At 36.0% G+C, this 57,671-nt stretch carries 45 protein-coding genes (1 of these 45 running past the window's edge); 25 read left to right on the top strand and 20 right to left on the bottom strand.

The genetic code is table 11. From position 1 onward, the window contains the following. The 3 genes from ACYIAM_RS01385 to ACYIAM_RS01375 form a co-directional block, all read left to right on the top strand. Window positions 1-1,216, top strand: partial view of a VWA domain-containing protein gene (locus tag ACYIAM_RS01385; protein ID WP_483746989.1) — the 3' portion only. It extends 167 nt beyond the left edge of the window; the window shows 1,216 of its 1,383 coding nt (coding positions 168-1,383); its start codon lies beyond the left edge, outside the window; the stop codon is at window positions 1,214-1,216. Between the two features lie 126 nt (window positions 1,217-1,342). Next, the gene (locus ACYIAM_RS01380) at window positions 1,343-2,797 is read left to right on the top strand and encodes a VWA domain-containing protein (RefSeq protein WP_483746988.1); all 1,455 of its coding nucleotides are present in this window, start codon (window positions 1,343-1,345) and stop codon (window positions 2,795-2,797) included. Between the two features lie 1,255 nt (window positions 2,798-4,052). Beyond that, window positions 4,053-5,534, top strand: a complete 1,482-nt coding sequence (locus ACYIAM_RS01375; RefSeq protein WP_483746987.1) for a hypothetical protein — start codon at window positions 4,053-4,055, stop codon at window positions 5,532-5,534. A gap of 359 nt (window positions 5,535-5,893) precedes the next feature. On the opposite strand, the gene gyrB is transcribed toward ACYIAM_RS01375, so the two are convergent. The 7 genes from gyrB to ACYIAM_RS01340 all read right to left on the bottom strand — a co-directional run bounded on the left by gyrB (window position 5,894) and on the right by ACYIAM_RS01340 (window position 15,179). After that, window positions 5,894-8,305: a DNA topoisomerase (ATP-hydrolyzing) subunit B gene (gyrB, locus tag ACYIAM_RS01370; RefSeq protein WP_483746986.1), complete on the bottom strand. Its 2,412-nt coding sequence runs from the start codon at window positions 8,303-8,305 to the stop codon at window positions 5,894-5,896. A 42-nt stretch (window positions 8,306-8,347) separates the two neighbouring features. Further along, window positions 8,348-9,421 (bottom strand): DNA replication/repair protein RecF, encoded by a 1,074-nt coding sequence (gene recF, locus ACYIAM_RS01365; RefSeq protein ID WP_483746985.1) that lies wholly within the window; start codon window positions 9,419-9,421, stop codon window positions 8,348-8,350. A gap of 48 nt (window positions 9,422-9,469) precedes the next feature. Beyond that, window positions 9,470-10,573 carry a DNA polymerase III subunit beta gene (dnaN, locus tag ACYIAM_RS01360; RefSeq protein WP_174797668.1) on the bottom strand — a complete coding sequence of 368 codons (1,104 nt, stop codon included), beginning with the start codon at window positions 10,571-10,573 and terminating at the stop codon, window positions 9,470-9,472. 15 nt (window positions 10,574-10,588) lie between these two features. Beyond that, a complete protein-coding gene (gene dnaA / locus ACYIAM_RS01355) occupies window positions 10,589-11,947 on the bottom strand; it encodes a chromosomal replication initiator protein DnaA (protein ID WP_483746984.1) in 1,359 nt (452 codons plus the stop codon). Window positions 11,948-12,114: 167 nt separating this feature from the next. Next, window positions 12,115-13,215 (bottom strand): porin OmpA, encoded by a 1,101-nt coding sequence (ompA, locus tag ACYIAM_RS01350; RefSeq protein WP_483746983.1) that lies wholly within the window; start codon window positions 13,213-13,215, stop codon window positions 12,115-12,117. A 195-nt stretch (window positions 13,216-13,410) separates the two neighbouring features. After that, entirely contained in the window at window positions 13,411-14,319 is a 909-nt protein-coding gene (locus tag ACYIAM_RS01345; protein WP_174797665.1) for a recombination-associated protein RdgC, read from the bottom strand. Between the two features lie 110 nt (window positions 14,320-14,429). After that, window positions 14,430-15,179 (bottom strand): MipA/OmpV family protein, encoded by a 750-nt coding sequence (locus ACYIAM_RS01340; protein ID WP_483746982.1) that lies wholly within the window; start codon window positions 15,177-15,179, stop codon window positions 14,430-14,432. Window positions 15,180-15,362: 183 nt separating this feature from the next. Here ACYIAM_RS01340 and ACYIAM_RS01335 point away from each other — a divergent pair, with 183 nt between their 5' ends. From ACYIAM_RS01335 to ACYIAM_RS01325, 3 genes are all read left to right on the top strand, one after another. Further along, on the top strand, window positions 15,363-16,772 hold the full coding sequence (locus ACYIAM_RS01335) for an aspartate aminotransferase family protein (protein WP_141669987.1): 1,410 nt from the start codon (window positions 15,363-15,365) through the stop codon (window positions 16,770-16,772). A gap of 74 nt (window positions 16,773-16,846) precedes the next feature. After that, window positions 16,847-17,896, top strand: a complete 1,050-nt coding sequence (locus tag ACYIAM_RS01330; RefSeq protein ID WP_483746981.1) for a GNAT family N-acetyltransferase — start codon at window positions 16,847-16,849, stop codon at window positions 17,894-17,896. Then, window positions 17,893-18,765 (top strand): arginase family protein, encoded by an 873-nt coding sequence (locus ACYIAM_RS01325; protein ID WP_483746980.1) that lies wholly within the window; start codon window positions 17,893-17,895, stop codon window positions 18,763-18,765. Before ACYIAM_RS01330 ends, ACYIAM_RS01325 begins: the two co-directional genes overlap by 4 nt. Window positions 18,766-18,842: 77 nt before the next feature. On the opposite strand, the gene ACYIAM_RS01320 is transcribed toward ACYIAM_RS01325, so the two are convergent. From ACYIAM_RS01320 to ACYIAM_RS01305, 4 genes are read right to left on the bottom strand one after another with little or no spacing between them, the layout of a single operon-like run. Continuing rightward, window positions 18,843-19,244 carry a DMT family transporter gene (locus ACYIAM_RS01320; protein ID WP_483746979.1) on the bottom strand — a complete coding sequence of 134 codons (402 nt, stop codon included), beginning with the start codon at window positions 19,242-19,244 and terminating at the stop codon, window positions 18,843-18,845. A gap of 1 nt (window position 19,245) precedes the next feature. After that, entirely contained in the window at window positions 19,246-19,602 is a 357-nt protein-coding gene (locus ACYIAM_RS01315) for an EamA family transporter (protein ID WP_174797660.1), read from the bottom strand. Further along, complete coding sequence (locus tag ACYIAM_RS01310) at window positions 19,602-20,435, bottom strand: alpha/beta hydrolase (RefSeq protein ID WP_065586621.1); 834 nt, start codon at window positions 20,433-20,435, stop codon at window positions 19,602-19,604. The genes ACYIAM_RS01315 and ACYIAM_RS01310 overlap by 1 nt, the downstream gene beginning before the upstream one ends. Before the next feature lie 9 nt (window positions 20,436-20,444). Next, on the bottom strand, window positions 20,445-21,176 hold the full coding sequence (locus ACYIAM_RS01305) for an MtnX-like HAD-IB family phosphatase (RefSeq protein WP_483746978.1): 732 nt from the start codon (window positions 21,174-21,176) through the stop codon (window positions 20,445-20,447). Window positions 21,177-21,336: 160 nt separating this feature from the next. Between ACYIAM_RS01305 and ACYIAM_RS01300 the strand changes: the two genes are divergently transcribed. From ACYIAM_RS01300 to glnS, 3 genes are all read left to right on the top strand, one after another. Continuing rightward, entirely contained in the window at window positions 21,337-22,065 is a 729-nt protein-coding gene (locus ACYIAM_RS01300; RefSeq protein ID WP_483746977.1) for a winged helix-turn-helix domain-containing protein, read from the top strand. After that, the gene (locus ACYIAM_RS01295) at window positions 22,062-23,405 is read left to right on the top strand and encodes an ATP-binding protein (RefSeq protein ID WP_174797656.1); all 1,344 of its coding nucleotides are present in this window, start codon (window positions 22,062-22,064) and stop codon (window positions 23,403-23,405) included. The genes ACYIAM_RS01300 and ACYIAM_RS01295 overlap by 4 nt, the downstream gene beginning before the upstream one ends. Before the next feature lie 270 nt (window positions 23,406-23,675). Next, window positions 23,676-25,352 (top strand): glutamine--tRNA ligase, encoded by a 1,677-nt coding sequence (glnS, locus tag ACYIAM_RS01290; protein ID WP_483746976.1) that lies wholly within the window; start codon window positions 23,676-23,678, stop codon window positions 25,350-25,352. Window positions 25,353-25,439: 87 nt separating this feature from the next. On the opposite strand, the gene ACYIAM_RS01285 is transcribed toward glnS, so the two are convergent. Continuing rightward, window positions 25,440-25,958, bottom strand: a complete 519-nt coding sequence (locus ACYIAM_RS01285; protein ID WP_483746975.1) for an endonuclease V — start codon at window positions 25,956-25,958, stop codon at window positions 25,440-25,442. A 734-nt stretch (window positions 25,959-26,692) separates the two neighbouring features. Here ACYIAM_RS01285 and ACYIAM_RS01280 point away from each other — a divergent pair. Together ACYIAM_RS01280 and purL are read left to right on the top strand one after the other, a co-directional pair. Next, the gene (locus ACYIAM_RS01280; RefSeq protein WP_483746974.1) at window positions 26,693-28,180 is read left to right on the top strand and encodes a hypothetical protein; all 1,488 of its coding nucleotides are present in this window, start codon (window positions 26,693-26,695) and stop codon (window positions 28,178-28,180) included. A 490-nt stretch (window positions 28,181-28,670) separates the two neighbouring features. Next, complete coding sequence (gene purL, locus ACYIAM_RS01275) at window positions 28,671-32,573, top strand: phosphoribosylformylglycinamidine synthase (RefSeq protein ID WP_483746973.1); 3,903 nt, start codon at window positions 28,671-28,673, stop codon at window positions 32,571-32,573. A gap of 242 nt (window positions 32,574-32,815) precedes the next feature. Here the strand turns inward: purL and ACYIAM_RS01270 are convergent, their stop codons facing one another. Next, window positions 32,816-33,901, bottom strand: coding sequence for a 3-deoxy-7-phosphoheptulonate synthase (locus ACYIAM_RS01270; protein ID WP_483746972.1), 1,086 nt, complete (start codon window positions 33,899-33,901; stop codon window positions 32,816-32,818). A gap of 1,277 nt (window positions 33,902-35,178) precedes the next feature. Next, window positions 35,179-36,258 carry a 3-dehydroquinate synthase gene (gene aroB / locus ACYIAM_RS01265; RefSeq protein WP_483746971.1) on the bottom strand — a complete coding sequence of 360 codons (1,080 nt, stop codon included), beginning with the start codon at window positions 36,256-36,258 and terminating at the stop codon, window positions 35,179-35,181. 87 nt (window positions 36,259-36,345) lie between these two features. Between aroB and ACYIAM_RS01260 the strand changes: the two genes are divergently transcribed. After that, window positions 36,346-37,983 carry an NAD+ synthase gene (locus ACYIAM_RS01260; RefSeq protein ID WP_483746970.1) on the top strand — a complete coding sequence of 546 codons (1,638 nt, stop codon included), beginning with the start codon at window positions 36,346-36,348 and terminating at the stop codon, window positions 37,981-37,983. Between the two features lie 23 nt (window positions 37,984-38,006). Next, complete coding sequence (gene glnB / locus ACYIAM_RS01255) at window positions 38,007-38,345, top strand: nitrogen regulatory protein P-II (RefSeq protein WP_065638414.1); 339 nt, start codon at window positions 38,007-38,009, stop codon at window positions 38,343-38,345. A 6-nt stretch (window positions 38,346-38,351) separates the two neighbouring features. On the opposite strand, the gene ACYIAM_RS01250 is transcribed toward glnB, so the two are convergent. Next, window positions 38,352-38,978, bottom strand: a complete 627-nt coding sequence (locus ACYIAM_RS01250) for a hypothetical protein (protein WP_483746969.1) — start codon at window positions 38,976-38,978, stop codon at window positions 38,352-38,354. Window positions 38,979-39,308: 330 nt separating this feature from the next. Between ACYIAM_RS01250 and ACYIAM_RS01245 the strand changes: the two genes are divergently transcribed. Then, window positions 39,309-39,935 carry a TfoX/Sxy family protein gene (locus ACYIAM_RS01245; RefSeq protein WP_174797958.1) on the top strand — a complete coding sequence of 209 codons (627 nt, stop codon included), beginning with the start codon at window positions 39,309-39,311 and terminating at the stop codon, window positions 39,933-39,935. Window positions 39,936-40,066: 131 nt separating this feature from the next. Here ACYIAM_RS01245 and rhlB read toward each other — a convergent pair whose 3' ends face one another. Continuing rightward, entirely contained in the window at window positions 40,067-41,296 is a 1,230-nt protein-coding gene (rhlB, locus tag ACYIAM_RS01240) for an ATP-dependent RNA helicase RhlB (protein ID WP_483746968.1), read from the bottom strand. A 151-nt stretch (window positions 41,297-41,447) separates the two neighbouring features. Between rhlB and trxA the strand changes: the two genes are divergently transcribed. From trxA to nrdG, 5 genes are all read left to right on the top strand, one after another. Beyond that, the gene (trxA, locus tag ACYIAM_RS01235) at window positions 41,448-41,774 is read left to right on the top strand and encodes a thioredoxin TrxA (protein WP_483746967.1); all 327 of its coding nucleotides are present in this window, start codon (window positions 41,448-41,450) and stop codon (window positions 41,772-41,774) included. A 360-nt stretch (window positions 41,775-42,134) separates the two neighbouring features. Continuing rightward, window positions 42,135-43,397 (top strand): transcription termination factor Rho, encoded by a 1,263-nt coding sequence (gene rho, locus ACYIAM_RS01230; RefSeq protein ID WP_034910472.1) that lies wholly within the window; start codon window positions 42,135-42,137, stop codon window positions 43,395-43,397. Between the two features lie 174 nt (window positions 43,398-43,571). Continuing rightward, on the top strand, window positions 43,572-44,987 hold the full coding sequence (gndA, locus tag ACYIAM_RS01225; RefSeq protein WP_483746966.1) for an NADP-dependent phosphogluconate dehydrogenase: 1,416 nt from the start codon (window positions 43,572-43,574) through the stop codon (window positions 44,985-44,987). A gap of 349 nt (window positions 44,988-45,336) precedes the next feature. Then, window positions 45,337-47,472: an anaerobic ribonucleoside-triphosphate reductase gene (gene nrdD, locus ACYIAM_RS01220; protein WP_483746965.1), complete on the top strand. Its 2,136-nt coding sequence runs from the start codon at window positions 45,337-45,339 to the stop codon at window positions 47,470-47,472. Between the two features lie 17 nt (window positions 47,473-47,489). Beyond that, the gene (gene nrdG / locus ACYIAM_RS01215; RefSeq protein ID WP_483746964.1) at window positions 47,490-47,954 is read left to right on the top strand and encodes an anaerobic ribonucleoside-triphosphate reductase-activating protein; all 465 of its coding nucleotides are present in this window, start codon (window positions 47,490-47,492) and stop codon (window positions 47,952-47,954) included. A gap of 9 nt (window positions 47,955-47,963) precedes the next feature. Here the strand turns inward: nrdG and can are convergent, their stop codons facing one another. The 4 genes from can to ACYIAM_RS01195 all read right to left on the bottom strand — a co-directional run bounded on the left by can (window position 47,964) and on the right by ACYIAM_RS01195 (window position 51,189). Then, the gene (gene can, locus ACYIAM_RS01210; protein ID WP_065638422.1) at window positions 47,964-48,626 is read right to left on the bottom strand and encodes a carbonate dehydratase; all 663 of its coding nucleotides are present in this window, start codon (window positions 48,624-48,626) and stop codon (window positions 47,964-47,966) included. 62 nt (window positions 48,627-48,688) lie between these two features. Further along, window positions 48,689-49,750 (bottom strand): FAD-binding protein, encoded by a 1,062-nt coding sequence (locus ACYIAM_RS01205; RefSeq protein WP_483746963.1) that lies wholly within the window; start codon window positions 49,748-49,750, stop codon window positions 48,689-48,691. 180 nt (window positions 49,751-49,930) lie between these two features. After that, on the bottom strand, window positions 49,931-50,974 hold the full coding sequence (locus tag ACYIAM_RS01200; protein WP_483746962.1) for a CobW family GTP-binding protein: 1,044 nt from the start codon (window positions 50,972-50,974) through the stop codon (window positions 49,931-49,933). A 17-nt stretch (window positions 50,975-50,991) separates the two neighbouring features. Beyond that, window positions 50,992-51,189 (bottom strand): YbdD/YjiX family protein, encoded by a 198-nt coding sequence (locus ACYIAM_RS01195; RefSeq protein ID WP_174797950.1) that lies wholly within the window; start codon window positions 51,187-51,189, stop codon window positions 50,992-50,994. 313 nt (window positions 51,190-51,502) lie between these two features. Between ACYIAM_RS01195 and murA the strand changes: the two genes are divergently transcribed. The 6 genes from murA (at window position 51,503) to ACYIAM_RS01165 (ending at window position 57,043) form a co-directional block, all read left to right on the top strand. Further along, window positions 51,503-52,756, top strand: coding sequence for a UDP-N-acetylglucosamine 1-carboxyvinyltransferase (gene murA, locus ACYIAM_RS01190; protein ID WP_174797949.1), 1,254 nt, complete (start codon window positions 51,503-51,505; stop codon window positions 52,754-52,756). A gap of 54 nt (window positions 52,757-52,810) precedes the next feature. Beyond that, window positions 52,811-53,386, top strand: a complete 576-nt coding sequence (locus ACYIAM_RS01185; protein WP_483746961.1) for a DJ-1 family glyoxalase III — start codon at window positions 52,811-52,813, stop codon at window positions 53,384-53,386. Window positions 53,387-53,397: 11 nt separating this feature from the next. After that, window positions 53,398-54,294, top strand: coding sequence for a cation diffusion facilitator family transporter (locus ACYIAM_RS01180; RefSeq protein ID WP_483746960.1), 897 nt, complete (start codon window positions 53,398-53,400; stop codon window positions 54,292-54,294). Window positions 54,295-54,387: 93 nt separating this feature from the next. Then, on the top strand, window positions 54,388-55,350 hold the full coding sequence (pfkA, locus tag ACYIAM_RS01175; protein WP_174797946.1) for a 6-phosphofructokinase: 963 nt from the start codon (window positions 54,388-54,390) through the stop codon (window positions 55,348-55,350). Window positions 55,351-55,574: 224 nt separating this feature from the next. Next, window positions 55,575-55,826 (top strand): GNAT family N-acetyltransferase, encoded by a 252-nt coding sequence (locus ACYIAM_RS01170; RefSeq protein WP_174797945.1) that lies wholly within the window; start codon window positions 55,575-55,577, stop codon window positions 55,824-55,826. A gap of 146 nt (window positions 55,827-55,972) precedes the next feature. Next, the gene (locus ACYIAM_RS01165) at window positions 55,973-57,043 is read left to right on the top strand and encodes an acyltransferase family protein (protein WP_483746959.1); all 1,071 of its coding nucleotides are present in this window, start codon (window positions 55,973-55,975) and stop codon (window positions 57,041-57,043) included. The last annotated feature ends 628 nt before the right edge of the window (window positions 57,044-57,671 follow it).

Here is a 57,671-nt window from a genome sequence, read left to right as displayed (position 1 = left end):
GTACACCTCTTTAGAAGGTCAGCCTATCTTATTGAATGAAATTAGTGATCAATCACATAAAGCTAAGATAGAAAACACGTTACAAAATCGTATTAACGATATCGAAGCTGTGGTTAAGTTAATGTCATTAACGGCTGAGCAGCAGGCATTTATTTCATCATGGTTACCTAGAATTAAAAGTTTAGGTAATCATATTTATGTGATTAATGATGAACCAGTTATTGTTAATACTTTTGAAGATCCTATTCTACCGGCACCTGCCCCAGTTATTCCGCCAAAATCATTTTGGCGTTGGTGGCATTTTTTACTTTTAGCCTTATTACTCCTTGGTTTACTCGGCATTCTTTGGTATTTCTTTTGCCCATATGCAAAAGAAAAGACTGCGATTGCTGAGGTTGAGCCCGCCATTACTCAGCCTGTTGAAGAAAAGAAACCAGATCCAGTTGTTGAGCCTCCTAAAGAGGAACAATCCGTTGTAAAATCGGAGCCTGAAGCGATACCAGAGCCAGCACCTAAAAATTGTGTTACTCGTGAAGAGATTGCCAATAATACTGACAAGCCTAAAATGGTTATGATATTTGACAATTCAGCCTCGATGACATTGACTTTGATGGAATCTCAAGCGTCCATTAATCAATACTTGCGTGCTGATTGGTATTCAATGACCGAACAAGAAGCTGATGAATACGAAAAACGCATGACACGTTTACCTAATCGTTTATCAAGTAGTAAAAAGGTTGCATTGACGACTATTGATAAAATACAACCTGATGTTAATATTGCGTTAGTCACCCTTTCTGCTTGCCCTGCTGCACAAACTACCTCGTTTTATCATTATGAAAATAGAGGTAAGTTAAAAACTAAAATTAGTCGGTTAAATCCATTAGAAAATAACAGTGCAACGCCTTTATACAGTGGTATAAAACAAGCTAGTAAAATGCTTGATGGCGTAAACCATGATGATTACATCTTAGTGATTAGTGATGGTGAAGATAATTGTACCAAAGCGAATATTTGTGCTTTAGCCAGCAAAATCGCCACTGAGCAACCTCGACTCAAAATCAATATTGTCGATATTGCTGGACAACATAAAATTGACTGTGTAGCGGATAAAACTGGGGGTAAAGTTTATATCGCTCAAAGCCCAACACAGATAATTGAACAAATGAATAATGCCGTTTCGAATATGAATATTAGTAAACCGATATGCGAATAATTATTTTTAAATAATACTAGATAGTCGAATATCTCGTTTTTGGCATATCTATGGTTAAGTAATGTTTCAAGTTTATTGCAATTTTAGTATAAGAATAATGGTCAACTGTAAGGAATTAAATCAATAATGCAACGAATAACACGGATAGCCTTTGATTATAATAACCCAGAGAAGATTTCTCTATTAGAACAATATCATTCTTTACTAGTATTATTAAAATCACATTTAACCGATCGCACTTTTTCGATTTTAGCATCACCAAAGCTAATTGATAACAATCAATATCTAGGCTGGTATACTAGTCTTGAAGGACAACCGCTTTCACTTGATAGTATTGCCCACAAATCCCATAAAAATAAGATAACCAAAACGTTACAAACACGTATTAATGATATTGAAAATGCTATTAAACTAATGCCATTAAGTGATGAAGAGCGAAGTTTAGTTTCAGCATGGCTTCCAAGAATTAAAAGTTTAGGCAATCAAATTTATGTGATTAATGATGAACCGGTTATTGTCAATACCTTTGAAGAACCGGTTTTACCTGCAGCAGCCCCTGTTATTCCACCAAAGCCATTTTGGCGTTGGTGGCATTTTTTAATCTTAGCCTTATTACTTGTTGGTTTACTTGGTATTCTGTGGTATTTATTTTGCCCATTTGGTAAACAAAAAACAGTTGTCCCCGATCCTATGGCTATCATTGCACCGGCTGTTATAGTGAAGAAACCTGAACCCAAACCGACACCTGAGCCTGTTACTGAACCAAAAGATCCCGTGCCAGAAGAACCTACGCCAATTGCAACATCTGAGCCTAAACCAGAACCGGTACCTGAGTCACCGCTAGCGCCAAAGGTAAAAAATCCACCTAACTGTATCACCAAAGAAGAGATGAATAAAGATCCTAACCCATCTAAAATGGCAATAGTGTTTGATAATTCATTATCGATGACAGTAACATTAAATGAATCGCCATCAGCGGTTGAGCAATACTTTCAATATTTGACGTATGGTTATGGTCGTAATATGTCAGAGCAAGAAAGAATCAAATACGAAAAGCGTATGACTCGCTTACCAACTCGTTTATCAAGTAGTAAGAGTGTGGCTACTTCAAGCATTGATAAGATACAACCAAACATAGGTATTTCACTGGTAACGCTGACGAATTGCCCAGCAGCGAATGTATCGCCATTTTATAATTACTCTAATAGGGCATCACTAAAGCATAAAATTAAACAATTAACACCCACCGCAGCAGGCGGGGGCGGAACGCCTTTATATAATGGTCTAGAAAAAGCCAGTAAAATGCTAGATGGGGTAAAACGTGACGACTATATTCTGATTATTAGTGATGGCGAAGATAATTGTACAAAAAGGAATATTTGTACGTTAGCTAACTATATAGCTGCACAAAAACCACGATTAAAAATTAATATTGTTGATATCGCTGGCGAACACAAAATAGACTGTATCGCCAATGCAACGGGCGGAAAAGTATACATTGCGCAAAACCCTAAAGATATGATTAAACAAATGAATAAAGCGGTTTCAAGTTTGAAAATTAACAGGCCTGTGTGTCAATAAATAACATTCTAGTCAACGTCCGATTTGGCGAATTTTATGCGAAACAAAATAAAGCCTAGCCAAAAAAGGATGTTTGGCATGGTTATATTTTGTCAGGAACGAATCATGTGAGTGCGTTAAAACCGAGTGTTGGCGGACAAAATTTCTGGAAAAATTTGAACATCTGAGCAAAGCAAAGATGGCATCGAAGAGGCGAGTATCAATATGATACGAGTAAATATAAGTAGGCTACATTCTGTAGCTAAGCATGTGATTGTTAAGGGGAATTTGCTAATTCTCATAGTTTGGACATTGTTACTGTTGCTATTTATTCAACCAAAAGGTTAAAATTTCCGAAACCCAATTAGCTCAAACTATAGTTAAAAACCACTTCCTCTAAAGCATCAAAAAACATTCAGTGAGATCATTTATTTAATTTTTTTATTTTGTCGTTTTTAATAAAATTAAAATATTTCAATATGTTAATTATTTTCAAAAAACTTAATCGAAGTCACATTTAAATAATTATTACCAAAATCCACGAAAAAAGGAGTCAAGCGTTTTTAAAACGGTTATACTTTCATCGATTTTAAAAATCAGCAGATTTAACAAACAAATATAGATAAAATAAAACAAAATTTTAGTTTACTGTAGTAACCTATATCTTAAATTTATCCAATAACCCTATTGGACGAGTTTTTATACGAACCTCGTTTATATCTTCGAAATTATCTCGAAAAGTCTCTCTGGCGTTGGGATTGTTATTATTGTTGTATTTATGGCGTTTATAGGCATTACCCGCTAACAATAAGTAGGTGGGTTATAATACTGCCACCGTCAAAATGGGCTGTTATCAAATTCGTAAAGCTGATTCTGCAATTTGATGAGGGAAGTAATAATTGATATGACAATCCTGGCTATGCAGGTTCTGATAACATATGGAACCTAGGGGATTCCTATTTCAATCAACCTACCCTAAACTTTTTGACATTACTTATTAATCTTTCAATAAAAGGGTGGTTAAATTTTTTTAAATCGTTATACTTTTTATATTAAAAGATTAATTTAGCTTAATTTATTAGCTAATAATTATGAAAAATCAAATAAAAACAAAACAATTGATATACAGGATGTTATGCAGTATAACTATAGCCAACAGATCTGGCAGCATTATGTTTTAAGCATTTCTAAATACCACTTGAGTCAAACATTAAGCTTCGGGATCATTTTTATCCTAAACTTATTTAATACACACACACAAGATTGCCCCCCATTCTTGCTAATTAGTTTTCGTAAACAGCTAAGTGTTAGTCTGAAGCAGCAATTACAATTAGCGGAGTTATCACAGCCACGTTTATCGTGTATATCTGGTTTAACTTTATGGTTATTTAAAATCCCTTTTACATTAGTGCCATTGTTGCTGTTACCGTGTGCAGCAAATGCAGAAATGTTATCAGCCAGTACTTCACATGTCATTGAAGGCTCCGTTCCCTATTTTACATTTGATGGGGGGATAACCAAAGCTACTCAGACCGATGGTTTGTTAAGTATCAAGTTATCGGATGCTACAATAATCTCGCCTATGAGCAATACCTCTTCATTATCAAACCCAATAGTGTTACCTAATGCTAGCGATACGTTTGCTAATGTTGTCATGTTTTTACCAACAACAAGGAACTCAATAAGTTTAAACACATTGGTTAGAGCTCCGTATAACTATTGGGGTGATGGTGATGGTGATGGGCAGGGAAGAAGAGGTATAACGGCAACAGGCCGGTTAAGAGTTCGGATCTATGATAAAAATAATCGAACAGTTCGTCGTGTTGATACTTTAGATATTTGCAATGCACCTTATAAAATGGAATTAAGTAATACCAATGGCAGTTTAAAGACGCAGTATGGTGTGCCAAATCAAGCTATTTTTGGTGTGAGTGCTGTAACTTACTACTTCACCCCAGAATCGTCTGCTAAAGTTTGCTATGCCAAGCCAGAATTGCAAGAAAGTATAGGTCGATACGCCGGTCCTACTGAAATGTGGGATACAAGGAAAGGGTTTATTCCCCAATCAACCTCGCCATCATCATACAATAGTAACTTTCCTACTACCGGTGCAAATGGTTTATATTTTGATTTAGACATAGGGGGAAGAGGGGCTCTCACTTGGCCATCGATTACTCATGGCGGTATCACTGTCACCATGACTCCCAATGCGAATGGGACAACTGTGCGCGTTACTTTAACGGGACCTGCGTCAACCAAAGATGAACAGAATGCTGATTTGCCTGGGCCGCTTCAGGCCGGAATACCAAACTTACCGCAAACATTCGAGCTAAAGGGATACGATAGTAGTGGTAAAGAAGCGGTAAAATATGGATTTGAATTGCAGAAGTGGTTTGTTAACCGTGGAGTTAAAACAGCAGAAGCCGCCAACCAAGAAGCTTGGTGTTCAAGCATAGGCTATCGGATTATACAAGTCAAAGACGTCACCAATGCAAGCTGTGATGGTAGCAGTAGTTGTCAAAATGCAGTTGGTGCCACACCTTCATCAAGGGGGAATAATTACCATCGCCGAATTGGTGGTGGTTTGTTTAGTGAGTGGGCTCGCCTAGCTAATTATAGTGGTTCAGGCTTTAGTAATCTTAGCTATTGGACAAGTGATGTGATAGGGGATCGTCTATTTCATGTATACTCGTACAATGGACGGGTTTACCGTGCTGACCCTATCGGTAACTATTACGGGGTGTGCGTTTATCCTTAGTTTTTAGTTCTGAGCTGTTAATTCTTGTACGAATTAACAGCCAATTAAGTTAAAAAAACAAAGAAATCTGTTTTGATTTAAGTGGCTTGCCAACAAAGTTGGCAAGCCATGTGTTTTTGTATCTAAACAGCAGAAGCGCTTGTCTAATATAAAAAATATCCAATCAAAGAGAACCTAGAAATCCATTTTTATACTAAAACACATAGTTACCTGAAACTTTTTGACAAGAATTTTAATTTTTTCAGCAAAAGCCTAATTTAGGTTATAGTTACATTTTTTTAGAGTTAGTTATACCTTTATTCAATAAAAAAACCAGACATACGTCTGGTTTTTCTGTTTGTTTTTTATAGCAGTAATATTTAGAAATCTAAATTAGCTGCTTTAAGGGCATTTTCTTCAATGAATAATCGTCGAGGTTCAACTTCATCGCCCATAAGGGTTGTAAACAATTGATCTGCTTCAATGGCATCTTTGATGGTGACTTGTAACATACGGCGACTGGTTGGATCCATGGTTGTTTCCCATAATTGTTCTGGGTTCATTTCGCCAAGACCTTTATAACGCTGAATAGTTAGGCCGCGACGTGATTCTTTAATTAACCAATCAACTGCTTCTTCAAAAGAATTAACCAGTTGTTTACGTTCACCACGTTGAATAAAGGCACCATCTTCTAGTAAATCTTTTAATTGTGCACCAAGGTGGCAGATATTACGGTATTCATTGCTATGGATAAAGACCTGATCTAATGGATAATTTGTATCAACGCCATGGGTTCTTATTTTTATAATTGGCACATACAGTTGTGCTTTTTCATTATATTCAGCTGAATAAAGATAGCTGCTGCCATGTTGCTCTTTATTCGATAGTTTTTCAACAATGGTTTTTGCCCAATTTTCAGCCTGCTGTTGATTTTGCAAAATACTTTCGTTTAATACATCATGATAAACCAATTCAGAAAGTAGCGCTTTAGGGTAACGACGCTCCATTTTGGTAATCAGTTTTTCGACTTTTTGATATTCGGCAATTAGTTTTTCTAACGCTTCGCCTGCAAGTGCGGGTGCATGGTCATTGACATGTAATGAGGCATCTTCAAGGGCTAAAGCAATTTGAAACTGGGTCATTGCTTCATCATCTTTGATGTATTGTTCTTGCTTGCCTTTTTTGACTTTATATAAAGGCGGCTGTGCAATATACACATAGCCACGCTCTATGATTTCTGGCATTTGGCGATAAAAGAACGTTAGTAATAGAGTACGTATATGTGAACCATCGACATCGGCATCGGTCATGATAATAATACTATGGTAACGCATTTTATCTGGATTATATTCATCACGGCCAATACCACAACCTAACGCAGTAATTAACGTTCCCACTTCTTGCGATGAAAGCATTTTATCAAAACGGGCTTTTTCGACGTTTAATATCTTACCTTTTAGCGGTAAAATTGCTTGATTTTTACGGTTGCGTCCTTGTTTGGCCGAGCCCCCCGCAGAGTCCCCTTCCACTAAGTAGAGTTCAGATAGCGCTGGGTCTTTTTCTTGGCAATCGGCAAGTTTACCCGGTAATCCACCTAAGTCTAAAGCGCCTTTACGGCGTGTCATTTCTCGCGCTTTGCGAGCTGCTTCTCGTGCTCTTGCTGCGTCAATGATTTTTCCGACGACGATCTTGGCATCACTTGGGTTTTCAAGAAGATATTCTGCTAATTTTTCACCCATGACGGATTCAACCGCCGATTTAACTTCTGATGACACTAATTTGTCTTTGGTTTGTGATGAGAATTTAGGATCAGGGACTTTAACTGATACAACCGCGATGAGACCTTCACGCGCATCATCACCAGTGGCACTAATTTTCGCTTTTTTGCTGTAACCTTCAGCTTCCATATAATTGTTTAATGTGCGCGTCATTGCACCACGGAAACCGGCTAAGTGTGTACCGCCGTCTCGTTGGGGGATGTTGTTAGTAAAACAATAGATATTTTCTTGGTAGCCATCGTTCCACTGCAGTGCCACTTCGACGCCAATATCGTCTTTTTCTGTGCTGAAATAAAATATTTTAGGATGAATAGGATTTTTATTTTTATTTAAATATTCAACAAAAGCTTGGATACCGCCTTCGTAATGATAATGTTCGCTTTTGCCAGTGCGTTCATCAAGTAATCTGATAGATACGCCGGAGTTTAAGAAAGACAATTCACGTAGTCGTTTGGCTAAGATTTCATAAACAAACTCAATATTGGTAAAAGTTTCAGGACTTGGCCAGAAGCGAACATAGGTACCTGATTCAGTAGTTTCGTCAATCACTTTGAGTGGTGCTTGTGGTACACCTAAATGATAAATTTGTTGGTGAATTTTACCATCACGATAAATCACTAATTCTAGTTTATCCGATAACGCATTTACCACTGAAACACCAACACCGTGTAAGCCACCGGATACTTTATAGGAATTGTCATCAAATTTACCACCTGCATGTAGTACGGTCATAATAACTTCAGCCGCTGAGATACCTTCTTCCTCATGAATGCCAGTTGGAATACCGCGACCATCGTCACGGACAGAAACAGAATTATCGGGGTGAATCGTCACTTCGATATGGTGACAATAACCTGCTAATGCTTCATCAATGGCATTATCGACTACTTCAAAAACCATATGGTGAAGTCCTGTTCCATCATCAGTATCACCAATATACATACCTGGACGTTTACGGACAGCATCAAGCCCTTTGAGTACTTTAATGCTAGAAGAATCATAAGAATTAGACATGGATTTCTCGACTTATTTGATTGTTTATATCATTCTATAAATTTACGAAATTATACCAGATTTTATGTGAAAAATCTTATCATTTTCATCGATCATATGGGTAATTTGCGCTTGGTTAACTGCGGTAATAAATACTTGTGAATTAGCTAATTTTAAACGTTTGGCTAACAGTTCTCGTTTATTGTTATCGAGTTCAGAGGCAAAATCATCAATCAAGTAAACACAAGCTTGGGTACTTTGCTTTGAGTAATATTCACCTTGAGATAGGCGTAAAGCACACATTAACAGCTTTAATTGACCACGTGATAACAAATCTTCAACTGGAATATTGTCGACACGTAATCGAATATCCGCTTTATGAGGTCCGACTGATGTGTAATTAAGGAGTTTGTCTCGCTCATATTGTTTGTATAATATTTCAGCATAGCCAGTGCTATGTTCCCAACCTTGATAATATTGGCAATTAAGCTGATACTCAGGTAAAAAGTCATGGCAAGTTTTTATAATTTCAGGGAAAATCTGTTGCGAATAATCCGCTCTAATGTGGCTAATTTTTTCAGCAATGGGGGCGAGTTCTTTATCCCAAGGTAATAATTGATTATAACTGTGGGATTGCTTTAATAATGCATTGCGCTGTTTAAATAAGCGTTTTAGATTATTCCATAAATGAACAAATTCTGGATAATGATGGAAGCAGCCCCAATCAATAAAGGCACGACGATATTTGGGACCACCACTCAATAAATCAAACCCTTCAGGTGTAATTAACTGTATAGGTAATAATTTGGCTAAATCGGCGAGTCGAAAACCTTCGTCCCCGTCGATTTTGATTTTATTTTCACTATTCCGTGACTTTGCAAGACCAATGGAATGGACTTGTTGATGGATATTTTTTATTTCACTAAATAATACAAGCTCTGGTTGTTCATGCTGAATAATTCGATTTGATTGAGTATGTCTAAAAGCGCGACCATGGCCAAGCATATAAATAGCTTCAAGTAAGCTCGTTTTTCCACTGCCATTATCACCAACAATGAAGTTGAAATGTGGCGATAAAGACAGTTGCGCATGATCAATATTACGGAAATGATGAATGTTGATTTTTGAAAGAGTCATATGCCTTGAATGATGCCGGCCGAAGCCGGACAATTAAATGAGATTTGATTATAAGCGCATTGGCATAACAACATAAGTAGCGGTCTGATTGTTGATATCTTCTATTTGTACACTTGATGTTGCATCAGTTAAGAGCAGTTGTACGCTATCACATTTCAATGTATTTAATATATCAAGTAAATAGGTTACATTGAAGCCGATCTCAAGCTCTGCTGATTGATATTTTACGTCAATAACTTCTTCTGCTTCTTCCTGTTCTGGGTTATTTGCGGTGATTTTTATCTGATTGTTATGGACATAAAGTCGAATACCACGGAATTTTTCGTTGGATAAGATCGCAACACGTGATAGGGCGTTTCTGAGTTCTTCGCAAGATACTTCAAGTGGTTTATCGGGGTTGCGTGGTAATACGCGTTTGTAGTCAGGGAACCTTCCATCAATGAGTTTTGATGTGAAGGTGAAATCACCAAGATTAACACGTAAATTATTATTACCAATTTGCATATTGATTAATTCGTCGTTATCACTAACCAGTTTAGCAAGCTCAAGTACCCCTTTTCTTGGTAAAATGACCGAACAAGAAGTTTTAGTATCTTGCTCAATAGGTTGTGCACATAAGGCTAATCGATGCCCATCTGTTGCAACTGATTTTAATAAACCATCTTCAATTTCAAATAACATGCCATTTAAGTAATATCTTACATCTTGGTTAGCCATTGAAAATTGCACTGCATCAATAAGGCGTTTAATGGTTTTTTGTGGAATGGAAAGATCAACATCGCTTTGCCAATTTTCTAAATTAGGAAAATCGCTAGCGGGCAGTGTGGATAAAGAAAATTTACTACGACCTGATTGAATCATCAATCGGTTATCATCAACGCTTATCGAAATTTGGGCATTATTAGGTAGGTTTCGACAGATATCGAGAAATTTTCTTGCGGGCACCGTTGTTGCACCTGGTTCGCTTGGTTCAACTAATGGTAAATGCGATATCATTTCTATTTCAAGATCAGTTCCCGTCATCGATAGTGTGTTATCGCTCACCTGTAATAGTAAATTACCCAAAATAGGTAGTGTAGGGCGACTACTCAATGGCGCACTGACAAGTTGCAATGGTTTAATCAGTTTTTCACGATCTATAATAAATTTCATAGTATTGATTCTTTTTTAAGTTGATAAAGTTCGAATTAAATTGGAGTAATCTTCTTTAATATTATTACTTTCTTCTTTTAATTCTGCAATCTTTCTACATGCATGTAATACTGTTGTGTGATCTCTTCCACCAAAGCCATCACCAATTTCAGGAAGGCTTTTGTTAGTGAGTTCTTTGGCAAGTGCCATTGCCATTTGTCGTGGTCTTGCAACAGAACGAGAGCGACGTTTAGAAAGTAAATCTGATACTTTAATTTTATAATATTCGGCAACCGTTTTTTGAATGTTTTCAATGGTAACCAGTTTTTCTTGTAAAGCCAGTAAATCTTTTAAGGCATCTTTAACAAAATCAATGGTAATGGCTTTGCCAGTAAAATTAGCATTAGCAATGACTCGATTAAGTGCCCCCTCTAACTCACGAACATTGGAACGTAATCGTTTAGCAATAAAAAAAGCAACTTCTTCAGGTAACTTGATATGATTTTCTTCGGCTTTTTTCATTAAAATTGCAACCCGCGTTTCCAGTTCGGGTGGCTCAATTGCAATAGTTAATCCCCAACCAAAACGCGATTTTAAGCGATCTTCAACGCCATTTATTTCTTTAGGATAGCGATCCGAGGTTAAAATAATTTGTTGATTGCCCTCTAATAATGAATTGAAAGTATGAAAAAATTCTTCTTGCGATCGCTCTTTATTTGCAAAAAATTGAATATCATCAATAAGCAAGGCATCAACTGAACGATAGTAATTCTTAAACTCTTCGATAGCATTATTTTGTAGCGCTTTTACCATATCTTGCACAAAGCGTTCTGAATGCATGTAGACAACTTTGGCATTGGCTTTTTCTGCCATTATTTGATTGCCAACCGCATGTAATAAATGGGTTTTACCTAAACCGGTAGAACCATATAAAAATAATGGGTTATAAGCTTTTCCTGGGTTTTCAGCTACTTGTTTTGCCGCAGCAACCGCAAGTTGGTTGGATTTACCTTCAACAAAGCTATTAAAAGTGTGTTTATGATTAATACCTGAATGGTAGACATGATTGCTATTTGTTTCTTTTGTTGTTTTCCATGCAGGTACTACTTCGGTTTTGCGTTGACTACTTTGCAATTTTTTATCGGTAGATACCGTTGAACCAACTTCAAGAAATAATTTTAAAGAATCATCATTAAAAAGTTGGTTTAATAATTGGGATATAGTCGTTAAATATTTATTTCTTACCCAATCTAGAACAAATCTATTCGGTGCATAAATATAGAGTTTATTATCGACCATTTCCGCTTGCAACGGACGAATCCATAAATTGAATTCCGTTGTTGGGATTTCTTCTTGTAATTGAGAAAGGCAATCTTGCCAAATAGCGGTAGGCACGGCAACTCCTTCAACTTTGCTTACTAACAATACTATGCAGTATTATAATCCCTTTTGTGGATAATTTGTAGAGCTAAGGTGATATATAATTCAGTTGTTAACAAATAAAGAGATGTAAAAAACCCGGCTTTTAACCGGGTTTTAATGAACAACTTAGAAAACAAAAATTAATTTGTTAAATCAGTTACTTGAACTTCTTGAACGTTACGTGCTTTAACTTCAATTTCAACACGACGATCTGGTGCTAAACATGCTTTTAAGCTAGCGCCACGAAGTGCATTACATTTAGTACCAGTAACTGGTTGAGATTTACCCATACCACGTGCACTGATTAGGTCAGCTGGAACACCTTTAGATACTAGATATCTCATGACTGAGTTAGCACGTTGTTCTGATAGTTTTTGGTTATAACTAACTGAACCGATACGGTCAGTATGACCAATTACTACAACTGCGCTTTCAGTTGGTTTGATTTTAACTAGGTTTGTAAGCAAGTTGTCTAATGCTTGACGACCTTCAGCTTTTAAGTCAGCTTTTGCATAAGCAAATAGTACATCTTCATTTAATACATAACGGTTTTCTTGCGTTTTTAACTCAACTGGTGCTGGAACAGCTGGGGCACCTAAACGGTAAGTAATACCTAAACTTACAGTTCCTGCATCAGGAGATGCATCAGTTTTAGTATGAATGTGATTAACATATTGGTATTCTAAACGAGTAGAAAAGTCTTCGGCGAAACGATAGTCAAGACCTAATGCATAAACAGGAGATAGCTTAGTTTTTGTGCCACCGCGACCGTATTCTTCTTTGATATCTCCACTATTTTTCCACTTAGCAATAGTCATCATTCCACCAGCACGACCATAGATATCTAAATCGTCAGAGATGAATGATAATGGATAGCTTAATTTACCAGTTAATGAAACACCTTGTGCAGAGATCTTGCTATTGCCCGCTTTAGTTTTATCATCAGTCCAAGTTCTTTTATATTTAGCTGAACCTAACCAATCATAACCTAATTCAAAGGCTAAATAAGGGTTTGCTTGGAATCCAAGGAAAGCACCACCAGCAATATTGCTACGATTTGAAGTTTTAATACCAACTTCGTCTTTATCAAAGCCACGAACCTTATTTGCATCTAGTTTATAAAGTTCTGACCAACCTAATTTAGCACCTGTATAAATAGTGTTGTCTTCGTATGCTGCGTTAGCGGAAGTAGCTGTTAAACTTGCAACTGCAATTGCTAGAGCTAGAGTAGTTTTTTTCATTTTATTGCCTCAACTTATATGTTGTTATAGACGATGTTTAGTTTCTTTATTGTTTAAAATTTACTTCAAATAAAAAGAACTATGACTTATTTTTATATAATTATGTTACCCATAATCTGGTGCCTAGTATAGCATAGATAATAGGCAAATCTATAATTATTGCTATCGCAATAAAAAAATATTTAAATAATTTTATCAGATGATTTTGTTAATTGTTATGTAAAAGTCATGAATAGTATTAGCTAATGAATTAGCCATAATAAAGAAGTCAGCTTCTAGTCTTTGATCTAATTCATCTGAGCCGATATCTTCATTTTCGTCTAAAATAACCGAATCAAATTTAATTCGTTTAAATGTTAAGTCATTATTGACGATAAAGCTGACTCCCCTTTCATCAATAATTTTAATTTTAGTGATCCATTTTCCTGAATCAAAATGGACACGCATTTCATCGCCGGTGATTTCTTGATTTTTACAACTGATAATCCCATTACCCTCAAGCGGATCTTTAAGTTCGGCTTGGTCACCCAATAAAAATGGTGGGAATGTCAAGTTTTCTTTAGCCCATGTGGTCATGACCTGCTCAAGTGGTTTATCAATTGATAAAGGTGTTAAGGCAAGTGAACCAAGCTCTTTACGTAAAATAGCTAAGATATCTTCTGCTTGTTTAAAGCTACTACAGTCAACAATAATACGTTTATTTTGTGTATCGATCCATAACCAATAGTAATTATATTTACTAAATGCTCTTGGCATTAGATCAATCATGACTTCGTCTTTTAAGGTGGCTTTTTCGTTTTTGGTCAGTTTTCTACTTAAAGCTTGTTCTTGCTTATCGATTTTCTCTAATAACGCTTGTTTAATTACGGGAGCGGGTAATATTTTTGTTTCTTTTTTGATGCGTAATAATAAATGCCCTTGCATATCAATAATAAAAGCACTGTCATTATTATCATGATAAGGCGACACCCAACCCATTTTGGTGGTATCTAAATTACCACAGGGAGTAAAAGGATGAGATTTTAGTGCTTTTTCAATTGCATCTTTATTAAGTAATGTATCATTATTAAGTTGATAAATGATGGCATTTTTAAACCAAAGCATACTTTTCTATTTCCTGAATTTTTGTGATAAAGATTTTATTTTGTTTAAACAAGTCACCACTTATAGTGGATGAGTCGTGATATTTATTATTGAATATCAACGTATATTCATTAAAAGTTATAAGATACCCCCATATAAATCGAAGTTACAGTGCTATTGCTAACCATTGGGCTATCGGCCGCATCACCGGTTAATTTATCGATATGAACACCACCAAAAGTCGCCATGTTTTCGGTTAATGAATATTGTGCAGCTATTTCAGCATAAGGCGTCAATGAGTTATCTGCATTAAAGTATGGTAATCCTGAACGGGCGGATTCTTTATGAGAAACACCATAATAATAATCATTATGTTTGCTGTTGGACCAATTTATACCAATGGTAGGCGCAACAATTAAATTGCCTTGCATATAAGGAACGGTATAATCTGCATTGACTAAAATACTATTACTTTTATTTAGTACATCCGCCCCGACGCTACTAGAAAAACTTCCCCAATTGGTATCAATGGAATATTCGATTTCTGCAAGTAGTGTTGAATGGCGACTATTAAGTTGCCTTAATTGGCGATTATCTGAATCATGTGGTTTAAATTCATTAGATAAATAACGAGCGCCAATGGAGATGCTTTGATTATCTTCATTATACGCATAAACACCAGCCGATAAGTCATCAATAAAAAATAAGCCATTATCATAATCAATATGACCGATAGGGTAATAATTAGCGCTATAACTTTTATAAGGTGAATTTGCCCAACCAATACCAGCACCGATGGAAATGGGATTAGCTAACGCATTTTTGGCGGCGCCTAAAACGATGATTGACAAAATAGAAAGTGCACAAGCTGTTTTTTTCATTTTTTATACCCATATATAAAAAGTGATCTCCTGTCGCTAGTAACACAAACTTTAATATCGTTTATTTTGCTGTTTCGCTTATCGTCACACAATCTATACATTAATTGTACATTGTAACAAACCAATTTCTTGAATAATAATGCCACATTTTATCGTGTTTGAATATGGATTAGTGAGATAATTATGAGTAAACCAACTTTAGAAATGATTAACAGTCGTCCTGATGATGCGACATTGTTAGCGGATGAAGCTAAATATTGTTCTTTTGGCGATACCGTGCATTATGTTGAACCACCAAAAATCTTTGATGGTTGTGAAGGTAGTTACATGTATGACAAAGAAGGTAAAGCTTTTCTTGACTTACAAATGTGGTATTCTGCGTGTAACTTTGGTTATGCTAATGAACGTTTAAATAATGTGCTTAAAAAGCAAATTGATACTTTACCACAGTGTGCTAGCCAATATTTGCATCCAACTAAAATTGAATTAGCCAAAACCATTGCCCAAGGCATGGAAAAACGTTTTGGTTATGAAGGACGAGTACATTTCAATGTGGGTGGTTCACAATGTATTGAAGACTCTTTAAAATTGGTTCGTAATGCATCTGGCGGTAAATCGTTAATGTTTGCTTTCCAAGGTGGATACCATGGCCGTACTTTAGGGGCTTCATCCATTACATCAAGTTATCGTTATCGTCGTCGCTATGGTCATTTTGGTGATCGTGCTATGTTTGTTCCATTCCCATACCCTTTCCGTCGTCCAAAAGGAATGACAGCAGAAGAATATGGTGAACATTTGGTGGCTGAATTTGCGCGTTTATTTGAAACCGAATACCACGGTGTTTGGGATCCAAAAGTTGGACAAGCGGAATATGCAGCGTTTTATGCCGAACCTTTACAAGCAACAGGTGGTTATATTGTTCCTCCTCGTAATTACTTTAAAGGTCTTAAAAAAGTATTAGATCAGTATGGTATTTTATTAGTCGTTGATGAAATCCAAATGGGCTTTTACCGTACCGGTAAACTTTGGTCAATTGAACACTTTGATGTCAAACCTGATGTTGTGGTTTTTGCTAAAGCATTAACTAATGGTCTTAATCCGCTAGGTGGTTTATGGGCACGTGAAGAATTAATTAATCCACAAGTATTCCCAGTGGGTTCAACTCACTCAACTTTTGCCTCAAATCCACTTGGTACAGCAGTTGGTCTTGAAGTATTAAAAATGACTTCTGAAACCGATTACGAAAAAATGGTCATGGAGAGCGGTGCTTACTTCCTCGAAGGTTTAAAAACACTTGAGAAGAAACACAAAGAGATCGGCGAAGTTGATGGTTTAGGTTTAGCGCTGCGTGCTGAAATCTGTACTGAAGATGGCTTTACAGCCAATAAAGCACTTGTTGACAAAATGGTTGATATTGGTATGTCCGGTGATCTTGATTGGAAAGGTACCAAAATGGGCTTAGTGCTGGATATTGGTGGTTACTATAAAAACGTGATTACCTTTGCGCCATCGTTACACATCTCTCGTCAAGAAATTGATCAGGGTATTGAACTGTTGGATCAATTAATTACCCGAGCTAAAAAAGAGCTTTAATTATTTTATTTTCATTTTCCCGTCAATGTCTATTGGCGGGACCGCGAGTTACAGCCAATCTTATATTTAACGTTATGAAATATATCAATCAGTTAGAACCCAATGAATTAATAGACAATTTTCTAGCTCATCCTCCACAAGAATTTTCCGCATGGCTGAGTGAAGATGGTGTGCCTGTTTTTTCTGCCAAGTTTGATCTTCTTACTACTGCAGATGATGATTTCAGACATAAAATTCAAAAACTGCCTTTTTACCATAAATGGCAGCGCTATTTACAACCCAATACTTGTTTTGTTGGCGCAACTGTTTCGGAATATGCGTTACTAAATGATAAAGTGGATGCTAATCAATTAGCACAACATCTTAAAATGGCTTATGCTAAGCAATATCCTTTTTTGATTGTTAAAGATATACCTGTCGCATCGCCTTTACTGAGTGAAAAAGAAAATGATTATTCAATGCATCTTATTTCGTCATTAAAAAAACAAGGTTTTATTGAAGTTGAAGGGCAAGCATTAGCTTGGCTACCGATTGATTTTGCCAATATGGATGAAATTTTTTCACGATTTTCTTATAGTCGACGTAAAAATTTTAGGCGAAAACTAAAATCACGAGAAAAATTAGTGATTAATATGTTGCATAGTGGTGATGAGTGTTTTTATGACCAAGCGGTTTTAGATGAGTATTATCAATTGTATCTTAATGTTTATCAGCAAAGTGAAATCCATTTTGACTTATTGACTAAACCCTTTTTTACTCAGCTATTACAAAGCAAAACCCAAAATGCGCATATTGTGACTTATCACCATGATGATAAGTTGGTGGGGTACAATATTTGTTTTGTTGTGAACAATATGCTAGTTGATAAGTATATCGGTATGGTTTATCCACAGGCAAGAGAGCTCAATCTTTATTTTGTAAGTTGGTTTGTTAATCTTGAATATGCTTTGCAGCAAGGATTTAGTCATTATATTGCGGGTTGGACCGATCCTGAAGTAAAAGCATCACTAGGTGCAAAATTTACTTTTACTAAGCATCTTGTTTATATTCGTAATCCGTTATTCAGAATTATATTACGTAGATTGATTGGTTTCTTTGAAAGTGATAAGGAGAAAGTAGCATGACCTGTCCTATTATTCTCAATTTTGATAGAAGCGTGGGTGATATTTGTTATGCTCAAACGCTTGATGTTACGCAGTGGCAAGATACAATTCGTTTTGGTTGCACTAAGAAACAATTTAGCCAATTTAAACAGGTATTACAGCAATCTTTACCGGAAAGCCATGGCACGGTATTAATGGGCAGTGGTGATTTTCATCATATTTCATTACTATTTATTGAACGTTTAGCAAAGCAATATTCCGCAGATAATCCGATCCAAGTTGTGATTTTTGATAATCATCCAGACAATATGCGCTATCTATTTGGTGTGCATTGTGGATCATGGGTTAGTTATGTGGCAAGTTTGCCTTTTGTGAGTCATGTACATGTGCTAGGCATTACCTCTCATGATATTGGTATAGCACATTTTTGGGAAAATAGATGGAAACCGCTGCTTCATAAAAAATTGACTTACTGGAGCTTAGATGTCAACGTCACATGGGCAAAAAAAATTGGCTTAGGACATGCTTTTAGGCATTTTTCCACACCAGATGACCTTATTGCTAACTTCTTATCCGAACAATATCATAGCGCACAACCAGTCTATTTATCGATTGATAAAGACGTATTAAGCGAAGAGGTGATTCACACCAACTGGGATCAAGGCAAACTACAAACGTATCATCTGCTTGATACTATATCGTCAATTAAACCTAGAATTATCGGCAGTGATATTACGGGGGAACTGTCAATATGGCAGCCATCAAATTGGTTTAAACGTTTACTCAGTTCGCTTGATAAACAACCGACCATATCACCCAATAACCTTAACAATTGGCAACAAGAGCAACATCAACTTAATTTGACATTATTAAAAGCATTAGCGGTATAAATTGGTGTGAAAAACTTTCAGGAAAGTAGGCGTTTAAGTATAAAATCTTACCTACCTTTCCTTATTATAATTGGAACTTAATGTTGATGATGGTGTGAATCTTGTTTCGATAATTTGCTTTCTGCTAACGCCAAAAAAAGAATGCCTGAAACAATGAGTATTGTACCAATTAACTTGAATAAGGTAATCGGTTCGTTAAATAACCAGATCGAAACAATCATGACAGTCACAATTTCAAAGTGTGATGCCGCAAAAGCAGGACCTACAGGGGCTTTTTTTAATAACGTCATCCAAGTGAAGAAGGTCAGAATATAGCCCACTATTGAAATATAAATCCAAGGATTAGTAAATACGCGAATTAACCATTCTAGGCTCATCTCTAAAGGTTGCGCTTCAACTGCTGTTAATTTAAAACTACATTGCGCAATTGTGTCAAAAAAGAGCAATACAGAAAAACCAATTAAGTAAAATCTAGCCATATTAAGACATCCCTACAAAAACAACACCAGCGGTGATTAATAGCATTCCGATCAAGCGGTAACTAGTTAGTAATTCTTTGAAAATAATACGGCCAACTAGCATGATAGTAATAATATTAAATGAGGCAAGTAATACCCCTTGAGAAAGAGGCACTAAAGTTAAAAAGGCTAACCATAATAAAAATTCAGCCACATAAGAGGTAACGCCAATCCAAATCCACTTATTTTTTGCTAAATCTAGCCAATAGTACCAACCATCGCGATTGTTGGGTGCGATGGCTGCAAATTTAAAAGCGACTTGTCCTAAAGTATCGAAACAAATGTTACTAACCCAAAGTAGAATAACTAATGGTGACATTATGCTTTTATTCCTTCTGCTATATTATCAAAGAAAGAAGCACACTCCTTGATCACTTCGCGGCGCTGGCTATCAATGGTAATTAAATGATAGCTATCATTTAATACCACTAACTTTGTTGGTCCTGATACTTGCTTTTCGACCAATTTGGCATTCGTTTCTATATTGGCGATATCATCGTTACCTGAATGCATAATTAAACAAGGCGAAATTACTTGGGGCAATTGCTTGCGCATAGCTTTTGCCAATAACTGCATTTCGGCAAGCGCAGGGAATGGATTTCCTGCAAGGCCTGCTGATGCAGCATCACCACTTAACATACTTTCAGAGACCACCGCACGAATGCGTTCATCTTTAAGTCCATAAGGTGGTTGTTCAATGAAAACCTGTTTTTGAAAAATACCCAATTTTTTAAAGTAAACAAGTAAGAAAAACAGTTTTTTTGCCCAAAATGGCATACTCCAGCCATCGTAACAAAATGTGGGCGCTAATACACCAACTCCTTTGATTTGTTCAGGTCTGTCTACTGCCAGTTTGAGCGCAAGTAGTGCTCCCATTGATAGTCCTGCAACAAAGATATTATCCACATGTTGCGCTAAATAATCAGCGCCATCTTGCACGCTTTTATACCAATCTTGCCAAGTTGTTTTACACAGATCTTCTTCTGTACCGCAATGCCCTGCTAACTGGATTGCATAAACCGTAAATCCAGCTTTATGTAAACCATTAGCTAAAATCCGCATTTCATTGGGCGTTCCTGTTAATCCATGGATTAATAGTACGCCATTTTTGTTACCTGGTAGAAAGTACGATAAATCTTCAATTGTACTCATTAGTATTCCTTATTCTTTTACTATCATGACCGGAATTAGCCAATCCTGAGCCTGTTGTAAGGCTTGTGTTACATTAGCAAAACTCTTGATTGCACAGTGCTCAATCTTATTTTTTTCACAATAGTGAACTAGTTTGTCTTTGGCAAACACGAAATCAACATTATGCGATACACAGTAGTCTGATGAACCATCACCAACATACAGTATTTGTGGAAAATATTGTTGTTTTTTTACATGATTACATTTGCAATTACCGCTTTTTTTGATGCAGTCTTGGTTTGCATAGGGGAACTCAAGGCGCCAACTGCGCGCATTATTGTGCATCAATTTATTGGCAAAAATTGGCAAATGTTTAATGCCATGACGTTTTAAAATAAACTCAATGGCATAATCAAGACCGTCGCTAACTACGTGGACAGGGATATTATTTTGTTCAGTATATTGAACAAAGGATTTAAAATCCGGATCAATTTCAATTTGAGATAAGACGTCATTGAGCTCATCTAAGCTTGCATCCATTAAGGCAATTTGCTTGCTCATACATTCTTGAGAGCCAATTTTGCCATTAACCCATAATTCTTCAAGCTCATCACAACCATCTTGACCGAAATGGCTCAGTAACGTATCGGTAACATCTTTTATACTAATTGTGCCATCAAAATCACACAAAATAATGGGCGTGTGATGTTGTGTATAAGATGGATGCAACAGAGGGTTTGTTATTGATGAAAAAGCACTCATATTGGATATAAAAATAGTCTATTTAAAGATATTGGCGCAGATTCTCTCATAGAGTGACAATAAACTTTGTAGGCTCTTTGTATATATTTTGTAACGAGGGGATAATTGTCTGTATAATGAGGCATCTCTAAGTAAAAGTGGCAGTGATTAAGAACAAATAATGAGTGAACGTATATTAATCATCGAAGATGATCAGCGGTTAGCCAATCTAATTCAAGTTTATCTTATTCGGCAAGGATATCTTGTTGAATGGCATAATAGCGGTGCAGGCGCTGAAGAAAGAATTCAAAAGCTTAATCCAGATCTGGTTATATTAGATGTGATGTTACCTGAAAAAACGGGTTTTGATATTTGTCGTGATATACGCACATGGTTTACTAACTACATCCTTATAATGACAGCTAGCGAAGATAATATTGATGAAATCGTTGGGCTGGAATTGGGGGCGGATGATTATTTAGCTAAGCCCGTTGAGCCAAGATTACTGCTTGCCCGCATACGAGCCTTATTAAGACGAAAACAGATAGAAACCGACAAAGACAATCATAAAGAATTGATTGTGCCATCAAATAATAAAACGCTAATATTTGACAATTTAGTTATCGATGGCGAAAACCGAAAAGTGCTTTTGCAAGAGCAAGAAATTGATTTAACAACAGCTGAATTTGATCTGTTATGGTTACTTGCGCATAATGCAGGGACAATTTTATCCCGAGATGATATTTTTTCTCAGGTAAGAGGGATCGATTTTGATGGTAGCGATCGTTCTATTGATGCACGTGTGTCAAGACTTCGTCGAAAATTATTTGATGATCCAGATAACCCATCGCGCATCAAAACTGTACGTGGTAAAGGCTATTTATTTATGCGAGAGGGAGAAAACCATTGAGACAATTATTAGCCAAACCGCTATTTTTTAATCGTCGAATTGTATTTTATCTAGTCATTTTACTTTTATTGCAAAGTATCATTGCTTATGGTGCTTTATTGGTTTTTGATTCATTACCTTCATCATTAACCGATATGCCTGATGATCATATTGTATTTCGAGAATCTCAACGAGGCACGGTAAACCTGATTCGTATGCAAATTAACGAGCACAAAGATCGTCCCCTTCAAGAAGTGGTTAGTGAATTACAACCTTATTTTGGTTATCCTATCGAAGTATTGCCAATTAATACACCATTACCCGATGCGGTACTTAACGAGTTACACAAGCTGGACTTTTCTTATGATAGCGATAAAGAGGTCGTTTATATTGATTTAAAAGATGGCAACTTATTGCAATTAGGCCCCATTGCCATGCGAGATATTTTGGCATCCAACACCATGTCATTGACCATCTTTCTCATTATTTGGGCTGTATTTAGTGCCATCACCTTTTTTATTTTAATTTATATGGCGTTTAGTGCTGTTTGGAAAGATTTGGTTAATATCAGGCAGACCGCCGAACAACTAGGACAAGGTAATTTAAAAGCACGAACCGAAAATGTTAAAGGTTGGTTGTTTAAGCCGCTAGCTAACGTATTAAACAATATGGGCACACATATTGAACACTTAGTAAGTACCAATCAAACGATTTCTCATGCAATGGCACATGAACTACGCACTCCGCTTGCAAGAATGCGATTTGAACTTAGTATGCTTGAAGAAGCTAACGATGAACAAGAAAAACGTCTTCTACAAAAAGGTATGAGTGATGATATTAACGAGCTTGAAACATTAATCAATGCCAGCTTGAATTATTTTAAAATGCAGCAAAGCAATATCGAGCTAAACTTAACGCGTGTAGCACTCAAAGAGTGGGGCGAAAAAGTGTGCCAATCACTGGCGTTATTCAAACCTAAAGAGTTTGAACTAACTTGTAATAGCCAAGATGCATACGCCATGATTGATACCAATTTAGTTGAAACTATTGTAAAAAATCTGTTACTTAATGCGTTTAAATATGCAGCTCATAAAGCGGTTTTAAATATCACCAAACATGAAAATCGTGTTATCCTTGAGATCGATGATGATGGCGCAGGTATTCCTTTTGATGCGCGCGAAAAGATTTTTATGCCTTTTGCCAGACTTGATACTAGCCGTACACGTTCAACTGGTGGTTATGGGCTTGGTTTAGCTTATGTAAAATTAATGGCAGAATTTCATGATGGCAAAGCGTTTGTTGTCACCAGCCCGCTTGGAGGGGCTAGATTTGTAGTTTCGCTAAAATCAGGCGATGAATAAAAGTAGCATTTATTGGCAACACTGTCAAAAAGCAGTCAGAAAAATATTGATTTTATTTGATTTTTCATGTTTGCTTTGTTGTTGAAAAAACAGGCTATTTTGTTAAAAAACGGCATTGTTTAGCTAAAAGCCAATTTTGTCGATACAAATAGCCGGTTTTCCGTTTCAGAAATAACAAAAATTTGTTATATTCATCAACCAATACAAGAAGTAATAGCAAAGCAAATATTCTTAATTTGTTTCTAATAAATATATCATCAGAGGTTTTTTATGAGCGGTTCACTACCGACAGAGACTGAAACTCGTCCGACTAATTTTATCCGTCAAATTATTGATGCGGATCTTGCTGCTGGCAAATATAAAACAACGCATACCCGCTTTCCGCCAGAGCCAAATGGCTATTTACATATTGGGCATGCCAAATCAATTTGTTTAAATTTTGGTATTGCGCAAGACTATCAGGGTAAGTGTAACTTGCGTTTTGACGATACTAATCCAGCTAAAGAAGATATAGAGTATGTTGAGTCGATTAAACAAGATGTCCGTTGGTTAGGGTTTGAATGGGATGGTGAGATTTGTTACTCATCTGACTATTTTGACCGGCTATATGATTATGCAATTGAACTCATCAATAAAGGGCTTGCTTATGTAGATGAACTGTCTGCTGATGAAATTCGTGAATATCGTGGTACTTTAACGCAACCGGGTAAAAATAGTCCTTATCGTGATCGTAGTGTTGAAGAAAACCTAGACCTTTTTACACAAATGAAAGAAGGCAAATTCGCCGAAGGTAAAGCCTGCCTAAGAGCCAAAATTGACATGGCCTCGCCATTTATTGTGATGCGCGATCCGGTGTTATACCGCATCAAATTTGCCGAGCATCACCAAACAGGCAACAAATGGTGCATTTACCCAATGTACGATTTTACCCATTGTATTTCAGATGCGATCGAAAATATCACCCATTCACTCTGTACGCTTGAATTCCAAGACAACCGCCGTTTATATGATTGGGTATTAGATAATATTACTATCGACGCGCGTCCGCACCAGTATGAATTTTCAAGATTAAATTTAGAGTACGCTATTACCTCTAAACGTAAATTGAATCTACTTGTAGCTGAAAAAATTGTCGATGGTTGGGACGATCCACGCATGCCAACAATATCGGGACTACGTCGCCGTGGCTACACACCAGCGTCAATTCGGGAATTTTGCCGTCGAATTGGGGTGACCAAACAAGAAAATACTGTTGAAATGAGTACCCTTGAGTTTTGTATTCGTGAAGACCTGAACGAAAATGCACCTCGTGCAATGGCAGTGCTAGATCCAGTTAAAGTTGTGATTGAAAACTTTTCAGACAGTATTGATGAAATACTTAGCATGCCAAACCATCCAAATCGTCCTGAATTAGGCATGCGTGAAGCGACATTCACCCGTGAAATCTATATCGACCGAGCTGATTTTAGGGAAGAAGCTAACAAAAACTACAAGCGTTTAGTACTCGGTAAAGAAGTGCGTTTGCGTAATGCTTATGTGATTCGTGCTGAGCGCGTTGAAAAAGACGCCGAAGGCAACATCCAAACGATCTATTGTAGCTACGATCCTGCTACATTAAATAAAAACCCAGAAGATGGACGTAAAGTTAAAGGAGTTATTCATTGGGTTTCGGCTAAGTTTGCCAAACCAGCTGAAATTCGCTTGTATGATCGCCTATTTAACACACCAAACCCAGGTGCTGCCGAGGACTTTTTAGCGACGATTAATCCAACTTCTTTAGTCATTAAACAAGGCTTTGTTGAAGCAAGCTTACAAAATGCCAAAGTTGAAGTAGCTTATCAATTTGAACGTGAAGGCTACTTCTGTTTAGATAGCAAATATGCAACCGATGATAAGCTAGTGTTTAACCGAACCGTGGGTTTAAGGGATAGCTGGAACGAAGCATAATTTAACTAAGTCATTCGCCGACTTATTGGGGCGGCGAATGATTGTAGTTGCCACCTCATTTACATTACTTCAATCTAATTCAATAAATTATTCTTCGTGTTTAAACAATTTTGTTTGTTGATCTAAATAGCTCAGCACATCAGGCATTCGGTGTTTGCCTGCCATTGATTGCACGCTATTGGCAGCATTTATTAGCGGTATGCCTATCGAGGTAACATATAACGGGTGCTTACTTTGACCGCGAAGAACTTCGATCAAATACTCGCTATTGCCTGAAAACGGCTTTTTAGCAACACCAATAATAGGAATGGTTTTGTTTAATGCATGATACAAATGCCCACCTAGCCCTATCTTACCTTCATCCAAATGCACATAACCATCAATCACAATGCAGGTAAGTTTACTTAAATCAATTTTATCAAGCAGTGACATAATGCAAGGCAATTCACGTTGATAAAACTGACCTGATTGATAGGGCGCAACATTATCTTGATAATCTGTGATTACCTGTTCAATTGCTGAGGTTGAATCAGTCCAATTATGAAATAAAACGCCGACCGATTTGGCGCGGTTATCAATGTAATAAACATCAATTGCAAGTATCATATTAAGTTATCTTCTATTCTCACTCTTTTTAATTATGAAGGCTTCTTAACTTCGTTAAGTAGTTTTAATTCAATAATGATTAATGCCATAGCACCAATAACTAAACAAATCCAAATTAACCATTTAGGCAAAAATGAATTCCCTATCGAATCAGCCTTTGTTTTTGATAATACCTTGTTTCTCGATTGACTGTGGGATTTTTTCTAATTCAGCCGAACAATTATCGGCAATAAAGTAGTTCTGTTTGTAATAAATGGTGATTTTATAATTCTGTCAACTGAAGTTTTAAGGTGACGATTTGATCTTTCAAATTAGAAAAATTAATAAATACCACTATATTTATATTTTTTATTTCATGGCAACTTATTTTTTATAGTTAATTAAAATAATAATTTACAAATTTTTAGATAAACAGTAAATCAGTAATTGAATAATAAATCAATATTTTCTGAACAGCCCACTATTAGAATCAACTCCAAAAACTAATTTGTATACTCAAACGTATATTTTTCTGAAAGATTTTGACAAATATTTTCAGGTATTCCATTAAAAGCTTAATCAAGGTTGTTCTTGATAATTCTTTATGATTCTTTATAATTCTTTAAATCCAAAGGAGAAAATTTTTTAAAAATACTATACTTTGGAATGATTAAAAGTAAATTTAACTTATTTCATAATCAGGCTATGGAAATTAAGATTAAATAAAAAGTAGATAAATTTATGGACAGAATATTATGCAGTACAATTATGGACAGCAGCTCTGGCTGCGTTATATTTTAAATACGTCTAAATCTCCCTTTAGTCGAGTTTTTTCTTTAACCTCATTAGTATCATCAAGATTTCCTATAGCATTAGCTATGTTGTTGCTATTGTCGTATTCGTTACATACTCAGGCATTATCAGCAATTACCACGGGAATCATTGAAGGTAGCGCGCCGTATTTAACATTTGATGGGGGGAAAACCAAGGCCAATACAACAGATGGTTTTCTTTCTTTTACGTTATCAGATGGTACTACAATCACGCCAGAAACCAACAACTCATCAAATTCAAACCCAATTATGTTACCTCGAGTCGGGGAAAGTTTTAATGATATTGACATGTTAATACCAAAATCAATGACATCAATAGGGTTAAATGAGCTAATTACTACACATAAATTATGGGGTGATGATGATGGTGATGGCGATGTAATTGTAGAAACTGAAGGATTATGGGGTGGTGATGAGGGCGATGTAGTAATACCAGGTAGTTTAGAAATTCTTTTACGCGATAGATTTTACAGGAAGGTGAGTCGTAACGATGTTTTAGATATTTGTAAAGCACCTTATCAAATGGTGATTTTTAATGACGAGGGAGTGTTAAGTACACAATACGGTGTGCCTAATCGTACTCCTTTCGAGTATAACGGGACAACGTATTATATCAATCCTCAATCATCACTAAAAGCCTGTTATGCCCAGCCAAGGCCTTCCTATTGGGGGGGTACTCATCCAACTGATGGTCCTGCTTCCATGTGGGATCCTGATGGTTCAACAAGTTTTTTTATTACTCAATCAACCGACCCAGCATCTTACGATCGAAACTTCCCGACTACTGGTTTAAATGGCCTCTACTTTATTTTAGGAATAGGTGGTGGTGGCGGTCAATTGACTTGGGAACCTGTCACCCATGAGGGTATAACTGCCACAATGGCACCGGGTTTAGATGGTAAACTTGTAAAGGTTACTTTAACTGGTCCGGAGGCAGAAGATCAATGGGAGAATCTTAATCCTAGTCGAATTGCTAAGCCAAATTTACCGCAGACCTTTGAGTTAGTGGGTAGAGATAGTCAGGGTAATGTAGTCGTAAAATATGGATTTGTATTACAGCAGTGGTTTGTCTACCGACAAGACGGAAGGCAAAGGTTACCCTCAGACTCTTGGTGTAGCGGTTTAGGATATCGTCTTTCACGAGTAAAAGACCTTACCAATGCAGTCTGTTCGGGTGAGAACTCTGATAAGTGTCAAGGCGCTGTTGGTGCTACGCCCTCATCAAGTGGTAATTATTACCAGCGTCGAATAGGCGGTGGTTTTTTTTCTGAGTGGGGATATATACAGCTGTACATAGGTATGGGTGACTTCAATCATAGCTTCCCGACTAGTGATGGGTTTGAGATTTTTCAAGGTAGTGTGCTTACTAACCCTGATCCGAGGCGTTCCGCACTTTGTGTCGCTCCTTAGCTCTTAATTCTCGCGTCATGGAAGAAATTATTTGCCATTTTAAGAATCAACAACCAAAGAAAGCCATCTTAGCCTAAGACAGGCTTTGAGTTGATAACGTTGGTAGGTTATACTTTTTTGCAGTTAAATAGCAAAAGAGTATAACCCAAAAAACAAAACCTCTGGCACTGAGGTTGAAGGACTCTATAACTAATTGATTTGGCTAAAAATAAAATTTTAGTAAAATCAAATATCTAAACAATAATTTTGATGTTTTTTAATATTTTTACTCAAGGCAAAGTCTGGCTTCTTTTTCTCTTTTAAGTTTTGCTAAGTGAGTTAATAGGCATAGAACATTTGGTAGGAATCCAAATGCGTCTTAGACGTACAAAGCGGCTTTCCAATTTGTTATCGCTTGACTAACTGTATTTAAGATAGCCACATTGTTCACTTTCTTTTATAATGTTGTTCTATTTTTTAACCTATGTTTGGCTTAAAAAGAGTAATTAGCATGAAAATTTTAGCTGGCTGTTCTGCTTTATCTGCATTTCGTATTAGTAAAATCTTATCTACTTGTTGTGAAAAATCCATCCCTGTTATCGATATTGAAGCCCAATACCTCCATTTTGTTGATTTGGCTGGCGAGTTAACGGCTGAACAACAGCTAACTTTAGATAAATTATTACAATACGGTCCTAAAACCGCACAAATCAATGTTAAAGAGACATCTAGCAAGCAACTTTTTTTAGTTACTCCAAGAGCCGGAACCATTTCGCCTTGGTCGTCAAAAGCGACGGACATTGCGCATAATTGCGGCTTGTCGCAGATTCGCCGTATTGAACGAGGAATCGCTTATTATGTGCAAGTGAGTTCGCCATTAACCGATTCACAAAAAAATGATTTTTTATCATTGATTCACGATCGCATGATGGAAGCTGTTTTTAGTCGTGTTGAGCAAGCCGAGCAGCTATTCCACGTTGAGTCTCCAACGCCTGTGACAACCATTGATTTATTAGCCCAAGGGCGCAAAGCGTTAGAAGATGCTAACCTTAAATTAGGTTTAGCGTTAGCATCTGATGAGATTGATTATTTAGTTGAAAATTTTGAAAAATTAAAACGTAATCCGACTGATATTGAACTTTATATGTTTGCGCAAGCCAACTCTGAGCATTGTCGCCATAAGATTTTTAATGCTGATTGGATTATTGATGGGGTAAAGCAGCCTAAATCACTGTTTAAGATGATCAAAAATACTTTTGAACACACTCCTGATTATGTTTCGTCTGCTTATAAGGATAATGCCGCTGTGATGGATGGCTCAATCGTTGGGCGCTTTTTTGCAGATAATGAGAATAAAACCTACGGTTATCATCAAGAATATGCTGATATTTTAATGAAAGTGGAAACGCATAATCATCCAACCGCCATATCGCCTTGGCCGGGTGCGGCAACCGGGAGTGGTGGTGAGATTCGTGACGAGGGGGCAACAGGGCGCGGGGCTAAACCGAAAGCAGGATTGGTTGGGTTTTCGGTTTCTAATTTGCGTATTCCTAACTTTGAACAGCCTTGGGAATACGATTTTGGTAAGCCTGATCGTATTGTCAGTGCGTTTGATATTATGATGGAGGGTCCTTTAGGGGGAGCGGCGTTTAATAATGAATTTGGTCGTCCGGCTTTATTAGGTTATTTTCGCACTTATGAAGAGCGAGTAAATAGCCATAATGGCAAAGAAGTGAGAGGTTATCATAAACCGATTATGTTAGCGGGTGGTATGGGTAATATTCGCCGTGAACATATTCAAAAAGGTGAGTTTCCGGCTGGCTCTAAGCTGATTGTGTTAGGTGGTCCAGCAATGAATATTGGTTTAGGCGGTGGCGCTGCTTCATCTATGACATCAGGTCAATCCGATGCAGATCTGGATTTTGCTTCTGTTCAGCGTGATAACCCTGAAATGGAGCGCCGTTGTCAAGAAGTTATCGATCGTTGCTGGCAACTAGGTGAAGATAACCCTATCTTATTTATTCATGATGTGGGTGCTGGTGGGTTATCTAATGCGATGCCTGAGCTGGTTAGTGACGGTGGCTGTGGTGGTCAATTTGAGCTCCGAAAAATACTCAGCGATGAGCCGGGTATGTCCCCGCTAGAAATCTGGTGTAATGAATCGCAAGAACGTTATGTTCTTGCCATCCAATCCGATAAATTAGCATTGTTTGATGAGCTTTGTCAGCGTGAACGAGCGCCTTATGCCGTTATTGGTGAGGCAACAGCGAATAAAGCGCTGATTTTGCATGATGAGCATTTTAATAATAACCCGATAGATTTGCCACTGGATGTACTGCTTGGTAAAACGCCTAAAATGCAACGTGATGTAAAAACACATCAGGCGCATGGTGATAATTTTTCAACTGCTGACATTAATTTATATGATGCGGTCAAACGGGTTTTACACTTACCAACGGTTGCCGAAAAGACCTTTTTAATTACCATTGGTGATCGCTCTGTGACGGGGATGGTGGCGCGAGATCAAATGGTTGGACCTTGGCAAGTACCAGTTGCCGATTGCGCTGTCACCACAGCAAGTTTTGATAGCTATTATGGCGAAGCTATGTCTATGGGAGAGCGCGCGCCAGTTGCGCTAATTAACTTTGCAGCTTCGGCAAGGCTTGCTGTTGGTGAGGCGATTACCAATATTGCCGCAACGAATATTGGTGATATCAAACGCATTAAGCTTTCAGCTAACTGGATGGCCGCCGCTGGCCATCCGGGCGAAGATGCTGGGCTTTATCAGGCCGTTAAAGCAATAGGTGAAGATCTATGCCCAGCATTGGGACTTGCAATTCCGGTTGGTAAAGATTCGATGTCGATGAAAACCACATGGCAAGAAGATGGTGAACAAAAAGCAGTGACATCACCGTTATCATTGGTGATTTCGGCATTTGCGCGCGTTGAAGATGTGCGTAAAACCGTAACACCACAATTGCGTACCGATCAAGATAATACGTTATTGTTGGTTGATTTATCGAAAGGTCATCAAGCATTAGGGGCAACCGCACTTGCGCAAGTGTATCGTCATTTAGGCCAACAAACAGCGGATGTTCATGATCCTAAAGAGCTGCTTGCTTTTTATCAAGCCATTCAAGCTTTAGTCAGTCAAAATGTGTTGCTGGCTTATCATGATCGTTCCGATGGGGGGCTGTTTGTGACATTAGCCGAGATGGCTTTTGCTGGGCATTGTGGTGTTGATGTTGATATTTCTCAATTAGGCCATGATGTGATTGCTTCGCTATTTAATGAGGAGCTTGGTGCTGTTATTCAGGTGGCCAATAGTTGTTTAGATGATGTGATAGCTTGCTTTAAGCAGTTTGGCTTATCCCATACGGTTCATGCTTTGGGTAGTGCTAAAGCAGGACAACAATTTATTGTGCGTAACAAATCTGCTGTGGTTTATAGTGAGTCGCGCTCAATATTAAGAACATGGTGGGCCGAAACGACATGGCAGATGCAGCGGTTACGCGATAATCCTGAGTGTGCCGATCAAGAACATCAAGCGAAACAAAATGAAGATGATCCGGGCTTAAATGTGCACTTAACTTTCGATCCACAAACGGACATTGCAGCGCCTTATATTGCTAAAGGTGCAAAACCTAAAGTCGCTATTTTACGTGAACAAGGTGTTAACTCGCATGTCGAGATGGCCGCCGTATTTGATCGAGCTGGTTTTGAGGCCATTGATGTGCATATGACTGATTTACTCTCAGGTCGCATTACTCTTAACCAATTTAGTACACTGGTTGCTTGTGGTGGCTTTTCTTATGGCGATGTGCTAGGCGCGGGCGAAGGTTGGGCTAAATCGATTTTATTTAACGAAAAGGTGCGTGATGAATTTGAACGATTCTTTCATCGCAAAGATACATTATCGTTAGGGGTTTGTAACGGTTGTCAGATGATGTCAAACCTTAAGGATCTGATTCCAGGGGCTGATTTGTGGCCTCGTTTTGTGCGTAATTTGTCAGAACGTTTTGAAGCGCGCTTTAGCTTAGTGCAAATTCAATCAAGCCCTTCGTTGCTATTTACTGATATGGCGGGATCACATATGCCAATTGCGGTTTCACACGGCGAAGGGCGTGTTGAGGTTTGTGATGATACGCATCTAACTAATTTAGAAGCATCAGCATTAATAGCGGCATGTTATATTGACCATTATGGCAAAGTAACACAGCAGTACCCTGCCAATCCCAATGGTTCACCAAACGGAATTACTGCGGTGACATCTGAAGATGGGCGAGCAACCATTATGATGCCACATCCAGAAAGGGTATTTAGAACAGTTGCTAATTCATGGCATCCAGATAATTGGGGCGAAGATAGCCCATGGATGCGAATGTTCCGTAATGCTCGCAAACAACTAGGTTAACTAACCGATATATCGTCGATACTATTATTGGCGATATATTTATCTTCATTTATTTGTTAGGAAATAACTTGTCGTTTTCTTACAAGTAATAAATATTATTTGGGAAAAATATCGATAAGATTACCGTATTAGCTATATTGAGAATAGGCTATATCTAAAAAGGCGGTGTAGATGATTGAGATAGCTAACTCGACTATAGCAGAATCCTCCACCTTTTGAGGTGGAGGAAGATATCAAAAAAATTAAGCTTTAGGTGGTTGTTTTTGTCTTTCAATTAGAGGTGTAGCTAACTGGCTATTCATTTTTTGCAACACTTGCTCGGTGGTTTCCCAATTGATACAAGCATCGGTCACTGACACACCATATTTAAAGTTTTCTTGCGGTTGTTCAGAAGATTGGTTGCCTTCAAACAAGTTACTTTCAATCATCACGCCAATAATTGAATTATTACCATGCTTGATTTGTTCAATAATTGAGTCGGCAACAATCGGTTGATTGCGATAATCTTTATTGGAATTGGCATGGCTACAGTCAATCATTAAGTTAGGTAATAACCCTGCTTTTTGCATTTGAATTTCACATAATGCGACATTTTCAGCATCAAAGTTAGGTGTTTTACCACCACGCAAAATAACATGACCATGTGGATTGCCCATTGTTTGTAAAACGGTCACTTGCCCTTGTTGATTAATGCCTACAAAACGATGAGGCATAGAGGCTGATTTCATGGCGTTAATGGCAACATCCAAACTACCATCTGTGCCATTTTTAAAACCGACAGGCATCGAAAGCCCTGAAGCCATTTCTCGATGGGTTTGTGACTCTGTGGTTCTTGCACCGATTGCTGACCAGCTAATTAAATCGGCAATATATTGTGGTGTATTGGGATCTAATGCTTCGGTAGCAATAGGTAAGCCAATTTCAGCAATATCGAGCAGTAATTTGCGTGCTTTTTTTAGTCCATGCTCAATATCAAATGAGCTATCCATATGAGGATCGTTAATCAAACCTTTCCAACCAACAGTGGTTCTTGGTTTTTCAAAATAAACACGCATGACGATAAATAAGTGATCCTTAACTTCGTCTGAGAGTTTTTTTAATTTATGCGCATATTCAAGTGCCGCAATAGGATCATGAATAGAACAAGGACCACAGACGATAAGTAGTCGGTGATCTCGCCTTTCTAAAATATCCACAACAGTTTGACGAGACAAGGCTATTTGATTTTTTAAATCTTCAGAAAGAGGATAAAGCTGTTTGATTTCTTCGGGGGTGATTAACATGTGTTCGTCTCGGATTCGAACATTATTTAGGGTATCTTTTAACATTTTTATTTTCCTTGTTAAAATCATTTATATTTTATATGTAAAATATTAATTACATAAACGCTTATTATGTAAACACAAAATTACATAATAGTAAATGAAATTTTTACTGTTTACTAAATGATTCATTTTTATATTTTGTGACTTGATAAAAAGATACTTGCAAAACGGGTATCTAAACAAACCAGATCTAAAATTGTGTAATTAAATGTTTACATTTCGATAAGTTATAGGAAAACACCGAGTTGTTCACACTTCATGATTAAAATAATCCGCTAAAAATGCATAAAGTGTTTTATCTGAAATCACATTATGTGGTTTAACCGTATTATAAAAGTTAATAAATTTCTTAACCTTTTATTTTCTATCTTTTGAATTGCTAACTATTGTTGATTAGGTTACTTCTTCATAAATTTCCGTATCAGGCTTTCGGCTTTGCCATTCGTTTGTCGGCAGGTAGGTTTAGTGAATTTTTGATTGATACAATGGTTATCACATGTTTTAACGAATAGATATTGCGAAGTCTCAATTAATCGTGAAACGGTATAGAATCCTGAATATTTTTTACAAAAAATATAACCGAAAAAGTGAACACTTTTCTTCATTAAAGTACCTATCTCTTATGGCTTTGTCATTCATGTGTGGACAAGCTGATTTTGTGAATTTTTAATTGATATGATGGTTATCACACGTTTTAACGAATAGATATTGCGAAGTCTAAATTAATCGCGAAACGGTATAGAATCCTGAATATTTTTTACAAAAAATATAACCGAAAAAGTGAACACTTTTCTTCATTAAAGTACCTATCTCTTATGGCTTTGTCATTCATGTGTGGACAAGCTGATTTTGTGAATTTTTAATTGATATGATGGTTATCACACGTTTTAACGAATAGATATTGCGAAGTCTAAATTAATCGCGAAACGGTATAGAATCCTGAATATTTTTTACAAAAAATATAACCGAAAAAGTGAACACTTTTCTTCATTAAAGTACTTATCTCTTATGGCTTTGTCATTCATGTGTGGACAAGCCGGTTTTGTGAATTTTTGATTGATACGATGGTTATCACATGTTTTAACGAATAGATATTGCGAAGTCTAAATTAATCGCGAAACGGTATAGAATCCTGAATATTTTTTACAAAAAATATAACTGAATATGATATAAGCGCCATATCGCTTATTTGTGATACGGCGTTAGTTTTGTTATATATATTCATTAACGTAGTTTCTTAACTTACTAGCAATGATGCGACTAGTTTTATCAATCATTGATTAAGTAAGTTGTATAGATTGAAATACCACGTCTTTATCAATGCCATCAATCACTTCAGCGTGCCCAATTTTAGTGGGTACAACTAGCCGTAATTGTCCAGATAGTACTTTTTTGTCTCGTAACATGTGTGGTAGGTAAGATTCAATCGGCATTGTTGTTGGTCTGTTAACCGGTAGCTTAGCACGAATTAATAAGTTTTTAATCCGTTCAATATCTGCTTGGGTTAATTTACCAAGTAATTTTGCGGTTTGTGCAGCCATTAGCATACCGACACTGACGGCTTCGCCATGTAGCCAGTTTCCATAGCCTAATTCTGCCTCTATCGCATGACCATAAGTATGACCAAGATTTAAAATGGCGCGCATGTTTTGTTCAGTTTCGTCAGCAGCAACCACTTTTGCTTTTAGTTCGCAGCAATGGTAAATACAGTAACTTAATGCGTTAACATCTAAATTTAATAAATCTTCTATATGTTGTTCTAACCAATTAAAAAATTCGGGGTCTAAAATAATACCGTATTTTATCACTTCAGCAAGTCCTGCCGAAAGTTCTCGTTGCGGTAATGTTTTTAAACAATTGAGATCAATGACAACTGATTGCGGTTGATAAAATGCGCCAATCATATTTTTACCCAGTGGATGATTAATCGCGGTTTTGCCACCTACAGATGAGTCAACTTGAGATAGTAGTGTGGTAGGTACTTGAATAAACTTAATGCCACGTTGATAAGCTGATGCGGCAAATCCAGCAACATCACCAATGACGCCCCCACCAAGTGCAATAAGGATTGAGCTTCGGGTATGATTATGGGCAAGCAAGGCTGTGAGTATCGTATTCCATGTTTCCATCGTTTTATACTGCTCACCATCAGGAACAACGACTGAATCGGTCTTTATACCATGCTTTTCAAGCATATCAATTAATGTTTGTAAATAAAGGGGCGCGATAGTTTCATTCGTAACAATGAGCACGCGTTGACCAGCTTGGAGTTTAAAATGTTGAAATTCGCTTAGTAGATTTTCACCAATAGTGATGGGGTAACTGCGTTTAGCTAATGCCACATTTAATATTTTTTGCATAATAATTTCCAGACAAGTCAAAGCCAATTTATTGTTGCATGTTAGCGATAAAAAAGTGGCAGTGCAACTTAGAATCATTTAAACTTAATGATAATTTCGATTTGTGATATTAAATTTTATATGTCTTTATCTATTGTTTTAGCACAAAAAAATTGGCGTGTGGGCGATATTGAAGGGAACGCTCAACAGATTATTGAATTGATAAACAGCCACTCATCCGACGATCTCATTATTTTTTCAGAACTTGCTTTGTGTGGGTATCCACCCGAAGATTTAATTTTCCGTGTTGATTTTAAAGAACGTTGTCAAAACGCATTATCATTAATTCAACAAGCAAGTATACAGTGTGCAGTCATTGTTGGTCATCCGCATTGGCAAGATCAAAATATTTATAATGCGCTTTCCTTTTTTTGTGATGGAAAATTGTTAGCTTGCTATCATAAACAATGGCTACCCAATTACGATGTATTTGATGAAAAGCGTTATTTTTCTGCTGACAATCACACTTGCGTAGTCAATTTTAAAGGTCAAAAGATTGGCTTGTTAATTTGTGAAGATCTTTGGCAAAATCAGCCAATCGATGATATTAAACAAGCTCAAGTTGATTTTGTGGTAGCAATTAATGCTTCGCCTTACGATTATGCAAAACAAAAACATCGACATGATTTAGTTAAACGACATGCAAAACGAACAGAGTTACCTATTATCTATGTCAATCAAGTGGGGGGGCAAGATGAATTAGTTTTTGACGGTGGATCTTTTGTTTGTAATGAACACGGTGAAATTGTTTGTCAGCTAAATTCATTTGAAGAACAAATTGTTGCTTTTCAATTGGGTATAAATCATCCCGTGATAATTGATAAGAATGAAAATAATCAATTAGCTTCAGTTTATGATGCATTAGTACTTGCAACTCGCGATTATGTGACTAAAAATGGTTTCCAAGGCGCAGTATTAGGGCTTTCTGGTGGTATTGATTCTGCTTTAACCCTTGCTATTGCGGTTGATGCTTTAGGTAAAGATAAAGTGCAAGCGGTGATGATGCCGTTTCGTTATACAGCCGATATTAGTATTGCAGATGCCAAAGAAGAAGCCGAAATATTGGGGGTTGAATTTAACATTGTTTCAATAGAGCCGATGTTTGATGCATTTATGTCATCGCTAAGCCCACTGTTTTTAGATACACAAAAAGATACAACGGAAGAAAACCTACAAGCCCGTTGTCGTGGTGTTATTTTAATGGCACTGTCAAATAAGCGTCGTAGTTTGGTGCTAACAACGGGTAATAAAAGTGAAATGTCGGTAGGTTATGCAACCCTTTATGGTGATATGGCTGGTGGTTTTGATGTGCTTAAAGATGTTCCTAAAACAATGGTGTTTGCGTTGTCAAAATACCGAAATACGCGTTCTTATGTTATTCCTGAGAGAGTGATAACACGACCACCTTCAGCGGAGTTAGCACCTGATCAAAAAGATGAAGATAGCTTACCTCCTTATGATATTTTAGATGGCATTTTGAAAGGTTATGTCGAACACGATCTTTCCATTGAACAACTTATTGCACAAGGTTATGATGAGGCGACAATAAGGCGAGTGATTAAATTGGTCGATATCAATGAGTATAAACGTCGCCAATCAGCTGTTGGCCCGAAAATCACAGCTCGTAACTTTGGCAAAGGTCGACGTTATCCAATTACTTCTGCTTTTGGGTTTAAAAATTGGTAATTTTGAATTAAAGGAAAATAGATATGAAAAAAATTGAAGCAATTATTAAACCATTTAAACTTGATGATATTCGAGAAGCGCTTGCCGAGCAAGGTATTACCGGTATGACAGTAACTGAAGTTAAAGGTTTTGGGCGGCAAAAAGGCCATACAGAGCTTTATCGTGGTGCAGAATATATGGTTGATTTTTTACCCAAAGTGAAAATTGAGCTAGTTGTTTCAGATGATATTTTAGATATGTGTATCGAAACTATTATGAAAACCGCTCAAACGGGCAAAATCGGTGATGGCAAAATTTTTGTTTATAATGTTGAGCAGGTTATTCGTATTCGCACGGGTGAAATGGATGATTTAGCGATTTAATTTTAATTATTGAAGAATGTCTGGTCGTTCTTGCTTGAGTAGTTCAGGAGTTACAATACCTTGAATAGAACAAATAAGAAGATTCATATTTGGACTTTTTTCAAGTAATAGTAGTTTTTCAGTAGTATTCGGTGCTGGAATGGTTTTTACTCCAACAACAGTACCGGTATTTTTATGCCAGGTTTGGATGTCATCATCAATACTTCGTACCTTTGGATTTCCGATATAAAGTAGGTTATCCTCCATATTTTTCCAATCTATAAACCCCAATGCTTCTTTGATTTGATTAATATCATTATCGATGATAAATCCCCAAAAATAATATTTTCCCATTTTACCAAGATCCATAGCACTATCATAATAGCCTGTAATTTTTAGGTTTTTATAAGTCATGGGGGTTTTGAAATTAACATGGTTTTTGGCGATATCTGAACGATTTTCTACAGGAATGTAAGCTTGGTTTTGGTTAAAATTTTTGATGTCAGTATATTTTTCTAATTCATCTTTATGGGTATAAACTTGTTTAAAAAATTCAGGGGTACAAAGTATTAACGAATCAATTAAGGGCAATTTATCGGCAGATGCGACAAAAGAGTAAAACATAAAAAATAAAGCAAAAATGTTTTTTATCATGTTGATTCAATTCGACAAAAATTAAGTACCATTAAGTTAACAGGTTTTGATTGTATAATTATTACGACAGAATAACAATGTTAAAGCTATTTTTCTTTTGTTAAGAATTATTAAGATTTATTTTTTCTTAATGCTATTTTTTTACAAAAATTGTTCCAATTTCACAAAAATATAATTTATCAAGCAATAATATATTTAATCTTTATATATGGAATGCAGATCCCATAATTATGAATTTATTTAGAAATAGTTTGAATATAGCATAGCTATAATTTAGATTAACCAGTAAGTTATTTCGGTTACTTAATAAAATTCAGATGGAAATTAATTATGTGCTCAATATTTGCAAATCGAATTTTAACAGTACTTTCTGACATTGAAGATATTTCAATCAAAACATTTTTTGGTGGATTTAGCGTTAATAGTAAAGATACAATGTTTGGCTGGATTACCCAAAAAGATTTTTATTTAAGAGGGCATCCTGATTATCGCTCATTTTTTATTGATTTAGGTATGCAGCCGTTGAGTATAACAATGGGGATGTCAACGAAATTACTTGATTACTATAAAGTTGATGAGGAACTTTTTAAGGCTCAAGAAAAATTAGTTACTATGGTAAATATGGTGATCACATATACTAAAAAGGAGCTACACGAAAAAAATGAAATTAAAGCAAATCGGATAAAAGAACTACCCAATATGACCTTGTCATTAGAAAGGTTATTGTGCAGTGTTGGCATCAAAGATGTCGAAACATTTCAACAAGTAGGGTATTTAAGTGCATATTATAAGATAAAAAAGAAAAAGGAAGCCATTTCAATGAATATATTATTTGTTTTATATAGTTCATTGAATCGATTTCATGTTGCTACTTTATCAAAGGAAACTAAAAATGAAATTGAGCTTGAATACCAATGTTTTTTAGAGCGGATGAATAAAAATTTACATGAAGAATAATTTTGGCAAGCCATGTTAATTACAATAGATTAGTAATATCACAAAAAGCTACCTAAAAATAATTTATAGCAAAGTATCATTGCATTATTAGCTAACTTTTTATGATGATATTAATTCCCTACCTACTATATCTAGTTTGAAGATTTTCTACGAGGTGGGCGCCTAAAAGGTTTTGGTGTTGGTAAGTCAATTAATAATGCTGAAGGGTCATATTGGCTCACGGGAATAGCATGATCAATTGCTTTTTCAATAGCAGGCAAATTTTGCGAATAACGTTCACAGGCTAACGAAATCGAGTAACCTTCGGCTCCTGCACGCCCTGTTCGTCCAATTCGATGTCGATAATCATCACAATCATCAGGTAAATCATAATTGAATACATGGGTAACATTAGGAATGTGTAATCCTCGAGCAGCGACATCGGTGGCGACTAAAATATCAAGGTGACCTTGTGTAAATTGCTCTAAAATTGATAAGCGCTTCTTCTGAGCAATATCGCCAGTTAATAATCCAACGCGATGACCATCTGCAATAAGATGTCGCCAAATCTTTTCGCAAGTTACTTTGGTATTAGCAAACACAATGCAACGATCTGGCCACTCTTCCTCAATCAGGGTTTGTAAAAGTGCTAATTTATCTTCATTAGATGGGAAAAATAGCTCTTCTTTGATGCGATGACCAATTTTTTGTTCCGGTTCAATTTCGACATATTGTGGATTGTTCATATGTTCAAAGGCTAATTCACGCACATTATGTGTTAATGTTGCAGAAAACAACATAGTTAACCTTTTTTGTGGTGGGGTCATATGTTTGAAAACCCAACGTATATCGCGGATAAATCCTAAATCGAACATGCGATCAGCTTCGTCTAACACGACAACTTGAATTGCGTCTAAATTAATGTAATTTTGCTTCGCATAATCAATCAATCGCCCTGTTGTTGCAATTAAGATATCGACACCAGTAGAGAGTGTTTTTAATTGCTTATCGTAGCCATCGCCGCCGAAAGCTAACCCTAATTTTAAGCCCGTTTCTTCAGATAAAACTTCAGCATCATGATAAATTTGCACAACTAATTCGCGTGTTGGTGCAATAATAATAGCTCTTGGTTGATTGGTTTTGTGATCGGGCAAAGGTTCATGGTTCAACAAGTGATTAAATGTTGATGCCAAAAATGCCATTGTTTTGCCAGTTCCAGTTTGTCCTTGTCCAGCAATATCAGTTCCTTTAGCAGTTAATGGTAATGTTTTTTCTTGAATAGGGGTACAATAAACAAACCCTTTTTTCTCAAGCGCTTTTAACACTAAAGGATGAAGGGGGAATTGACTAAAAGTTGTTTTGGTAAGATATGATTGAATCATTATGGTTGCGGATATAATTATCAGAATTTTGAGATTATAACATACTAAATACAGTGGCATCACTAATAATTATATCCTATTATACTAATTACTAGTCGAGTAATTTAAACTCATCTATTATTGCATTAAGTAAAATATGTTGGAGATAAAAATGAGTAATAATATCGTTCAGTTATCGGAAGCTAGTTTCGATAAAACAATTAATGAATCAGCAAAACCAGTTCTTGTTGATTTTTGGGCATCTTGGTGTGGACCTTGTAAAATGATTGCTCCGATTTTGGAAGAAATAGCTCAAGAATATGGTGATAAAATCGTTATTGCTAAATTAAATGTTGAAGAAAACCCAAATGTAGCACCTAAGTTTGGTATTCGAGGGATTCCTACCTTATTGATTTTTAAAAATGGACAAGTAGTTGCCACTCAAGTAGGGGCTTTATCTAAAGCTCAGCTTAAAGATTTTATCGATCCGCAATTATAATAGCCTATATTTGAATACGAGTTGTTAAAAGAGTAATGAGTTATATATTACTCTTTTGGATTCTATCTTTTTACTAGGTTTAGCAACTTAGAATAACTAATTCAATTAAATATAGACATATTAGTATTTTTAGTGTAAATTGCTAACCTCTTACAAATATTCCTTTCTACAAATTCATTGTTTTATTGGTAAAGTGGTGAAATTCTATATCCAGATCTTCAATTATCATCAAAAGCTTATTAATCGATTGAATTTATGTGTTGTAAGAGAGAGAATTTTTTTATAAGTAAATGAAACAAATAGACAAAAATAATATTAATTGCAAACATATCAATTTTATCCTCAAGAATTTTTAAAATTATGAATTTAACTGAATTAAAAAACACTTCTGTCTCTGAGCTTGTAGCGCTTGGTGAAAAAAAAATGGGGCTTGAAAATCTAGCCCGCCTTAGAAAACAAGACATTATTTTTGCAATCTTAAAGCAACATGCTAAAAGTGGTGAAGATATTTTTGGTGATGGTGTACTGGAAATTTTGCAAGATGGATTTGGCTTTTTGCGTTCAGCCGATAGTTCTTATTTAGCTGGACCAGATGATATTTACGTGTCGCCAAGTCAGATTCGACGATTTAATTTAAGGACTGGTGATACTATTGCGGGTAAAATCCGTCCGCCAAAAGAAGGTGAACGATATTTTGCTTTGTTAAAAGTAAACGAAGTCAATCACGATAAGCCAGAAGACGCCCGCAACAAAATTCTTTTCGAAAACTTAACTCCACTTCATCCCAATTCTCGTTTAAGAATGGAACGAGGTAATGGTTCAACTGAAGATATCACAGCAAGAGTACTTGATTTGGCATCACCAATAGGTAAAGGACAACGTGGTTTGATTGTTGCACCACCAAAAGCAGGTAAAACAATGCTTTTACAAAATATTGCTCAAAGTCTAGCAGTCAATCATCCTGAGTGTGAATTAGTGGTATTGATGATTGATGAGCGCCCAGAAGAAGTGACCGAAATGCAACGCCTAGTTAAAGGCGAAGTTGTTGCTTCGACTTTCGATGAACCTGCAGCAAGACACGTTCAAGTCGCTGAAATGGTAATTGAACGTGCAAAACGTTTGGTTGAACATAAAAAAGACGTGATTATTTTATTAGACTCAATCACCCGTTTGGCTCGTGCATACAATACAGTTGTTCCATCATCTGGTAAAGTATTAACTGGTGGTGTCGATGCTAATGCGTTACATCGTCCAAAACGCTTTTTTGGTGCGGCTCGTAATGTCGAAGAAGGTGGTAGTTTAACAATTATTGCAACCGCACTGATTGATACTGGCTCTAAAATGGATGAAGTTATTTACGAAGAGTTCAAAGGTACGGGGAATATGGAAGTTCATTTATCTCGTAAAATTGCTGAACGTCGTGTGTTCCCAGCGATCGACTTTAATCGCTCTGGTACTCGTAAAGAAGATTTAATGACTTCACCAGATGAACTACAAAAAATGTGGATTTTACGCAAAATTCTTAACCCAATGGGTGAGACTGATGCGATGGAATTTTTGATTGATAAACTTGCCATGACTAAGACCAACGATGAGTTTTTCGAAATGATGAAGCGTTCATGATTTGCTCAGTTGTTAGTAAATATCATTAAAGTAATGAAAAAGAGCCGTATTATATTCTGATACGGCTTTTTTTATGGCAAAATATAGCGTAATTTATAAAACTTAATTAAGTTTTAGATGTTGTTAAAAAGCCTTATGGTTAAGGTTATAAAGGTTTAATAAAGGAGCCAACTCATGTCAAAACAACAAATCGGTGTTATTGGAATGGCAGTTATGGGGCGAAATCTTGCGCTCAATATTGAAAGTCGTGGATTTTCTGTTGCTATTTATAATCGTTCTAAAGATAAAACAGAGCAAGTCATGGCTGAACATTCTGATAAGCAATTGGTTCCTTATTTTACCATTGAAGATTTCGTTAATTCTTTAGAAAAACCACGTCGCATCCTAATCATGGTTCAAGCAGGTAAAGGTACAGATGCTGTAATTGATGAACTACGCCCACTTTTAGATAAAGGCGATATCATTATCGATGGCGGTAATGCTTATTTCGAAGATACAATTCGCCGTAATAAAACGTTATCAGCTGAAGGATTTAACTTTATTGGTGCGGGTGTTTCTGGTGGTGAAGAGGGTGCACTAAAGGGCCCATCAATTATGCCAGGTGGACAAAAAGAGGCTTATAAATTAGTTGCACCTATATTAGAGCAAATTGCAGCTAAGGCTAATAACGAACCTTGTGTGACTTATATCGGTCCAAATGGGGCCGGTCATTATGTGAAAATGGCTCATAATGGTATTGAGTATGGCGATATGCAACTAATAGCGGAAAGTTATTCAGTGTTAAAACATGCCGCTGGTTTAACTAATGATGAACTTGCTGACGTTTTCACTGATTGGAATAAAGGTGAATTAGATAGTTATTTGATCGAAATCACCGCTGATATCTTCAAACATAAAGACGAAGAAGGTAATTATTTAGTTGATGTGATTTTAGATGCTGCAGGCAATAAAGGAACAGGTAAATGGACTAGCCAAAGCGCTTTAGATTTGGGTGAGCCTTTATCATTAATCACTGAGTCTGTATTTGCTCGTTACCTATCTGCAATTAAAGATCAACGAGTTGCGGCAGCAAAAGTGTTAAAAGGTCCGCAAAAAGAGCCTTATAGTGGCGATAAGAAAGAACTGATAGAGAAAGTTCGTAAAGCTCTCTATATGGGTAAAATCATCTCTTATGCGCAAGGTTTTGCACAATTAAAAGCCGCCTCCCATAAATATCAATGGGATTTAAATTATGGTGAAATTGCTAAAATTTTTAGAGCAGGGTGTATTATTCGTGCACAATTCCTACAAAAAATTACCGATGCTTATGCTGATAATAATGAGATTGATAATCTGCTATTAGCACCATATTTTAACCAAACGGTTGAAGCTTATCAACAATCATTGCGTGATGTGGTGTCTTTAGCCGTACAACAAGGTATTGCTGTTCCAACACTTTCGGCGGCTATTGCTTATTATGATAGCTATCGTTCGGCGGTATTACCCGCTAATTTGATTCAAGCACAACGAGATTATTTTGGTGCTCATACCTATCAACGTATTGATAAAGAAGGTGTGTTCCATACGGATTGGCTAAATATTGAAACATAATTTGTTTAATTAATAATCTTATTTTGGTATACAAAAGTGCAAGTAATCTTTGCACTTTTGTTTATTTGTTTTTCTAGTGGATTTATTTCTTTTTTCCCGTCTTCCATCTTAGTATTTCATAAATGCTTGTCATTATTGACTTTAAACTTGTCAAGTTATTTATTTATTAAAAAACCTAGAAAAACACTATATATGGTGTATAATATTCAAAATAAACACTATATATAGTACCATCTAAGCGATGTGAAAACTCTATTTTATATCATACAAGAGTAATAATTACATGAATATTTTTAGTGATATAAAACCTATGCCAATTGCTAATTATTAATGAATATTGAGGAGATGTATGCCTGTAGTAATTAAACGTGATGGTTGTCAAACTGCATTTAATGAGACTCGAATCAAAGATGCCATTGTTAAAGCTGCAGTGGCGGCCAATGTTCATGATCCAGATTATTGTGCAACGGTTGCTCGTATTGTTACCAATCAAATGACTGAGCGAGAGAGTGTCGATATTAACGAAATTCAAAATGCGGTTGAAAATCAGTTGATGTCAGGTCCGTATAAAAAATTAGCAAGAACTTATATTGAGTATCGCCATGATCGTGATCGCGCTCGTGAAGAACGTAGCCGGCTAAATCAAGATATTCGTGGGCTAATTGAGCAAAGTAACGTTGCTATTTTAAATGAAAATGCTAACAAAGATAGCAAGGTGATTCCAACTCAACGTGATTTGCTCGCTGGTATTGTGGCAAAGCATTATGCTAAACAATATTTATTACCAAAAGACATTGCACGCGCTCACGATTGTGGTGAAATTCATTATCATGATTTAGATTATGCGCCATTTTTCCCGATGTTTAACTGTATGTTAATTGATTTAGATGGTATGTTAACTAACGGATTTAAAATGGGTAATGCTGAAATTGAGCCACCAAAATCAATTGCGACAGCGACAGCAGTAACTGCGCAAATTATTGCACAAGTCGCTAGCCATATTTATGGCGGGACGACTATTAATCGCATCGATGAAGTTTTAGCGAAATTTGTTACCATCAGTTATAATAAACACAAACAAGTGGCAGAAGAGTGGAATATCCCAACCCCAGAAGATTATGCTAAAAGCCGAACTCAAAAAGAGTGTTACGATGCGTTTCAATCTCTAGAATATGAGGTGAACACTTTACATACTGCTAATGGTCAAACGCCGTTTGTTACTTTTGGTTTTGGTTTAGGAACAAGTTGGGAATCACGCTTAATTCAAGAATCTATTTTAAAAGTTCGCATTAAAGGACTTGGTAAAAATCATAAAACGGCTGTTTTCCCGAAATTGGTTTTTGCAATTAAAGATGGTATTAATCATAAACCAGATGATACTAATTATGATATTAAACAACTTGCCTTAGAGTGCGCAAGTAAACGTATGTACCCAGATATTCTAAACTACGATAAAGTTGTCGAAGTTACTGGCTCATTTAAAACGCCAATGGGCTGCCGAAGCTTTTTAGGTGTTTATGAAGAAGATGGTCAATTAATTCATGATGGTCGTAATAATTTAGGTGTAATTAGTCTAAACTTGCCGCGTATAGCCATTGAAGCTAAAGGTGATGAAACGCGTTTTTGGGAAATTTTAGATAAACGTTTAGCGCTATGTAAAAAAGCGTTAATGACGCGTATTGTTCGACTTGATAGCGTAAAAGCTCGGGTAGCTCCTATTTTATACATGGAAGGTGCTTGTGGTGTGCGACTTAACGAAGACGATAGTGTTTCTGAGATTTTCAAAAATGGTCGCGCTTCAATTTCTTTAGGTTATATTGGTCTTCATGAAACCTTAAATGCACTTTACGAAAATCAAACTCACCCATTTGATAGTGATAAATTACGTGAAAAGGGGGTAGAAATTGTTGGACGTTTACGTAAAGCGGTAGATCAATGGAAGGATGAAACTGGTTATGGTTTTAGCTTATATAGTACACCAAGCGAAAACTTATGTGATCGATTCTGCCGACTTGATACAGCTGAGTTTGGTGTAATTCCTGGTGTTACTGATAAAGGCTATTATACAAACAGTTTTCATCTTGATGTCGAGAAAAAGGTTAATCCATACGAAAAAATCGAATTTGAAAAAACGTATCCTTCTATCGCAAATGGTGGATTTATTTGCTATGGCGAATATCCAAATATGATTAACAATATCAAAGCATTAGAAGATGTTTGGGATTACAGTTATACTCGAGTGCCTTATTATGGAACTAACACGCCCATTGATGAATGTTATGAGTGTGGTTATACCGGTGAGTTTTCGTGTACGAGTAAAGGCTTTGTTTGCCCAAGTTGTGGTAATCATGAATCTTCAAAAGTGTCTGTGATTCGCCGTGTTTGCGGATACTTAGGTAGCCCTGATGCTCGCCCTTTTAATGCTGGAAAACAAGAAGAGGTGAAACGTCGGGTTAAACATTTGAATAATGGTCAAATTGGTTAATAATAAATACGATACTTATGAATTATCATCGTTATTATCCTGTCGATGTTGTTAATGGTGAAGGAACTCGCTGCGTGCTTTTTGTCGCTGGTTGTGTACATCAGTGCCCTGGTTGTTATAACAAAAGTACATGGGGAGTAAATTCTGGTTTGCCATTTACGCAATCGCTTGAAGATCAAATTATCAAAGATTTACAAGATACCGAGATAAAACGGCAAGGGTTATCGTTATCTGGCGGTGATCCTTTGCATCCACAAAATGTGTCAACGATATTAAGACTGGTTCAACGCGTTAAATCCGAGTGTGATAGTAAAGATATCTGGCTTTGGACTGGGTATAAACTTGATGAGTTAACTGTCGAACAAAAAGCCGTTATTCCTTACATTGATGTGCTAATTGATGGAAAATTTATACAAGAACTTGCTGATCCTCGCTTATTGTGGCGAGGAAGCAGCAATCAAGTTATTTATCGTTTTAAATAAAAAATTGGGTTATTTTTGTGACTTATGTAAATTTAAAAGATAAGAAATTGCCTCACGATAATTAATTTCAAGATTTTCACTGCTGGATGATGTGATATGTAAATCGGTTATCTTACCGTTATCAATACCGTAAACCCAACCATGTAAATTCACTTTTTGACCTCGTTGCCATGCTGATTGGATTATTGTGGAGTGGCCAAGATTGTAAACTTGTTCAATTACATTGAGTTCACATAACACATCTAAGCGGATATCGGGTGGAAATTGACCCAGTAGTGAGCTATTTCGAAACCACAGATCACGAATATGCAGTAGCCAGTTATTAATTAACCCTAAATCAGGATTTTCAACCGCATCACGAATTCCACCACAACCTAAATGGCCACAAACAATGATATCTTCAATTTTAAGTACATCTACAGCATATTGCACTACTGATAAACAGTTGAGATCGGTATGAATAACAAGATTGCCTACGTTTCTATGAACAAATAGCTCACCTGGTTTTAACTGGATAAGTTTTTCTGCTGAAACACGGCTATCTGAACAACCGATCCATAAAAATTTTGGATTTTGTGCAACGGCAAGCTGTTTAAAAAATTCTGGATCTTCTTGCTCAATTTTTTCTGACCATTCGTGATTAAAACGAATTAAATCTTCGACATCAAACATAATTGATATTTCCTCATATATTTCATTATTATTCTTATACTATGCTTATTTTTGATTTTATGTTACTCAATTCTTTCAATATGCTCAATCTTGCTTTTCATTATCAATTTACGCCATAAAGGGGTTGTTAATAGTTTAGCTTTGAAAATTTTGCAATAAAGTTTTAATCGTAGTGGAATTGTGCGTTGATAATAACATTTATTAGGTTTGGGGTGGTGGCTGTTTAAAATTTTACTTAAAATTTCAGCACTATCCAAAGCATAGCTAATACCTTCTAAAGAACTTGCACTAATAAAACCAGCTGCTTCACCAATTAAAAAGATATTCTCATTGCCAGTGTAAAAATCACGCAATCGATTTGGGTAAACGACTAAACACTTTTCTGTTTTTAGCGGTTTACCGAAAATGAATCCTTGTGTTGCTAATTTTTCTTTTAATTTTTCAAAATTTTGATTTGCTACTTTTTTGGGGAAAGCGCCACCGAAAATAAAATAGCCATCTTTTGAAATGCTCCAAGCGTAGCAATTTGTCGATTCATTATCAAATACACACGAATTAAAAGGGTTTTGATGCAGTTCTGGAAACCATTGCTGTATCGCCACATATTGTCTTATTGTATGCTGAGGATATCGCATCCGCCTCACAAGGGAATTGGCTCCATCAGCACCGACCACATATTGTGCGGTGATATTGTGTTCATTTTTATTTTCATCTTGATAGGTAATTTGATAACCATCAATGATACGTCTAACTTCTTTACAAAGTGTATTATGAAGGACGGTGACGTTTGATGGTATTAGTGATTTTAGCCATAGATCAAATTTGTGCCTATCGAAACTCACATAACTTCGTTGATAATTCCGAACAAGTTTGGTTTGTAAGTCATAAGTTTTGACACTAAAAATTTGTGGGTTCGTTAAAATATCAGCTGGTAAGTTCAAATTTTGCCGAACAAAGGCTCTCTGTGCATCATCTGCTAATAGTCCACCACAAGGTTTATGAAATCCTCCATCTCCTGTTTGATGTTTTGTATCTAATGCAATGACTTTAAAAGACGGGTTAAGTAAACGAGCTAGTGTACTGCCAGCCGGTCCAAGTCCTATGATTGCGATATCGTAATCCATGTATTGTGTTGCTTGTCTTATCATGTTTAAAAGGCGGTTATGGTAGCAAATTAAACTAAGTGTGGCTATTAGAGATGTGAGTTGCTCTATGCCAGTTAATTTGTAAAGAAGTTTCAGGAAAGTATGTGTTTCAGTATAAAAATAGGATGTGAATTTGCCTTTTTAACGCATTAATTTTTGTTATTGGTCTGATACTGTTTTTAAAAACGATTTATTTAATTCATCAAATGGCAACGTACGACTGATAATTACTAATCGAGATATTCTTTCTGCTAAATTTTGCCAAGGAGAACCATAGTCAAATCCCACGACTTTATGTACACCTTGAACAATCAATCGTTGATTGTTATTTTTGATAGCTAAAACACCTTTGTAGCGTAACATGTCGTTACCATATTGTTCGACTAAGCTCTCCATAAAGGTGCCAATCTTTTTCAGGTCGAGCTCACCAGCTTCAAAAAGATAAGAACAAATATTATCACCCCATAATGTTGCTTGTTTTTGGATTGGTAGTGGTTGAAAGTTTACTTCAAGTTTTTTCGTTGGGTTGATAACAAAAAAGCCTTTATTTATTGTTAGTTCATCACTGAGATCAAAGGCATGTATATCAAGCCATTGTGATTTTGGTATTTGCCCTTTTATAGCTTCAAAGATAGTGGCTTTATGATTGATTTTATGAATTCGATTAATCACTTCGGCTTTTTGTTGATCACTAATACAGTCAGTTTTAGTTAAAATAATACGATCTGCAAAACCAATTTGTGAAAGGGTTACCGGATGTTCATTAAGATGTTTTAAAATATGATTGGCATCGACAAGAGTAATAATTCCATCAAGTTGAATTGTTTCTCGAATTAAATCATCAATAAAAAAGGTTTGAATGATTGGTGCTGGATCGGCAAGTCCAGTTGTTTCGATAATCAGCCGATCAAATTGTAATTCGCCTGTTAAACGCTTTGTGTGTAATTTATGTAATGCTTCAGTAAGTTCGCCTTGTACGGTACAACAAATACACCCATTAGTCATTTCGACAATTTGAATTTCGGTACTAACATTTAATAAACTGCTATCGATATTTACTGGACCAAATTCATTTTCGATAATAATTACTTTCTCATCATGGTTATGCTTTAACAGATAATTAATAAGTGTTGTTTTACCGGAGCCCAAAAAACCAGTTAATAAGGTAACAGGTAATAATGAAGATGAAATAGGGTCTGTCATTTATTGTCCCTTAATCGTTAGCAACATTTAAATCCACCTTTGCCACTATATTTTGCATCTTGACGCTCTTTGAAAAACTCTTCATAAGTCATGGGTGTTTGTTCTGGATGAGTGAGCTTCATATGCTGAACATAATTATCATAATCAGGAATGCCAATCATTAATTTAGCGGCTTGGCCTAGATATTTTCCTGCTTTAGCGAGTGAATCAAACATACCTTTTCTCTTAATTGAACATTATTGTCTTATACTGAGATATTAAATCCTTGTCAACCATATCTCATAACTCAAATTATATTTAAAAATTAATGTATTCCAATATAAGATGCTAATTAGCCTGAGTCGATCATTGATTAATACTAATTATTATTAAATTAGGTAATATGATGAAATTTCGATAGCCCTTAATTTTATTTACTTTTCGTTGATTTAGAAGAAGGGCGTATTTCAATTTTTTCATGAAATACATTTATCTATTGGTAAATAACTTCTATAATATTCGCCAATTTATCATGCATAAGAGTTAATAATGGAAAAGTTTCACGTAACAGGTCCAACCACGCTAAATGGTGATGTGGTTATCTCTGGCGCAAAAAATGCTGCGCTACCCATTTTATTTGCTGCGATTTTAGCTGAAAAACCAGTAGAGCTTCGAAATGTTCCCAAATTGAAAGATATCGACACAACGTTGGAATTGTTAAGCCAGCTAGGCGTAAAATGTGAACGAAGTGATATTATTCATCTTGATGCAGGTCATCTTAATAATTATTGTGCACCTTATGAGCTAGTTAAAACGATGCGCGCTTCAATTTGGGCTTTAGGTCCACTTGTTGCTCGTTTTGGACAAGGACAAGTTTCATTACCTGGTGGTTGTGCTATCGGTGCAAGACCTGTTGATCTTCATATTACGGGGCTTGAACAATTAGGGGCGACAATTACACTTGATGAAGGTTATGTTAAAGCATCGGTAAATGGACGACTGAAAGGTGCTCATATTGTTATGGATAAAGTGAGTGTTGGCGCGACTGTGACTATTATGTCAGCTGCTACTTTAGCTGAAGGTAAAACTGTAATCGAAAATGCAGCTTGTGAACCTGAAATTGTTGATACAGCTAAATTCCTGAATATGCTAGGCGCTAAAATTACTGGTGCTGGTACTATGCGTATTGAAATTGAAGGGGTCGAATGTTTAGGTGGTGGTGTGCATGAGATCGTTTCTGATCGCATTGAAACAGGGACTTTTTTAGTTGCGGCTGCTATATCTCAAGGTAAAATTACTTGTCGTAAAACTGATCCTACCTTGCTTGATTCCGTGCTTTCTAAATTGAAGGAGGCTGGTGCTAAAATTGAAATTGGTGATGATTGGATTTGTTTAGATATGCAGGGAAAAAGAGCGAAAGCGGTCAATATTCACACCGCTCCGCATCCAGGGTTTCCTACTGATATGCAAGCACAATTTTCATTATTGAATATGGTTGCTGAGGGTACAGGAATCATTAAAGAAACGATTTTTGAAAACCGATTTATGCATGTGCCTGAGTTAATTCGTATGGGTGCTAGAGCTGAAATTGAAGGCAATACATTAATTACGCATGGCGTTGAAAAACTGAGTGGAACACAAGTCATGGCAACGGATTTACGAGCATCAGCAAGTTTAGTTTTAGCCGGTTGCATAGCAGAAGGTTTAACGACGGTTGATCGAATTTATCATATTGATCGTGGTTATGATAATATTGAAGAAAAACTAAGAAAATTAGGTGCGAATATTGAAAGGGTAAAATAAATCTCATTTTATTAAATATGATGAGTCAGTTACTTATTCAAAAGAGGGACAACAATGACAAAACAAGCGTTGGTATTTTTATCAAATGGTTGTGAGGAAACAGAAGCAGTCACGACAATTGATTTATTAACCCGAGCCGATATTAAAGTGACTACCGCGAGTATCTCGAATACTCGTGAAATTGAATGTTCCCGAGGAGTAACAATTTTAGCTAAAAAAACGATTTTAGATATTCAATACATTGATTTTGACGTTGTTATTTTACCCGGTGGTGTAAAAGGTGCAGAAAATTTTCGAGACTGTCCATTATTGATCGAGAAATTAAAACAAACACACCAGTGTGGTGGTATTGTTGCTGCAATCTGTGCTTCGCCAGCCATGGTTTTGCAGCATCATAATTTATTCCCACATGCTGATATGACCGGTTATCCAACCACTAAAGAGGCATTCAAAAACTGGAAAGCTGACAGAGTTTATTATGATGAGCAAAATAAAGTCATTACCAGCCAAGGTCCTGCGACATCCATTGATTTTGCCTTAAAAATTATCGAGGTATTGTTAGGACAAACAAAAGCTGCCGAGGTTGCTCAACAGTTAGTTCTTCCATCAGGGATTGAATCCTATCAATAAATAGGTATCAAATGTCAAATTCACATTTGTATGAAAGATTAGTTAAAAGAGCGACATTGAGCGCTGTTCTAATCTCTATTTTTCTAATTTTAATTAAATTGATTACTTGTTGGTTAACGGGATCAATAAGCTTATTTGCGTCATTATTGGATTCAAGTATCGATTTACTTGCTTCTGGATTCAATTTCTTTTTAGTCCGTTATGCGCTAAAACCTGCAGATGATGAACATACTTTTGGTCATGGTAAGGCAGAATCGTTGGCTGCATTATCGCAGAGCGCATTTATTATTGGTTCTGCGATAATTTTATTACTTTCTAGTATTCGCTCTTTTATTCACCCAAGCGAGTTGCAGCTTCCTTTATTAGGAATTGCTGTTTCGATAGTTTCTGCTGTAATTACAGCTGTTCTTGTCTTATACCAAAGACACGTTGTAAAAATGACCAGCAGTAATGCTATTCAGGCTGATATGCTACATTATTCTTCCGACATGCTGATGAATATTGCTGTTATTATTGCACTTTGTTTAAGTTGGTACGGCATTACTTATGCTGATGCTGCCTTTGCATCGCTTATTGCTTTATACATTTGTTATAACGCTTATCATATTGCTTATCGTGCTATTCAGGATCTACTTGATCGTGCTTTGCCTGATAGCGATAAGGTAAGAATTGCTGAAATTGTTACTTCATATCCTGAGGTACAAGGTTTTCATGAGCTAAAAACACGGCAAGCAGGTCCTTTGAAATTTATTCAATTGCACCTTGAGCTAGATGATAATATGCCTTTAATTAGAGCACATGCTATCGCCGATGCTATTGAAAAACATATTTCTAAAGAGTTCTCTCCAGCAACAGTGATTATTCACCAAGATCCAATTTCCGTTGTGCCAACCGAAATAAAGAAGTAGAAAAATTAATCAAAAATAGCTTTTATTGTCTATTGTTAGATATCTGTTAAGACTCTATAATAACGAAAAGTTAATAATTTGGAGTTGTTTCATATGATAAAAAAAATAGGTATTTTAACCAGTGGTGGCGATGCTCCAGGAATGAATGCTGCTATTCGTGGTGTTGTAAGAACTGCATTAGCAGAAGGCTTGGATGTCTTTGGTATTTATGATGGTTATATGGGGCTTTGTGAAGATCGTATTGTTCAATTAGAGCGTTCAAGTGTATCAGATATTATTACTCGTGGTGGTACATTTCTTGGTTCGGCTAGATTTCCAGAGTTTAAAGATAAAAACGTAAGACAAAAAGCCATTGCTAATTTAAAAAAACATCAAATTGATGCTTTAGTAGTTATTGGTGGTGATGGTTCATATATGGGAGCAATGCGATTAACTGAAGAAGGTTTTCCATGCATCGGTTTACCTGGTACTATCGATAATGATATTCGTGGAACTGATTATACCATTGGCTATTTTACTGCCCTTAGCACTGCAGTTGAAGCAATTGATAGATTACGTGATACTTGTTCTTCGCATAACCGAATTTCAGTTATTGAAATTATGGGGCGGGACTGTGGTGATTTAACCTTAAATGCTTCTGTTGCTGGCGGCTGTGAATTTATGATTATTCCTGAGGTTTCTTATACTAAAGAAGATCTAATCGAAGAAATTAAACTGGGCTTTGCAAAAGGTAAAAAACATGCAATTGTAACTGTTACAGAGCATATGTGTGATGTAAACCAACTTGCAGCAGACATTGAAGCGGCGGTTCATCACGAAACACGTGCAACGGTATTAGGTCATGTTCAACGTGGTGGCTCTCCTGTTCCTTATGATCGTATTTTAGGTTCTCGCATGGGAGCTTATGCTGTTGAATTGTTGCTACAAGGTCAGGCTGGTAGAAGCGTTGGTGTACAAAATGGTAAATTAGTACATCATAATATTATTGAAGCTATCAATAATATGAAACGTCCATTTGATATAGATCTGTATAATACGGCTAAAAGATTATTTTAAATGGTAATTATACCGTTAAAGCATAATCAATATTGATAAAGATCTGACTGCTTGATTATAGGTGACTGATTGACGATAAAATCCTAAAACAGTCATCTATTGTTTATTTGTTAGCTTTCCTATAGTTAGCTGATATTGGATTAAACTTACCATAAAACTTATCATAAAATAATCTTTGAATTTATCAAGTGATCGATTAATGACAATGGTATATAGGTGATTTTATGTCATTACGTTTTTTAGAAGATAATGATCGTTTTTATGCTTGTGATGCTAATAATAAAGAAGTTGCTGAAATGACCTTTACAAGAGTGGGAAAAGATAAAGCTACGATTAATCATACTTATGTCGATCCTGCATATCGAGGCCAAGGTATTGCTGATAATTTGTTAGACCTTGTCGTTAAACGATTACAGCAAGAGGAACGTGAAATTATTCCTATTTGTTCATTTGCTGTTAATAAATTGGCTAGATAACCAGTTTAAACACAATATAATAACTAATTGATTTATATTGTTATATCTGTTGTGTTTTGCCTAAAATTTTTTTGTAAATGATGGTTCTAGTTACATGAAAATGTGGTAATGTATGCTAATTAATTTCATTATTTACACTATCTAAAATGGTAACAGAAAAAAAACAAAAAATTCATTCCATTCACGTATTACGTGGTGTTGCAATTATTATGATTGTTTTTAGTCACTGTTTGGGGGTGTTTAAAAATACTTATTTAATCGCTAATAGTTATTTATTTTCTTTTTTGAATTTATTTGCGTTTAATTTTACTACTTTTTTTGTATTAATTGCTGGTTTTTTATTTCAACATTTAACCTATAAATTCAATACTAAATCATATTATTTATCAAAAATTAAGACAGTAGTATGTCCTTATATTTCAGTATCAATTTTCTGCTTTATATTTTTCCATTATCAGTATTTATCCGATTTACCATGGTTCTCATCAACTGAAACTAGTATTACCAGCACGATAGTTCGTATGATGCTAACTGGTACGCAGCTTCTACCTTTGTGGTTTATACCGATGATTATCATTGTATATTTTATGGGGCCACTCTTTTTTTATTGGTCGAAAAAGAATTTAATCGTCGTAAGTTTGATTGCTATGTTTTGGGTCGTGATGTTTACTAAACCCGATTTTACTAAACCGCTTTTAAATTTATTGCATTATGGCCCTGTCTATCTAATTGGTATGATGATAAAACAAAATTATCAAACCATCATGAAGTCAATAAAAGATAATTTGTACTGGGTGATATTCCTTTTTAGTTTATGTTTTCTTGTTCCATTCACTTATCGTTATACAAGCCATTTAGTAGTTGAAAAACTTTATTACGATACATTACAAAAGATCATATTATTTATATTAGCACTCTATTTTTTAGATGGACTCAACCATAAAATAAATGAGGGGAAACTATATAAATTCTTTTCTTATATGGCAAATATTAGTTTTCCAATTTATTTTATTCATGAAATTATTGTGTTAGAGCTTGAACATCTAGTGTATATGTCCTCACTAAGCAATATAATCAAAACCGACAATGGTTGGTTGGCATCGTTGGGCGCTGTGGCCTTCTTAGTGTCCACTTTAATTTTAAGTGTAATGATAGCTAACATAATAAAATTGATTTTCAAAAATAAAGCAAAATATCTTATCGGTGGAATTCGCTAAATAATGTCACTCACATTTAAATTTAGCATTTTTTCAAGATATTTTTATTAAAAAACTCTCTGAATTTTTTCTTCAAAAAAATAATAAATAGTTTTTATTTGAAAATTACTAGCAGAATATAAATTAATACTCAAAATCTGTATTGAAAGTACGAGGGGTCTTTATATTCCTATATAAATTAACTTAATGAATTGTTTTTTCAGTAACAAATAATTTTTATTTTGTTTATACAGAATGTGACGAATAAAAATATTTGAACAAATAAAAAACAAACGGAAAAAAAATTAAAATTAATACTTGCACGAATTTTTAAAGCCCCTATAATGCGCATCCACTGACACGCAGTCAGCGACAAGCAGGCGGTGAGTGAGTTAAAAATAAGATCGAAAATTTGAAAAAAGATCTTGACGAATAAAAAAGTGTAGCGTAGTATACGCAGCCCTTGAGACAGCAAACTAAATTAACAAAAGTTGATTAGATATTGAAGCTGTCAGCTCTTTAAAAAAAAGAAACAGACAATCTGTGTGGGCACTTGCGAGACAAAGAATGAAAAGTCTACGGACTTAAAAATTAAGTCTTGATAAGTGACACTGAAGATTCATTTGAATATGTCAGAGACAGTTATTGA

The organism is Gilliamella sp. X-60, assembly GCF_057063585.1.
This window is presented reverse-complemented; position numbering and strand designations above follow the sequence as displayed.

Bases quoted from the DNA above. Each gene is read 5' to 3' on its own strand.
- dnaN (WP_174797668.1), bottom strand. From the start codon at position 10,573: ATGAAATTTATTATAGATCGTGAAAAACTGATTAAACCATTGCAACTT.
- ACYIAM_RS01320 (WP_483746979.1), bottom strand. From the start codon at position 19,244: ATGGCTAGATTTTACTTAATTGGTTTTTCTGTATTGCTCTTTTTTGAC.
- nrdG (WP_483746964.1), top strand. From the start codon at position 47,490: ATGAATTATCATCGTTATTATCCTGTCGATGTTGTTAATGGTGAAGGA.
- can (WP_065638422.1), bottom strand. From the start codon at position 48,626: ATGTTTGATGTCGAAGATTTAATTCGTTTTAATCACGAATGGTCAGAA.
- ompA (WP_483746983.1), bottom strand. From the start codon at position 13,215: ATGAAAAAAACTACTCTAGCTCTAGCAATTGCAGTTGCAAGTTTAACA.
- ACYIAM_RS01245 (WP_174797958.1), top strand. From the start codon at position 39,309: ATGTGCTCAATATTTGCAAATCGAATTTTAACAGTACTTTCTGACATT.
- ACYIAM_RS01280 (WP_483746974.1), top strand. From the start codon at position 26,693: ATGCAGTACAATTATGGACAGCAGCTCTGGCTGCGTTATATTTTAAAT.
- gyrB (WP_483746986.1), bottom strand. From the start codon at position 8,305: ATGTCTAATTCTTATGATTCTTCTAGCATTAAAGTACTCAAAGGGCTT.
- ACYIAM_RS01285 (WP_483746975.1), bottom strand. From the start codon at position 25,958: ATGATACTTGCAATTGATGTTTATTACATTGATAACCGCGCCAAATCG.
- recF (WP_483746985.1), bottom strand. From the start codon at position 9,421: ATGACTCTTTCAAAAATCAACATTCATCATTTCCGTAATATTGATCAT.
- gndA (WP_483746966.1), top strand. From the start codon at position 43,572: ATGTCAAAACAACAAATCGGTGTTATTGGAATGGCAGTTATGGGGCGA.
- ACYIAM_RS01300 (WP_483746977.1), top strand. From the start codon at position 21,337: ATGAGTGAACGTATATTAATCATCGAAGATGATCAGCGGTTAGCCAAT.
- ACYIAM_RS01380 (WP_483746988.1), top strand. From the start codon at position 1,343: ATGCAACGAATAACACGGATAGCCTTTGATTATAATAACCCAGAGAAG.
- ACYIAM_RS01330 (WP_483746981.1), top strand. From the start codon at position 16,847: ATGAAATATATCAATCAGTTAGAACCCAATGAATTAATAGACAATTTT.
- murA (WP_174797949.1), top strand. From the start codon at position 51,503: ATGGAAAAGTTTCACGTAACAGGTCCAACCACGCTAAATGGTGATGTG.
- ACYIAM_RS01205 (WP_483746963.1), bottom strand. From the start codon at position 49,750: ATGGATTACGATATCGCAATCATAGGACTTGGACCGGCTGGCAGTACA.
- ACYIAM_RS01345 (WP_174797665.1), bottom strand. From the start codon at position 14,319: ATGCTTTGGTTTAAAAATGCCATCATTTATCAACTTAATAATGATACA.
- ACYIAM_RS01165 (WP_483746959.1), top strand. From the start codon at position 55,973: ATGGTAACAGAAAAAAAACAAAAAATTCATTCCATTCACGTATTACGT.
- nrdD (WP_483746965.1), top strand. From the start codon at position 45,337: ATGCCTGTAGTAATTAAACGTGATGGTTGTCAAACTGCATTTAATGAG.
- ACYIAM_RS01270 (WP_483746972.1), bottom strand. From the start codon at position 33,901: ATGTTAAAAGATACCCTAAATAATGTTCGAATCCGAGACGAACACATG.
- ACYIAM_RS01340 (WP_483746982.1), bottom strand. From the start codon at position 15,179: ATGAAAAAAACAGCTTGTGCACTTTCTATTTTGTCAATCATCGTTTTA.
- ACYIAM_RS01200 (WP_483746962.1), bottom strand. From the start codon at position 50,974: ATGACAGACCCTATTTCATCTTCATTATTACCTGTTACCTTATTAACT.
- glnS (WP_483746976.1), top strand. From the start codon at position 23,676: ATGAGCGGTTCACTACCGACAGAGACTGAAACTCGTCCGACTAATTTT.
- ACYIAM_RS01195 (WP_174797950.1), bottom strand. From the start codon at position 51,189: ATGTTTGATTCACTCGCTAAAGCAGGAAAATATCTAGGCCAAGCCGCT.
- ACYIAM_RS01305 (WP_483746978.1), bottom strand. From the start codon at position 21,176: ATGAGTGCTTTTTCATCAATAACAAACCCTCTGTTGCATCCATCTTAT.
- ACYIAM_RS01310 (WP_065586621.1), bottom strand. From the start codon at position 20,435: ATGAGTACAATTGAAGATTTATCGTACTTTCTACCAGGTAACAAAAAT.
- purL (WP_483746973.1), top strand. From the start codon at position 28,671: ATGAAAATTTTAGCTGGCTGTTCTGCTTTATCTGCATTTCGTATTAGT.
- ACYIAM_RS01325 (WP_483746980.1), top strand. From the start codon at position 17,893: ATGACCTGTCCTATTATTCTCAATTTTGATAGAAGCGTGGGTGATATT.
- ACYIAM_RS01335 (WP_141669987.1), top strand. From the start codon at position 15,363: ATGAGTAAACCAACTTTAGAAATGATTAACAGTCGTCCTGATGATGCG.
- ACYIAM_RS01250 (WP_483746969.1), bottom strand. From the start codon at position 38,978: ATGATAAAAAACATTTTTGCTTTATTTTTTATGTTTTACTCTTTTGTC.
- ACYIAM_RS01185 (WP_483746961.1), top strand. From the start codon at position 52,811: ATGACAAAACAAGCGTTGGTATTTTTATCAAATGGTTGTGAGGAAACA.
- ACYIAM_RS01180 (WP_483746960.1), top strand. From the start codon at position 53,398: ATGTCAAATTCACATTTGTATGAAAGATTAGTTAAAAGAGCGACATTG.
- ACYIAM_RS01260 (WP_483746970.1), top strand. From the start codon at position 36,346: ATGATAATTTCGATTTGTGATATTAAATTTTATATGTCTTTATCTATT.
- glnB (WP_065638414.1), top strand. From the start codon at position 38,007: ATGAAAAAAATTGAAGCAATTATTAAACCATTTAAACTTGATGATATT.
- aroB (WP_483746971.1), bottom strand. From the start codon at position 36,258: ATGCAAAAAATATTAAATGTGGCATTAGCTAAACGCAGTTACCCCATC.
- trxA (WP_483746967.1), top strand. From the start codon at position 41,448: ATGAGTAATAATATCGTTCAGTTATCGGAAGCTAGTTTCGATAAAACA.
- ACYIAM_RS01315 (WP_174797660.1), bottom strand. From the start codon at position 19,602: ATGTCACCATTAGTTATTCTACTTTGGGTTAGTAACATTTGTTTCGAT.
- pfkA (WP_174797946.1), top strand. From the start codon at position 54,388: ATGATAAAAAAAATAGGTATTTTAACCAGTGGTGGCGATGCTCCAGGA.
- ACYIAM_RS01170 (WP_174797945.1), top strand. From the start codon at position 55,575: ATGTCATTACGTTTTTTAGAAGATAATGATCGTTTTTATGCTTGTGAT.
- rho (WP_034910472.1), top strand. From the start codon at position 42,135: ATGAATTTAACTGAATTAAAAAACACTTCTGTCTCTGAGCTTGTAGCG.
- rhlB (WP_483746968.1), bottom strand. From the start codon at position 41,296: ATGATTCAATCATATCTTACCAAAACAACTTTTAGTCAATTCCCCCTT.